Annotated in this window: 54 protein-coding genes, 1 tRNA gene and 1 pseudogene (2 of these 56 running past the window's edge); 20 read left to right on the forward strand and 36 right to left on the reverse strand. The window is 59.4% G+C overall.

Annotation, left to right across the window (positions count from 1 at the left end):
* The 9 genes from KW837_RS18890 to edd form a co-directional block, all read right to left on the reverse strand.
* Positions 1–627, reverse strand: the 5' portion of a protein-coding gene (locus tag KW837_RS18890; protein ID WP_218397892.1) for an ABC transporter ATP-binding protein. 534 nt of this gene lie to the left of the window's left edge; 627 of the gene's 1,161 nt are visible here — the first part of the coding sequence; it begins with the start codon at positions 625–627; the stop codon falls past the left edge of the window.
* Between the two features lie 3 nt (positions 628–630).
* Positions 631–1,476, reverse strand: coding sequence for a carbohydrate ABC transporter permease (locus KW837_RS18895; protein WP_030131859.1), 846 nt, complete (start codon positions 1,474–1,476; stop codon positions 631–633).
* Entirely contained in the window at positions 1,469–2,377 is a 909-nt protein-coding gene (locus tag KW837_RS18900) for a carbohydrate ABC transporter permease (RefSeq protein ID WP_007902369.1), read from the reverse strand. Before KW837_RS18900 ends, KW837_RS18895 begins: the two co-directional genes overlap by 8 nt.
* A 157-nt stretch (positions 2,378–2,534) precedes the next feature.
* Positions 2,535–3,842 (reverse strand): ABC transporter substrate-binding protein, encoded by a 1,308-nt coding sequence (locus tag KW837_RS18905; RefSeq protein WP_218397894.1) that lies wholly within the window; start codon positions 3,840–3,842, stop codon positions 2,535–2,537.
* A 129-nt stretch (positions 3,843–3,971) separates the two neighbouring features.
* Positions 3,972–5,231: an AGE family epimerase/isomerase gene (locus KW837_RS18910; RefSeq protein ID WP_218397896.1), complete on the reverse strand. Its 1,260-nt coding sequence runs from the start codon at positions 5,229–5,231 to the stop codon at positions 3,972–3,974.
* 228 nt (positions 5,232–5,459) lie between these two features.
* Positions 5,460–6,887, reverse strand: coding sequence for an ATP-binding protein (locus tag KW837_RS18915; protein ID WP_371317148.1), 1,428 nt, complete (start codon positions 6,885–6,887; stop codon positions 5,460–5,462).
* Between the two features lie 31 nt (positions 6,888–6,918).
* On the reverse strand, positions 6,919–7,650 hold the full coding sequence (locus KW837_RS18920) for a response regulator (RefSeq protein WP_008006907.1): 732 nt from the start codon (positions 7,648–7,650) through the stop codon (positions 6,919–6,921).
* A gap of 177 nt (positions 7,651–7,827) precedes the next feature.
* Positions 7,828–8,787: a glucokinase gene (locus KW837_RS18925; protein ID WP_218397899.1), complete on the reverse strand. Its 960-nt coding sequence runs from the start codon at positions 8,785–8,787 to the stop codon at positions 7,828–7,830.
* The gene (gene edd, locus KW837_RS18930) at positions 8,784–10,610 is read right to left on the reverse strand and encodes a phosphogluconate dehydratase (protein ID WP_218397901.1); all 1,827 of its coding nucleotides are present in this window, start codon (positions 10,608–10,610) and stop codon (positions 8,784–8,786) included. Before edd ends, KW837_RS18925 begins: the two co-directional genes overlap by 4 nt.
* A gap of 219 nt (positions 10,611–10,829) precedes the next feature.
* Between edd and gap the strand changes: the two genes are divergently transcribed.
* The 3 genes from gap to KW837_RS18945 all read left to right on the forward strand — a co-directional run bounded on the left by gap (position 10,830) and on the right by KW837_RS18945 (position 13,971).
* Positions 10,830–11,831: a type I glyceraldehyde-3-phosphate dehydrogenase gene (gene gap, locus KW837_RS18935; RefSeq protein WP_048395661.1), complete on the forward strand. Its 1,002-nt coding sequence runs from the start codon at positions 10,830–10,832 to the stop codon at positions 11,829–11,831.
* Positions 11,832–11,979: 148 nt separating this feature from the next.
* Positions 11,980–12,444 carry a methylglyoxal synthase gene (locus KW837_RS18940; protein ID WP_123495468.1) on the forward strand — a complete coding sequence of 155 codons (465 nt, stop codon included), beginning with the start codon at positions 11,980–11,982 and terminating at the stop codon, positions 12,442–12,444.
* A 195-nt stretch (positions 12,445–12,639) separates the two neighbouring features.
* Positions 12,640–13,971 (forward strand): CoA transferase, encoded by a 1,332-nt coding sequence (locus KW837_RS18945; RefSeq protein ID WP_218397903.1) that lies wholly within the window; start codon positions 12,640–12,642, stop codon positions 13,969–13,971.
* Between the two features lie 125 nt (positions 13,972–14,096).
* Here the strand turns inward: KW837_RS18945 and KW837_RS28835 are convergent.
* Both KW837_RS28835 and arcD (KW837_RS18950) read right to left on the reverse strand, forming a co-directional pair.
* Positions 14,097–14,246, reverse strand: a pseudogene (locus KW837_RS28835) (DNA-3-methyladenine glycosylase 2 family protein); the annotation flags it as partial.
* Between the two features lie 19 nt (positions 14,247–14,265).
* A complete protein-coding gene (gene arcD, locus KW837_RS18950; protein ID WP_192343881.1) occupies positions 14,266–15,693 on the reverse strand; it encodes an arginine-ornithine antiporter in 1,428 nt (475 codons plus the stop codon).
* 445 nt (positions 15,694–16,138) lie between these two features.
* Here arcD (KW837_RS18950) and arcD (KW837_RS18955) point away from each other — a divergent pair, with 445 nt between their 5' ends.
* The 12 genes from arcD (KW837_RS18955) to KW837_RS19010 all read left to right on the forward strand — a co-directional run bounded on the left by arcD (KW837_RS18955) (position 16,139) and on the right by KW837_RS19010 (position 30,710).
* Positions 16,139–17,566 (forward strand): arginine-ornithine antiporter, encoded by a 1,428-nt coding sequence (gene arcD, locus KW837_RS18955; RefSeq protein WP_218397905.1) that lies wholly within the window; start codon positions 16,139–16,141, stop codon positions 17,564–17,566.
* Between the two features lie 35 nt (positions 17,567–17,601).
* Positions 17,602–18,858: an arginine deiminase gene (gene arcA / locus KW837_RS18960; protein ID WP_123495475.1), complete on the forward strand. Its 1,257-nt coding sequence runs from the start codon at positions 17,602–17,604 to the stop codon at positions 18,856–18,858.
* A 69-nt stretch (positions 18,859–18,927) separates the two neighbouring features.
* Positions 18,928–19,938, forward strand: a complete 1,011-nt coding sequence (locus KW837_RS18965) for an ornithine carbamoyltransferase (protein WP_123495477.1) — start codon at positions 18,928–18,930, stop codon at positions 19,936–19,938.
* A 189-nt stretch (positions 19,939–20,127) separates the two neighbouring features.
* Positions 20,128–21,057: a carbamate kinase gene (gene arcC / locus KW837_RS18970; RefSeq protein ID WP_218397907.1), complete on the forward strand. Its 930-nt coding sequence runs from the start codon at positions 20,128–20,130 to the stop codon at positions 21,055–21,057.
* Positions 21,058–21,069: 12 nt separating this feature from the next.
* Entirely contained in the window at positions 21,070–21,432 is a 363-nt protein-coding gene (locus KW837_RS18975) for a DUF5064 family protein (RefSeq protein ID WP_123495482.1), read from the forward strand.
* A 207-nt stretch (positions 21,433–21,639) separates the two neighbouring features.
* Positions 21,640–23,148 carry a sigma-54-dependent transcriptional regulator gene (locus tag KW837_RS18980; RefSeq protein ID WP_218397910.1) on the forward strand — a complete coding sequence of 503 codons (1,509 nt, stop codon included), beginning with the start codon at positions 21,640–21,642 and terminating at the stop codon, positions 23,146–23,148.
* A gap of 430 nt (positions 23,149–23,578) precedes the next feature.
* Positions 23,579–23,953, forward strand: coding sequence for a glycine cleavage system protein GcvH (gene gcvH, locus KW837_RS18985; RefSeq protein ID WP_123495486.1), 375 nt, complete (start codon positions 23,579–23,581; stop codon positions 23,951–23,953).
* Between the two features lie 11 nt (positions 23,954–23,964).
* A complete protein-coding gene (gcvP, locus tag KW837_RS18990; protein ID WP_218397912.1) occupies positions 23,965–26,832 on the forward strand; it encodes an aminomethyl-transferring glycine dehydrogenase in 2,868 nt (955 codons plus the stop codon).
* A 167-nt stretch (positions 26,833–26,999) separates the two neighbouring features.
* Positions 27,000–28,376 (forward strand): L-serine ammonia-lyase, encoded by a 1,377-nt coding sequence (locus KW837_RS18995; protein WP_218397914.1) that lies wholly within the window; start codon positions 27,000–27,002, stop codon positions 28,374–28,376.
* 33 nt (positions 28,377–28,409) lie between these two features.
* Entirely contained in the window at positions 28,410–29,534 is a 1,125-nt protein-coding gene (gene gcvT, locus KW837_RS19000; RefSeq protein ID WP_218397917.1) for a glycine cleavage system aminomethyltransferase GcvT, read from the forward strand.
* A 379-nt stretch (positions 29,535–29,913) separates the two neighbouring features.
* Positions 29,914–30,126: a cold-shock protein gene (locus KW837_RS19005; RefSeq protein WP_003175786.1), complete on the forward strand. Its 213-nt coding sequence runs from the start codon at positions 29,914–29,916 to the stop codon at positions 30,124–30,126.
* 95 nt (positions 30,127–30,221) lie between these two features.
* Complete coding sequence (locus KW837_RS19010; protein ID WP_218397919.1) at positions 30,222–30,710, forward strand: RDD family protein; 489 nt, start codon at positions 30,222–30,224, stop codon at positions 30,708–30,710.
* 135 nt (positions 30,711–30,845) lie between these two features.
* Here KW837_RS19010 and nadA read toward each other — a convergent pair whose 3' ends face one another.
* From nadA to KW837_RS19100, 18 genes are all read right to left on the reverse strand, one after another.
* Positions 30,846–31,904: a quinolinate synthase NadA gene (nadA, locus tag KW837_RS19015; RefSeq protein WP_008072916.1), complete on the reverse strand. Its 1,059-nt coding sequence runs from the start codon at positions 31,902–31,904 to the stop codon at positions 30,846–30,848.
* 251 nt (positions 31,905–32,155) lie between these two features.
* A tRNA-Lys gene (locus tag KW837_RS19020) sits at positions 32,156–32,231 on the reverse strand.
* 63 nt (positions 32,232–32,294) lie between these two features.
* Positions 32,295–32,987: a 7-cyano-7-deazaguanine synthase QueC gene (gene queC / locus KW837_RS19025; protein WP_123495496.1), complete on the reverse strand. Its 693-nt coding sequence runs from the start codon at positions 32,985–32,987 to the stop codon at positions 32,295–32,297.
* 1 nt (position 32,988) lies between these two features.
* The gene (gene queE / locus KW837_RS19030; RefSeq protein ID WP_052964280.1) at positions 32,989–33,636 is read right to left on the reverse strand and encodes a 7-carboxy-7-deazaguanine synthase QueE; all 648 of its coding nucleotides are present in this window, start codon (positions 33,634–33,636) and stop codon (positions 32,989–32,991) included.
* Positions 33,637–33,802: 166 nt separating this feature from the next.
* Positions 33,803–34,654: a tol-pal system protein YbgF gene (gene ybgF / locus KW837_RS19035; protein ID WP_218397921.1), complete on the reverse strand. Its 852-nt coding sequence runs from the start codon at positions 34,652–34,654 to the stop codon at positions 33,803–33,805.
* A 6-nt stretch (positions 34,655–34,660) separates the two neighbouring features.
* Complete coding sequence (pal, locus tag KW837_RS19040; RefSeq protein WP_003178634.1) at positions 34,661–35,158, reverse strand: peptidoglycan-associated lipoprotein Pal; 498 nt, start codon at positions 35,156–35,158, stop codon at positions 34,661–34,663.
* A 52-nt stretch (positions 35,159–35,210) separates the two neighbouring features.
* The gene (gene tolB, locus KW837_RS19045) at positions 35,211–36,479 is read right to left on the reverse strand and encodes a Tol-Pal system beta propeller repeat protein TolB (protein ID WP_201060569.1); all 1,269 of its coding nucleotides are present in this window, start codon (positions 36,477–36,479) and stop codon (positions 35,211–35,213) included.
* 29 nt (positions 36,480–36,508) lie between these two features.
* A complete protein-coding gene (tolA, locus tag KW837_RS19050; protein ID WP_008072426.1) occupies positions 36,509–37,588 on the reverse strand; it encodes a cell envelope integrity protein TolA in 1,080 nt (359 codons plus the stop codon).
* Positions 37,588–38,040, reverse strand: a complete 453-nt coding sequence (gene tolR / locus KW837_RS19055) for a protein TolR (RefSeq protein WP_162130599.1) — start codon at positions 38,038–38,040, stop codon at positions 37,588–37,590. The genes tolA and tolR overlap by 1 nt, the downstream gene beginning before the upstream one ends.
* Before the next feature lie 23 nt (positions 38,041–38,063).
* Positions 38,064–38,759 carry a protein TolQ gene (tolQ, locus tag KW837_RS19060; protein WP_007897030.1) on the reverse strand — a complete coding sequence of 232 codons (696 nt, stop codon included), beginning with the start codon at positions 38,757–38,759 and terminating at the stop codon, positions 38,064–38,066.
* Positions 38,749–39,216, reverse strand: coding sequence for a tol-pal system-associated acyl-CoA thioesterase (ybgC, locus tag KW837_RS19065; RefSeq protein WP_007933231.1), 468 nt, complete (start codon positions 39,214–39,216; stop codon positions 38,749–38,751). Before ybgC ends, tolQ begins: the two co-directional genes overlap by 11 nt.
* Before the next feature lie 127 nt (positions 39,217–39,343).
* A complete protein-coding gene (ruvB, locus tag KW837_RS19070; RefSeq protein ID WP_008006678.1) occupies positions 39,344–40,405 on the reverse strand; it encodes a Holliday junction branch migration DNA helicase RuvB in 1,062 nt (353 codons plus the stop codon).
* On the reverse strand, positions 40,406–41,023 hold the full coding sequence (gene ruvA / locus KW837_RS19075; RefSeq protein ID WP_007897033.1) for a Holliday junction branch migration protein RuvA: 618 nt from the start codon (positions 41,021–41,023) through the stop codon (positions 40,406–40,408).
* Between the two features lie 115 nt (positions 41,024–41,138).
* On the reverse strand, positions 41,139–41,663 hold the full coding sequence (gene ruvC / locus KW837_RS19080) for a crossover junction endodeoxyribonuclease RuvC (RefSeq protein ID WP_008147379.1): 525 nt from the start codon (positions 41,661–41,663) through the stop codon (positions 41,139–41,141).
* A gap of 166 nt (positions 41,664–41,829) precedes the next feature.
* A complete protein-coding gene (locus KW837_RS19085; RefSeq protein ID WP_008072427.1) occupies positions 41,830–42,576 on the reverse strand; it encodes a YebC/PmpR family DNA-binding transcriptional regulator in 747 nt (248 codons plus the stop codon).
* Positions 42,577–42,699: 123 nt separating this feature from the next.
* A complete protein-coding gene (aspS, locus tag KW837_RS19090; protein ID WP_008072428.1) occupies positions 42,700–44,475 on the reverse strand; it encodes an aspartate--tRNA ligase in 1,776 nt (591 codons plus the stop codon).
* Between the two features lie 122 nt (positions 44,476–44,597).
* Entirely contained in the window at positions 44,598–44,819 is a 222-nt protein-coding gene (locus tag KW837_RS19095; RefSeq protein WP_010457489.1) for an FmdB family zinc ribbon protein, read from the reverse strand.
* Between the two features lie 136 nt (positions 44,820–44,955).
* Entirely contained in the window at positions 44,956–45,294 is a 339-nt protein-coding gene (locus KW837_RS19100; RefSeq protein WP_218397923.1) for a ribbon-helix-helix domain-containing protein, read from the reverse strand.
* Positions 45,295–45,758: 464 nt separating this feature from the next.
* On the opposite strand from KW837_RS19100, the gene KW837_RS28945 reads away from it, so the two are divergent.
* Positions 45,759–46,361 (forward strand): cold-shock protein, encoded by a 603-nt coding sequence (locus KW837_RS28945; RefSeq protein ID WP_007897045.1) that lies wholly within the window; start codon positions 45,759–45,761, stop codon positions 46,359–46,361.
* A gap of 76 nt (positions 46,362–46,437) precedes the next feature.
* Here the strand turns inward: KW837_RS28945 and KW837_RS19110 are convergent, their stop codons facing one another.
* Both KW837_RS19110 and KW837_RS19115 read right to left on the reverse strand, forming a co-directional pair.
* Positions 46,438–46,644 (reverse strand): SlyX family protein, encoded by a 207-nt coding sequence (locus KW837_RS19110; RefSeq protein WP_050683199.1) that lies wholly within the window; start codon positions 46,642–46,644, stop codon positions 46,438–46,440.
* 3 nt (positions 46,645–46,647) lie between these two features.
* Positions 46,648–47,073, reverse strand: coding sequence for an HIT domain-containing protein (locus KW837_RS19115; RefSeq protein ID WP_032830486.1), 426 nt, complete (start codon positions 47,071–47,073; stop codon positions 46,648–46,650).
* Between the two features lie 897 nt (positions 47,074–47,970).
* Here KW837_RS19115 and KW837_RS19120 point away from each other — a divergent pair.
* Positions 47,971–49,317, forward strand: coding sequence for an OprD family porin (locus tag KW837_RS19120; RefSeq protein WP_218397926.1), 1,347 nt, complete (start codon positions 47,971–47,973; stop codon positions 49,315–49,317).
* A 65-nt stretch (positions 49,318–49,382) separates the two neighbouring features.
* Here KW837_RS19120 and KW837_RS19125 read toward each other — a convergent pair whose 3' ends face one another.
* Complete coding sequence (locus KW837_RS19125; protein WP_218397928.1) at positions 49,383–50,225, reverse strand: mechanosensitive ion channel family protein; 843 nt, start codon at positions 50,223–50,225, stop codon at positions 49,383–49,385.
* A 184-nt stretch (positions 50,226–50,409) separates the two neighbouring features.
* Entirely contained in the window at positions 50,410–50,895 is a 486-nt protein-coding gene (locus KW837_RS19130) for a YajQ family cyclic di-GMP-binding protein (RefSeq protein WP_007906601.1), read from the reverse strand.
* A 140-nt stretch (positions 50,896–51,035) separates the two neighbouring features.
* On the opposite strand from KW837_RS19130, the gene KW837_RS19135 reads away from it, so the two are divergent.
* The 3 genes from KW837_RS19135 to KW837_RS19145 are packed head-to-tail and all read left to right on the forward strand — an operon-like array spanning position 51,036 to position 54,619.
* On the forward strand, positions 51,036–51,953 hold the full coding sequence (locus KW837_RS19135) for a putative 2-dehydropantoate 2-reductase (protein ID WP_218397929.1): 918 nt from the start codon (positions 51,036–51,038) through the stop codon (positions 51,951–51,953).
* 45 nt (positions 51,954–51,998) lie between these two features.
* Positions 51,999–54,035, forward strand: coding sequence for a HAMP domain-containing sensor histidine kinase (locus tag KW837_RS19140; RefSeq protein WP_123495527.1), 2,037 nt, complete (start codon positions 51,999–52,001; stop codon positions 54,033–54,035).
* A gap of 2 nt (positions 54,036–54,037) precedes the next feature.
* A complete protein-coding gene (locus KW837_RS19145; RefSeq protein WP_218397932.1) occupies positions 54,038–54,619 on the forward strand; it encodes a cob(I)yrinic acid a,c-diamide adenosyltransferase in 582 nt (193 codons plus the stop codon).
* A 117-nt stretch (positions 54,620–54,736) separates the two neighbouring features.
* On the opposite strand, the gene KW837_RS19150 is transcribed toward KW837_RS19145, so the two are convergent.
* From KW837_RS19150 to argJ, 3 genes are all read right to left on the reverse strand, one after another.
* Positions 54,737–55,681 (reverse strand): Nudix family hydrolase, encoded by a 945-nt coding sequence (locus tag KW837_RS19150; protein WP_123495517.1) that lies wholly within the window; start codon positions 55,679–55,681, stop codon positions 54,737–54,739.
* Positions 55,678–56,310: a glutathione S-transferase family protein gene (locus KW837_RS19155; protein WP_218397935.1), complete on the reverse strand. Its 633-nt coding sequence runs from the start codon at positions 56,308–56,310 to the stop codon at positions 55,678–55,680. Before KW837_RS19155 ends, KW837_RS19150 begins: the two co-directional genes overlap by 4 nt.
* A 165-nt stretch (positions 56,311–56,475) precedes the next feature.
* Positions 56,476–57,671: the 3' portion of a bifunctional glutamate N-acetyltransferase/amino-acid acetyltransferase ArgJ gene (gene argJ, locus KW837_RS19160; protein WP_008015216.1), read on the reverse strand. It continues 22 nt past the right edge of the window; 1,196 of the gene's 1,218 nt are visible here — the last part of the coding sequence; its start codon lies off the right edge, out of view; its stop codon occupies positions 56,476–56,478.

Raw genomic sequence — 57,671 nt, forward strand, 5'->3', positions numbered from 1 at the left:
CATCACCGCCACTTTGTCGCCCAGGGTCATGGCTTCGATCTGGTCGTGGGTCACGTAGACCGTGGTGGTTTTCAGACGCTGGTGCATCAGTTTCATTTCGGTGCGCATCTCGACCCGCAGCTTGGCGTCGAGGTTGGACAGCGGTTCGTCGAACAGGTAAATCTTCGGCCGCCGCGCCAGCGCCCGGCCCATGGCCACGCGCTGTTGTTGACCACCGGAAAGCTGGCCCGGCTTGCGGCTGAGCAGGTGTTCGATCTGCAGCAGCTTGGCCACGCGAGCGACTTCTTCGTCGATTTCGGCGGTGGGCATTTTGCGAATCTTCAGGCCGAACGCGATGTTGTCCCGCACGCTCATGGTCGGGTACAGCGCGTAGGACTGGAACACCATGGCGATGTCGCGATCTTTCGGGCTCATGCCGCTGATGTCGGCGTCGTCCACCAGAATCGCGCCGCCGCTGATGTTTTCAAGTCCTGCGATGCAGTTCATCAGCGTGGACTTACCACAGCCCGATGGACCGACCAGGATCAGGAACTCACCGTCATTGATCTTCAGTTCAATGTTTTTCAGGGTGTCCGGCAAACCGGCACCGTAGGTCTTGTTGACGTTGCGTAATTCGAGAGTTGCCATGTTCTACCCCTTGACCGCGCCGGACGTCAGCCCACGCAGGAAATACTTGCCAGCGAATATGTAGACCAGCAGTGTCGGCAGCCCGGCGATCATCGCGGCGGCCATATCAACGTTGTATTCCTTGGCCCCGGTGCTGGTGTTGACCAGGTTGTTCAGGGCCACGGTAATCGGCTGGGCATCGCCACTGGCGAAGACCACGCCGAACAGGAAGTCATTCCAGATTTGCGTGAACTGCCAGATCAGGCAGACCATCACGATCGGGATCGACATCGGCAGCAGGATCTTCCAGAAAATCGTGAAGAAGCCCGCGCCATCCAGTCGCGCCGCCTTGACCAGCGCATCCGGAATGCTCACGTAGTAGTTACGGAAGAACAGCGTGGTGAACGCCAGGCCGTAGACCACGTGCACCAGCACCAGGCCCGTGGTGGTGTTGGCCAGGCCGATCTTGCCGAGGGTGAACGAGGCTGGCAGCAGCACGGTCTGGAACGGCAGGAAGCAGCCGAACAACAACAGGCCGAAGAACAGTTGCGAACCACGGAAGCGCCACATCGACAGCACGTAGCCGTTCATGGCACCGATGAACGTAGAGATCAGTACCGCCGGCACGGTGATTTTCACCGAGTTCCAGAAGTAGCTGCCGACACTGTCCCAGGCCTTGATCCAGCCGATGCCATCAATCACTTGCGGCCAGCTCAACAGGTTGCCGGTGCGGATGTCTTCCGGGGATTTGAAACTGGTCAGCAGCATCACCACCAGCGGGACCAAATAGATCGCGGCGGCCAGCAACAGGGTTGCGTAAATTGCGATGCGGCTGAAGCTGATCGCCGGTTTTCCGAGTTGATTACTCATGGCGTTTGCCTCGCAATTCGGAGTACAGGTACGGCACCAGAATCGCCAGGATCGCGCCGAGCATCATCATGGCGCTCGCCGAACCAATGCCCATCTGGCCACGGCTGAAAGTGAAGGAGTACATGAACATCGCAGGCAGGTCAGACGAGTAGCCCGGGCCACCCGCGGTCATCGCCGCCACCAGGTCGAAGCTCTTGATCGCGATGTGCGCCAGGATCATGAAAGCGCTGAAGAACACCGGCCGCAGGCTCGGCAATACGATTTTCAGGTAGATGGTCGGCAGGCTCGCACCGTCGACTTGCGCCGCGCGGATGATCGATTGATCGACGCCACGCAGGCCGGCCAGGAACATCGCCATCACAAACCCGGAGGCTTGCCACACGGCAGCGATCACCAGGCAATACACCACGCGATCCTGATCCACCAGCCAGTCGAGACGGAAGCCTTCCCAGCCCCAGTCACGCAGCATTTTGTCCAGACCCAGGCCTGGGTTGAGCAGCCATTTCCATGCGGTACCGGTAACGATCATCGAGAGCGCCATCGGGTACAGGTAAACGGTGCGGATGAAGCCTTCCTTGCGAATGCGCTGATCCAGCAGCACCGCGAGGAACACCCCCAGCACCAGGCTGATGCCGATGAACATGCCGCCGAACACCGCGAGGTTCTTGCTCGCGACCCACCAGCGATCGTTGTCCATCAGGCGGATGTATTGCTGCAGGCCGACCCACTTGTAGCTCGGCATGAAACTGGAATTGGTGAAGGACAGAACAAATGTCCAGATGATGTAACCGTAAAAACCAACCAGGACGATCAGCATGCTTGGCGCCAAAACCAGCTTGGGAAGCCAGCGCTGCAATGCGTCGAACGGTGAGGCTTTGCTGAAAACCGCCACAGAGCTCATCGGGATAATCCAGGTGAAGAGGAATGAAGTCGGCACGGCGATCCCTTGTGGGAGCGGGCTTGCTCGCGAAGGCGGTGTATCAGTCGACATTCGTGTTGAATGTCAGACCGCATTCGCGAGCAAGCCCGCTCCCACAGGGGTCACGCGGCGTCAGGGATTACTGGGCGGCTTTGACAGCCGAGGCCAGTTGCGCGCTGGCCTTGGCCGGGTCAGCGTTCTTGTCGTTCATGAAATTGGTGACCACATCGAAGATCGCGCCCTGCACAGCCAGGGAAGTGGCCATGTTGTGCGCCATGCTCGGTTGCAGGCCGCCCGTTTTCTCGTCAGCCAGGAAATCCTTGGCGGACGCTTGAGCGCAAGAATCGAAGCCCAGCGCGCTCATGTCGTTAAGCATGTCGGTACGCACCGGGATCGAGCCTTTGTTGATGCTGAAGACTTTCTGGAAGTCTTTGCCCAGAGCGACCTTGGCCAGGTCTTGCTGGGCGGCGATGTCGCCTTTGCGATCAGCTTTGAGCTTGAACACAGCCATCGAGTCGATGTTGTAGGTAAAGGCTTTTTCGGTGCCCGGGAATGGCACGCACTGGTAGTCCTTGCCCGCGACTTTCTTCGCGGCGGTCCATTCGCTCTTGGCCCAGTCGCCCATCATCTGCATGCCGGCCTTGCCGTTGATGACGTCGGCTGCAGCGATGTTCCAGTCACGACCGGCGCGGTTCGGGTCCATGTAGCCGGTGACTTTTTTCAGCTCGGTGAAGGCCTTGGCCATCTCGGGCCCGGAGAGGGTTTTCTGGTCCAGATCGACCAGCGCCTTCTTGTACCCGTCTGCGCCCATGACCGAGAGCACCACGTCTTCAAACACGGTGCTGTCCTGCCACGGCTGGCCACCGTGAGCGAGTGCGATGAAGCCGGCGGCTTTGAGCTTGTCGCCAGCGGCATAGAATTCTTCGAGGGTGGTCGGCGCTTTGTCGATCCCGGCTTTCTTGAAGACTTCCGGGTTGATCCACAGCCAGTTGACGCGGTGGATGTTCACCGGCACGGCGACGTAATCGCCTTCGTATTTCACGGTGTCGGAGACTTTCTTGATCAGCAGGTTATCCCAGCCTTCGGACTTGGAAACCTCTTTGAGGGTGTCGGTGCTGAGCAGGCCAGTGCTGCCCCACTCCTGAATGTCCGGCCCCTTGATCTGGGCAACGCCCGGCGGGTTACCGGCCACGGCGCGGCTTTTGAGTACGGTCATGGCCGTGGAGCCGCCACCGCCGGCAACTGCGCCGTCCTTCCAGGTGAAACCGTCTTTTTCGACTTGGGCCTTGAGCACATCGACGGCTGCTTTTTCACCACCAGACGTCCACCAGTGAACGACTTCCACCGAACCTTTGGCATCGGCGGCAAGGGCACTGACGGGGAATGCAGCAACAGGAAGCAGTGAAGCGAGAGAAATGACAGTAGCGAGGCGAGAAATCGCATTCATCTAGTAGTACCTTTCTTGTTGTTATGCATGCAAGTCTGGTGCTTGCGCTGCATAGGATTCTAAACAGGGGATGCCCCTTCGCAGGTAACGAAGGGACGCGCGAATGTCACCACATGGTTACATAGCTGGTTACACAGCAACGCTCTGGGACAATTGCGCCAGCGCACTGGCCATGCTCGGCGCCAGCGGCAGGCGCGGGATCAAAACGGCTTGCCAGGCGTGATACAGGTCGGGTTTGCCGGCCCAGATGTCGGCGCTCGGACGGTTCAGCGGATCGAGTTCATGGTGCCAACTGCCATCGCAACGGTCGATGAAATGACTGTCACAGAATTCCCAGAACAGTCGGTACCAACGCTCGTATTGCTCATCACCGGTGCGTTTGAGCAGCGCACTGGCGGCGGCACTGGCTTCGGCGTGCGTCCAGTGCAGGCGATGACGAACCACTGCGCGATTGTCCCAGTCGAGGGTGTAGACAATCCCCGGCGCTCCGTCGACATCCCAACCGTGACGGCAATTGTGCTCGAAGAGTTTTTGCGCATCGGTTGCCAGCCAGCCCGGCGTGAGTATCCCGGCCTGCACCCGCGCCGCCTCAAGATGCAGCAACAGCCGCGCCCATTCGAAACCATGGCCCGGTGTGGTGCCGTAGGGGCGGAAACCGTCAGCCGGGTTGTCGTGGTTGTAGTCGCGCAACGGCTGCCAGTCGCGGTCGAAATGCTCGATCACCAGATAATCATTGGCCGCGGCATGATCATGAATGACGCGCTCGACGATGCGCTGGGCGCGAATCAGCCAGCGGTTGTCCTCGGTGACATCGGCCAGGGCGAGAAAGGCTTCGGTGGCGTGCATGTTGCTGTTGGCGCCGCGATAGGCTTCCTCGACGCTCCAGTCGCAGTTGAAGGATTCGCGCATCGCGCCCTCCTCTTCGCTCCAGAAATGACTGTCGATGATGTGGATTGCATCGTCCAGCAGCGCTTGTGCGCCGGGGCGCTGGGCGACCACCGCAGAACTCGCGGCCAACGCCACGAAAGCATGCAGGTAAGCGGCTTTGCCGGTATTGCCGTCACGGTGTTCGGGCGTGGCGAACCAGCCGCCGTGTTCGGCATCACGCAGCGGCCCGCTGAGGGCCTGGATGCCGTGATCCACCAGCTCGGCGAAACCCGGCAGGCCCTGGATGTGGGCCATGGCGAAGCTGTGGGTCATGCGCGCGGTGTTCATGGTTTCAGCTTGCGCGTTGGCCGCCAGGCGACCCTTTTCATCGAGATTGCCGAAGCCTTCGGCAAGCTTTGCAGCCTTGGCGAATGCCAGCAGGCGCAGGCCTTCGGCGGCGAGCCATTGCTGATGGGCAGGCGCGTTCAGCCAACTGCTGAAGGCGGGTTGGAAGGTGTCCATGGGAAGACCTTTTTTGTTGTTATGACTGAGGGCAGTCTAAACAACGGGCGGTGGCGGGCAGGTAACGAAGGGGGCGAGTTATGTCACCGAGCTGTGACATTTGCCTTGAGGGATGTATTGAAGGGACTGACGCCTTCGCGAGCAAGCCCGCTCCCACAGTGGTTCTGCGTCGTACACAAATCCAATGTGGGAGCGGGCTTGCTCGCGAAGAACGATAACGCGGTGCCGCTAATCAACACTACGCGGCAACTGCAACGTCACCCGCAACCCGCCTTCACGCAGGTTTTGCAGGCTGACTTCACCGCCATGGCTATGGGCAATGTTGCGCGCAATCCCCAGCCCCAAGCCATAACCCTGCTGCTGCCCGGCCAAGCGGAAGTGCGGTTCGAACACCTGCTCCAGACGCTGCTCCGGCACGCCCGGCCCTTCATCGTCGACATGCAGGACAAACGCGCTCTCGTCGTCATCGATGTGCAGATGCGCGTTCTGCCCATATTTCAAGGCGTTGTCGATCAGGTTGCCGATGCAACGCTTGAGCGCCAATGGCTTGCCGGGATACGGCGCCAGCGCCCGGCCATGCTGGGTCACGCGACCATTGCCGTTGGGCGCCAGATACGGTTCCACCAGGCAGTCGAGCACATGATTGAGGTCCACCGGCTCGATGTTCTCGTGGATATCGGTGTCTTTCACGCATTGCAACGCGCCCTTTACCAGCAACTCCAGCTCATCCAGATCACGGCCGAACTTGGCTTGCAGTTTTTCGTCTTCAAGCAATTCCACCCGCAATCGCAGCCGGGTAATCGGCGTGCGCAAGTCATGGGAAATCGCGCTGAACAATTGGCTGCGTTCAGTCAGATAACGGCTGATACGTTCGCGCATCGCATTGAAGGCGCGACCCACTTCCACCACTTCACTGCCGCCGCCCTCGGCCACCGGTTCGACTTCGGCGCCCAAGGACATGTCCCGCGCCGCCCGCGCCAATCGCTTGAGTGGTCGGCTCTGCCAGTGCACCAACAGGCCGATGAACAACAGCAGGAAACCGCTGGTGAGCACGATGAACCAGACCTGCTGCGCCGGCAGGCCTTGTTCCTCAAGACTGGTGTAGGGCTCGGGCAACAGGGAGGCGATGTACAGCCATTCCCCCGGTGCCATCTGGATTTGCGTGACCAGCACCGGTGGGTTCACCGGCTCCAGGGTCAACGCGTAATGCGCCCAGGAGCGCGGCAACTCATCGAGCTTCAAGCCGCCGTTGAAAATCCGCAGGTCTTCGGGGCTGACGAAGGTCACCGAGATATCGGTGTCCTGGCCCAACGACTGGCGCAGCACTTCGTCCACCGCTTTGAGCACCGCTGCTTTGCGCGGGGTGATCGGCAGCACTTCCATGCCCAGTGGTTTGTCGTTGAGGGTCACCACGAATCGAGTGCCGCCCATGCTGCGTAACTGATCGAGCACCAGCGGCCGAAACGCCACCGGCAACGAGCGGAAATAACTGACGCTGGCCGTCATCGAATGAGCCAGGCTACGGGCACTGGTGACCAAACCTTCAAGCTGCGTGGCGCGCAATTGCGAGACCCAGATGACGCTCGACAGTGTCTGGGCGAACAGCACCGCCAGCAGGGTCAGCAGCAACATGCGCCCGAGCAGCGAGCGCGGCACCGGCACCCGCCCGGCGAGCTTGCGCAGGAACTCAGTGGCCATTGCTGGCAACCACGTTGGCTGCCAGTTGGTAGCCACTGCCACGCACGGTACGGATCAGCCGTGGCGGTTTTTCGGTATCGCGCAGGCGCTGGCGCAGACGGCTGACCGCCATGTCGACGATGCGATCGAGCGGCATCAGGTCACGGCCACGGGTGGCGTTGCCGATGGTGTCGCGGTCGAGGATTTCCTGAGGGTGATCGAGGAACAGTTTCAGCAGCGCGAAATCGGCGCCCGAGAGAATCACTTCCTCACCGTCGATATGGAACAGCCGATGGCTGACCATGTCCAGCCGCCAGTCATCGAAGGCCAGCACTTCACTGCCGGAACGCTCCTGACCGAACTGCGCGCGGCGCAACAAGGCTTTGATGCGCGCCTGCAATTCACGGGGGCTGAAGGGTTTGCCGAGGTAGTCGTCTGCGCCCAGCTCCAGGCCGATGACGCGGTCGGCCTCGTCGGAGCTGGCGGTGAGCATGATGATCGGTACATGGGCCTGACGCGGGTGCTGGCGGATCCAGCGGCAGAGGCTGAACCCGTCTTCGTCCGGCAGCATCACGTCGAGTATTACCAGATCGCTCGGTGCCTCGTTCAAGGCCTGACGAAAGCCTGCACCGTCGGGCGTGGTACGGACCTGGAAACCGGCGCGGGTCAGGTAGGTGTCCAGCAACTCGCGTATCTCTTGATCGTCATCGACCAACAAAATCGACTTGTTGACTGAGCTCACGGGGCGGCGTCCTTGTTATTTGAATTGGTTGGATTATGCCTTAAGTACGAAATTTACAAACACCGCAGAACCAATTGTGGGAGCGGGCTTGCTCGCGAAGGGGCCAGCACATTCAACATCTTGGTTGACTGACACACCGCCTTCGCGAGCAAGCCCGCTCCCACACTGGATTGCATTTCAGGCTGGAATGGATTGCTCCAACGCCACACCCGCGCCCACCAACCCGGAATACGGCGCCGTCACCAGCCACACCGGAATGCCTTTGAAGTAATCGCTCATGCAGCCCTTGTCGGCGAAACACCGGGCGAAACCGCTTTCGATGAAGAAATCGGCAAACCGTGGAATCACGCCGCCAACGATGTATACACCGCCGCGCGCCCCGGTGGTCAGCACGTTGTTGCCAGCCACGCGACCGAGCCAGCAGCAGAACTGCTCGAGCACTTCCAGGGCAATCGGATCGCCCGCCAGCCCGGCCTTTGTGATCGCCTCAGGCGTGTCGAGCACAGGCGTGTGACCGTCCACTGCGCAGATCGCCCGGTAGACCCGCGGCAAACCACTGCCGCTCAACGCGGTTTCAGCGCTGACATGGCCGATCTCATTGAAGATCTGTTGCCACAGTTGGGTTTCTCGCGGGCTGCTCAGTGGCAGGTCGACGTGACCGCCTTCCCCCGGCAGCGGGGCAAAACGGCCCTCGCCCAGATCGAGCAAGGTGCCCACGCCCAGGCCTGTGCCCGGGCCGATCACCACCGCTGGCCGCAACGGTTCCGGCGTGCCTTCGCAGACCACCCGAAATTCGCCCGGTTGCAAGCGGGTCATGCCCAGGGCCATCGCCGAAAAATCGTTGATCAACAGCAGTTGATCCACCTGCAAGGTCTTGCAGAACCCTTGGCGACTGAGCCGCCAGTGATTGTTGGTGAACTTGAATTCATCGCCACTCACAGGGCCCGCCACCGACAGGCACACCGAACCGATCGAACCCGGCGCCAGACCGAGCCCGCTCAGGTAGAGCGCAATCGCCTCTTCCGGGCTGGCGTGGTCTGCCGTCGCCAGCACCTGGACCGATTCCAGCTGCTGGTTCTTCCACAACGCGAAACGTGCGTTGGTGCCACCGATGTCACCGACCAGAGCCAGTTTCAATTAAGCGTCTCCAGGGCAGAAGTAAAGGCGCTGGCGCCTTGCTCTGCGGAGCTGAAGGCCATGCGCATGAAACCAAACAGTTCGCGACCGCTGCCAATGTTGTTGCCCAACAGACCCTTGGCAGGTTCGCGCGCTGCGAATTCTTCGGCGTCCACCTTAAGCTCCAGGGTGCCTTTGACGCCATCGACGCGGATGATATCGCCCTCTTGCACTCGCGCCAAAGCGCCGCCCACATAAGCTTCGGGGCTGACGTGGATCGCCGCCGGGATTTTCCCCGAGGCGCCGGACATACGCCCGTCAGTCACCAACGCCACTTTGAAGCCGCGATCCTGCAACACGCCGAGGAACGGCGTCATCTTGTGCAGCTCCGGCATGCCGTTGGAACGCGGCCCCTGGAAGCGCATCACCGCGACAAAATCCTTCTCCAGCAACCCCGCCTTGAACGCATCGGCCAGATCCTGCTGATCCTGGAACACCATCGCCGGCGCTTCGACAACCTGGTTTTCCAGTGCGACTGCCGAGACCTTCATCACGCCACGGCCGAGGTTGCCTTCCATCACCCGCAAGCCACCCTCTGGCGAGAATGCGCGAGCGACCGGACGCAGGATGTTTTCGTCGAGGCTTTCGATCGGGCCTTCGCGCCAGACCAGCTCGCCGTTATCGAGGAACGGTTCCTTGGTGTAGCGGCTCAGGCCGTGGCCCAGCACCGTGTTGACGTTTTCGTGAAGCAGGCCGGCTTCCAGCAGTTCGCGGATCAGGAACGACATGCCGCCCGCCGCCTGGAAGTGGTTGATGTCGGCTTTGCCGTTCGGGTACACGTGGCTCAGGGTCGGCACCACCTCGGAGAGGTCGGCCATGTCCTGCCAGGTCAACTGGATGCCCGCGGCCATGGCGATGGCTGGCATGTGCAGGGTGTGGTTGGTCGAGCCGCCGGTGGCGTGCAGGGCCACGATGGAGTTGACCAGCGAACGCTCGTCGACGATTTCGCCGATCGGCATGAAGTCGCCGTTCTGCTTGGTCAAGCGGGTGACCTGGTGCGCCGCTTCGCGGGTCAGGGCATCACGCAACGGGGTGTTCGGGTTGACGAAAGAGGCGCCCGGCAAGTGCAGGCCCATGACTTCCATCAGCAACTGGTTGGTGTTGGCAGTGCCGTAGAAAGTGCAGGTGCCAGGGCTGTGATAGGACTTCATCTCCGATTCCAGCAGCTCTTCGCGCGTCGCCTTGCCTTCGGCGTAGCGCTGACGCACATCGGCTTTCTGCTTGTTGGAGATGCCCGACACCATCGGCCCGCCCGGCACGAAAATCGTCGGCAGATGACCGAAACGCAACGCGCCCATCATCAGGCCCGGCACGATCTTGTCGCAGATGCCGAGCATCAGCGCGCCGTCGAACATGTTGTGGGACAGCGCTACAGCGGTGGACAGCGCGATCACTTCGCGGCTCGGCAGGCTCAGTTCCATGCCCGGTTCGCCCTGGGTCACGCCATCGCACATCGCGGGGGTGCCACCGGCGAACTGGCCGACGGAGCCGATTTCGCGCAGGGCTTTTTTGATCTGTTCAGGAAAGACTTCGTACGGCTGGTGCGCCGAGAGCATGTCGTTATATGACGAAACGATGGCGATGTTGGCGGAGTTCATCATCCGCAGGCTGTGCTTGTCGTCGCTGCCACACCCGGCTACGCCATGGGCGAAGTTGGCGCATTGCAGCTTGCCGCGCATCGGGCCGTCGCTGGCGGCGCCGCGGATCAATGCAAGGTAAGCCTCACGCGTGGTGCGGCTGCGGGCGATAAGCCGTTCGGTGACCTCAAGGACGCGGGGATGCATGTGTAGAACTCCAGGCTAACGGATGTGGCGACCTGATTGTCTATGCTGACCAAGCACCGCTGTGATCGGGGTGACAGACGGTTTTCTTGATCATTCGGACCAGTTGATTCAGGTCACTCGTTGTAGATAAAACAAAATATTGCCACTAAAAAGGCTTGTTTTCTATTTTTTTGCGAATAATCTTGTAATTCCAACAACAAAACGACGGCGGCGCTGTAAATGACTCTTCGAATTGCAATCAATGGTTTTGGCCGTATCGGCCGTAATGTCCTGCGCGCACTGTATACCCAAGGCTATCGTCAGGATCTGCAGATCGTAGCGATCAACGACCTGGGCGACAGCTCGATGAATGCTCATCTGCTCAAGTACGACACCGTTCACGGCACATTCGATGCCGATGTCCAGCACGATCAGGAAAGCCTGACCGTCAACGGCGACCGTATTTCGGTCAGCGCCATTCGCAACCCGGCCGAACTGCCCTGGGCCGCGGAAAAGGTCGACGTTGTGTTCGAATGCACCGGCCTGTTCACTGACCGTGCCAAAGCCGCCGCGCATATTACGGCCGGCGCGCGCAAAGTGATTATCTCGGCCCCGGCCAAAGGCGCCGACGCCACCGTGGTTTATGGGGTTAACCACGACATTCTGCGCCAATCGCACCAGATCATTTCCAACGCCTCGTGCACCACCAACTGCCTGGCCCCGGTGGCCCAGGTGCTGCACCGCGAGCTGGGCATCGAAAGCGGTCTGATGACCACCATCCATGCCTACACCAACGACCAGAACCTGACCGACGTCTATCACACCGACCCGTACCGCGCCCGTTCCGCCACCCAGAACATGATCCCGAGCAAGACCGGCGCCGCTGAAGCGGTAGGCCTGGTGCTGCCGGAACTGGCGGGCAAACTGACCGGCATGGCGGTGCGTGTTCCGGTGATCAACGTGTCGCTGGTGGACCTGACCGTGCAGCTCAAGCGTGAAGCGTCGGCCGATGAAGTCAACGCGATGCTCAAACACGCCAGCCAGCACTCGAAAATTCTCGGCTACAACACCCTGCCGCTGGTTTCCAGCGACTTCAACCACAACCCGCTGTCGTCGATCTTCGACGCCAACCACACCAAGTCCAGCGGCAAGCTGCTCAAAGTGCTGGCCTGGTACGACAACGAGTGGGGCTTCTCCAACCGCATGCTCGATAACTGCCTGGCGCTCTGCAACGCAGAATAAACAGCTGCGTCGACGCGGCCCCCGTAGGAGCTGCCGCAGGCTGCGATATTTTGATCTTGATCTTCTCCGGATCGCTGAAAATCAGGATCAAAAGATCGCAGCCTTCGGCAGCTCCTACGCGGCGCATTACGCCTGGGAGAAGCAAGCGATGATCGGTATCAGCTTTACGCAAAAGACCCTGGCGGCGCGCAAGCGTATCGCCCTGGTTGCCCACGACCACTGCAAGGTATTTTTGCTGGACTGGGCCGAGCGGCAAAAAAACAAACTCGCGCAACATGAACTGGTCGCCACCGGCACAACGGGGTTGTTGTTACAACAACGCCTCGACCTGCCGGTGGAAAGCATGATCAGCGGTCCGCTGGGCGGCGACCAACAACTGGGCGCGCGAATCGCCGAGCAGCGGGTCGACATGCTGGTGTTCTTCTGGGACCCGTTCGAACCGCAACCCCACGACCCGGACATCAAGGCCCTGCTGCGGGTCGCGGCGGTGTGGAACATCCCGGTGGCCTGCAACGAATGCAGCGCCGATTACCTGCTCAGCAGTCCGTTGATGGATCAGGCTCACGAACACCGCATCCCGGATTACGCGACCTATTTGCTGGGGCGCGGGTAAAGCACCCGGAATCACTCTCGATACCCTCCTGACACAAATCCCCTGTGGGAGCGAGCCTGCTCGCGATGACGGATGACATTCACCATGGATGTCGACTGAAAGACCGCTATCGCGAGCAGGCTCGCTCCCACAGGATTTCATCCGACCCGCCAGTTTTTTGATCTATGCTCGGGCTCTCGCTCCGGAGGGCCTTCGATGACTGATTTACTAACGTCCATTCAAGCCGCACTCGGCTTGCCCCACACACCCATCCCGTTCACCTCGAGCGGCGCCCTGCCCTCGGCATTTGCTGTCACCGACCTTGCCTGCGCAAGCATTGCCGCCGCCGGTCAGGCTGTCAGTGAATGGCTGCAACAACACACCGGCCGTTTGCCTACTCTTGACGTCGACCGGCGCCTGGCGTCGTTCTGGTTCGCAACGTCGATCCGCCCCGTGGGCTGGAGCGTTCCACCGTTGTGGGATCCGGTCGCCGGCGACTATGCGACCAAGGACGGCTGGATCCGCCTGCATACCAACGCACCTCATCATCGTGCCGCCGCTGAAAGCGTCCTCGGCGCCTGTGCCGACCGCGCCGCGATGGCGAGCAAGGTAGCTCAATGGGCCAAAAGCGATCTGGAACAGGCCGTAGTCGATGCCGGTGGTTGTGCGGCCGAAATGCGCAGCTGGGCGCAATGGCAAGCGCATCCCCAAGGTGTAGCGGTGAACGCCGAGCCGTTGATTCAGTTCAGCGCCGACAGCGGCGAAAATGCAAAGCCGTGGCGGGGTTCGGTGGCGCAACCGCTGGCGGGCATCAAGGTGCTGGATTTGACCCGCGTGTTGGCCGGCCCCATCGCCAGTCGTTTTCTCGCCGGTCTCGGCGCCGATGTGTTGCGCATCGACCCACCAACCTGGAACGAACCGGGCGTAGTGCCGGAAGTCACTTTGGGCAAACGTTGTGCGCGCCTGGATCTGCACGACAAGACTGATCGTGTGGTGTTCGAAAGCCTGCTCAAGGACGCCGATATCCTGCTCCACGGCTACCGCGCCGATGCATTGGAAAGGTTGGGCTACGGCGTCGTCGTGCGTCAAAAGCTGGCGCCTGGCCTGATTGATGTGTGCCTCAACGCCTACGGTTGGAGCGGCCCTTGGCAGAACCGTCGAGGGTTCGACAGTTTGGTACAGATGAGCAGCGGGATTGCCGAAGCGGGGATGCAGTGGAAGAAAGCGAACCAGCCGACGCCGCTGCCGGTGCAGGCGCTTGATCACGCCACCGGGTATTTGATGGCAGCGGCGGCGATCAAGTTATTGGGACGTGGCGGGTCGGCCAGGTTGTCGTTGGCGCGGACTGCCAAGTTGCTGATTGAACAGGGTGCGGGGACCGATGAGGCATTACCGGCGGAGGATCAGAGCGATCAAGGGGTGTTGGTTGAGCAGACACCTTGGGGGCCGGCCCATCGGCTGAAGGTGCCACTGAAAATCACCGGAACGCCGCTGCAGTGGGCGCTGCCGGCCGGGGAATTGGGTTCCCATCGCGCGCAGTGGTGGTGACTGTTCGGGCCCCTTCGCGAGCAAGCCCGCTCCCACAGTTGACCGGGTTTTCCTGGAGGAATGCGATCACATGTGGGAGCGGGCTTGCTCGCGAAGGGGCCCGTAGGTTCACTACACAGCTCAGCTCAGCTCAAATCCGGCCGGCTCAGCGATGTCCAAAGCACCTGCGCCGCATACCCTCGACAGGGCCGCCAAGCCTCGGCCCGCACCCAAAATTCACGAGCCGTCAGCCCCCCACCCGGAAACGCATCCATCCCCCGCAACAGCCGCAAGGCTGTTACGCCAGCAACAACCTCACAACGACAGTAACCCGCTGTACAACCCATAGGCTGCCAACCCCGCCCCGGCAACCACACAGCTGAAAATCCCCTTCTCCACCGACGTAAACAGCGGTTTGCCCTGCTCCCGCTTGGCCTGGGCAAACAAAATCACCCCCGGTGCATACAACAACGCCGAGAGCAGCAGGTATTTCACGCCGCCGGCATACAACAACCAAACCGCGTAACACAGGGCAATGCCACCGATCAGCAAGTCTTTCGTGCGCTCGGCCGAAGCATGCTCATAGGTTTCCCCTCGCCCGCTCAACAACACCGCATACGCCGCCGACCACAGGTACGGCACCAGAATCATCGACGAGGCGAGGTAGATCAGGCTGGTGTAAGTACCGGCGGAAAACAGCGTGATCAACAGAAAAATCTGGATCATCACGTTGGTGAGCCACAGTGCGTTGACCGGCACATGGTTGGCGTTCTCTTTTTTCAGGAAGGCTGGCATCGTCTTGTCTTTCGCGGTGGCGAAGAGGATTTCGGCGCATAGCAACGCCCAGGACAGCAAAGCTCCCAATAGTGATATAGCCAGGCCGATGCTGATCAGCAGCGCGCCCCAAGGGCCGACGATATGTGCCAGCACCGCCGCCAGCGACGGGTTCTGCAAGGTAGCCAATTGCGGTTGGCTCATGATGCCGAGCGACAACAGGTTCACCAGCACCAGCAGCGCCAACACACCGATAAAACCGATGACCGTCGCCCGGCCCACGTCCGAACGTTTCTGCGCCCTCGCCGAATACACGCTGGCGCCTTCGATGCCGATGAAAACGAACACGGTGACCAGCATCATGTTGCGCACCTGGTCCATCACGCCGCCGAAATTCGGGTTGCTGCGACCCCAGATGTCGCGGGTGAAGATGTCTGCCTTGAAGGCCACAGCGGCAATGACGATGAACATGATCAGCGGCACGATCTTGGCCACGGTGGTCAGTTGATTGATGAACGCCGCTTCCTTGATTCCGCGCAGCACCAGAAAATGCACCGCCCACAGCAGCACCGACGCGCAGCCGATGGCGATGGGTGTGTTGCCCTGGCCAAAGGCCGGAAAGAAATAACCGAGGGTGCTGAACAGCAAGACGAAATAACCGACGTTGCCCAGCCAGGCACTCATCCAGTATCCCCAGGCTGACGAGAAACCCATGTAATCGCCGAAGCCTGCCTTGGCGTAGGCGTACACCCCGGAGTCCAGTTCCGGCTTGCGATTGGCCAGGGTCTGAAAGACGAAGGCCAGAGTCAGCATGCCCACAGCAGTAATCGCCCAACCAATCAATATCGCCCCGGCATCGGCACGCGCTGCCATGTTTTGCGGTAAGGAAAAAATCCCACCGCCAATCATCGATCCCACCACCAAAGCGATCAGCGCACTCAGGCGAAGCTTTTGCGTCGGTTGCGGCATTCGGGCGTCTCCATTTCCCGCCGCGACTATCACCGCGAGACCGTCACATTGTTAGTTTTAACTAAATAGATAAAGCGTAATAACGTTTATTCATTAACGCCAATCTCTGTCTTTTATTTATAGCTGTTCACGCTAACGCGCTGACTGGAAATCGCAGTTTTGTCTGTATATTCGAATAAATCCATATCACTCCAAAATCAGAACTGATCACTTGCCAAAACATAAAAACAAACTAGCGTCTAAACTTCAATCGATGCGCTTTATTTCTCCAATCGTCAGCCGAGGCCTCTGGAAAGAGCTCTTCCGGCAATAACCTTACGCCTATAAAAACGACATAAGTCATTAGTTAACAACGGAATGTGATCATGCATTGATCCAAGTCAGATGATTGAAAAGCAAACGAAATTAATCTGTTTTCTCTCTTTCTCCTGCACTGGAGTCATGCATGTCTGAATCCCCCGGAAAACTGAAACTTGGCGCTCTGGTTGCGCTGGTGGTCGGCTCGATGATCGGTGGCGGGATTTTCTCGCTGCCCCAGAACATGGCCGCCAGTGCCGACGTCGGGGCCGTTCTTATCGGTTGGGCAATTACCGCCGTCGGTATGTTGACCCTGGCCTTCGTGTTCCAGACCCTGGCCAATCGCAAGCCAGATCTTGACGGCGGGGTCTACGCCTACGCCAAGGCCGGTTTCGGCGACTACATGGGTTTCTCGTCCGCCTGGGGTTACTGGATCAGTGCCTGGCTGGGTAACGTTGGTTACTTCGTTCTGTTGTTCAGCACCCTCGGTTACTTCTTTCCGATCTTCGGCGAAGGCAACACGGTTGCTGCCGTGATCGGCGCGTCTGTGTTGCTCTGGGGCGTACATTTCCTCGTGCTGCGGGGCATCAAGGAAGCGGCGTTCATCAACCTGGTGACCACCGTCGCCAAGGTCGTGCCTCTGCTGCTGTTTGTCCTGATCGCGATTTTCGCCTTCAAGCTGGAGATCTTCACCGCCGACATCTGGGGTCTGAAAAACCCGGACCTGGGCAGCGTGATGAACCAGGTGCGCAAGATGATGCTGGTCACCGTCTGGGTGTTCATCGGCATCGAAGGCGCGAGCATCTTCTCGGCCCGTGCGGAAAAACGCAGCGACGTGGGTAAAGCCACCGTCATCGGTTTCATCACCGTGCTGCTGTTCCTGGTGCTGGTGAACGTGCTGTCGCTGGGCATCATGACCCAACCGGAATTGGCCAAACTGCAGAATCCGTCCATGGCCGCGGTGCTGGAACACGTGGTCGGTCATTGGGGCGCGGTGCTGATCAGCGTCGGCCTGATCATCTCCTTGCTCGGTGCGCTGCTGTCGTGGGTGTTGCTGTGTGCGGAGATCATGTTCGCCGCCGCCAAGGACCACACCATGCCGGCCTTTTTGCGCCGCGAAAACGCCAACCATGTGCCGGTCAATGCGCTGTGGCTGACCAACGCCATGGTCCAGCTGTTCCTGATCATCACGCTGTTCTCGGCCAGCACTTACCTGTCGCTGATCTACCTCGCCACGTCGATGATTCTGGTGCCGTACCTGTGGTCGGCGGCGTACGCGCTGCTGTTGGCGGTGCGCGGCGAGAGTTATGAAAACGCTGCGGCCGAGCGCAGGAAAGACCTGTTCATCGGCGCCGTCGCGTTGACCTACGCGGTCTGGCTGATCTATGCCGGCGGCGTCAAATACCTGCTGCTCTCCGCCCTGCTCTATGCGCCCGGCGCGATCCTGTTCGCCAAGGCCAAGCTTGAAGTCAACAAACCGGTTTTCACCAACGTCGAGAAGCTGATTTTCGCAGCGGTCGTCGTGGGCGCCCTGGTGGCGGCTTACGGGCTGTATGACGGCTTCCTGACCCTGTAACACCTGACCCATTTGTCATCTGGAGGATCACTGTAATGACCACCGAAAAAGTTAAGTACGGCGTCCATTCCGAAGCCGGCAAACTGCGTAAAGTCATGGTTTGCTCCCCCGGCCTGGCCCACCAGCGGCTGACCCCGAACAACTGCGATGAACTGCTTTTCGACGATGTGCTGTGGGTGGCTCAAGCCAAGCGTGACCATTTCGACTTCGTCACCAAAATGCGCGAGCGCAACGTCGATGTGCTGGAAATGCACAACCTGTTGACCGACATCGTTGCGATTCCTGAAGCGCTGGACTGGATCCTGGAGCGCAAGATCACCGCCAATTCGGTGGGCTTGGGTCTGGTCAATGAAACCGCATCCTGGCTGCGTAGCCTGGAGCCGCGCAAGATCGCCGAGTTTCTGATTGGCGGTGTCTCGGCCGATGACCTGCCGGACAGCTTTGGTGGCAAGACCATCCAGATGTTCCGCGAATTTCTCGGTCACTCCAGCTTCATTCTGCCGCCGCTGCCCAACACCCAGTTCACCCGTGACACCACCTGCTGGATCTACGGCGGCGTGACGCTCAACCCGATGTACTGGCCGGCGCGCCGTCAGGAAACCCTGCTGACCACCGCCATCTACAAATTCCATCCGCAGTTCACCAACGCCGACTTCCAGATCTGGTACGGCGACCCGGATCAGGACCATGGCAGCGCCACCCTTGAGGGCGGCGACGTGATGCCGATCGGCAACGGCGTGGTGCTGATCGGCATGGGCGAGCGTTCATCCCGCCAGGCCATCGGCCAATTGGCGGTCAACCTGTTCAAAAACAAAGCCGTCGAGCGGGTGATCGTCGCCGGCCTGCCGAAGTCCCGCGCCGCGATGCACCTGGACACCGTGTTCAGCTTCTGCGACCGCGACCTTGTGACCATTTTCCCGGAAGTGGTGAGCCAGATCGTCGCCTTCAGTGTGCGCCCTGACGAAAGCAAACCGGGCGGCGTCGACGTTCGCCGCGAAGAAACCAGCTTCCTCGACACCGTGGCCAAGGCCCTCAACCTCAAAGCGCTGCGCGTGGTGGAAACCGGCGGCAACGCCTTCGCCGCCGAACGCGAGCAATGGGACGACGGCAACAACGTGGTGGCCGTGGAACCCGGGGTGGTGATCGGTTACGACCGCAACACCTACACCAACACCCTGCTGCGCAAGGCCGGTGTGGAGGTCATCACCATCAGCGCCGGTGAACTCGGTCGCGGGCGTGGCGGCGGCCACTGCATGACCTGCCCGATCATCCGTGACCCTATCGACTATTAACTCTCAAACCCTGGCCGCCGCTTATCCAGCGCGGCCCGGGGGATAACCGATACCCAAGGAGATCCAATCATGGCTTTCAACATGCGCAACCGCAGCCTGCTGAGTTTGATGCACCACACCACTCGCGAGCTCAATTACCTGCTGGACCTGTCCCGTGACCTCAAACGCGCCAAGTACACCGGCACCGAGCGTCCGCACCTGCAAGGCAAAAACATCGCGCTGATCTTCGAAAAAACCTCGACCCGCACCCGCTGCGCCTTCGAAGTCGCAGCCCATGACCAGGGCGCCCACGTCACTTACATCGACCCGGTGTCGTCGCAGATCGGCCACAAGGAAAGCATGAAAGACACCGCCCGCGTGCTGGGGCGGATGTTCGACGCCATCGAGTACCGTGGCTTCGAACAGGAAATTGTCGAAGAACTGGCGAAGTTCGCCGGCGTGCCGGTGTTCAACGGTTTGACCGCTGAATTCCACCCGACGCAAATGATCGCCGACACCCTGACCATGCGTGAACACAGCGACAAGCCGTTGCACGACATCAGCTACGCCTACCTCGGCGATGCCCGCTACAACATGGGCAATTCGCTGCTGATGATCGGCGCCAAACTCGGCATGGACGTGCGCATCGCCGCACCGAAAGCGCTGTGGCCACATCAGGACTTCATCGATCAGTGCAAAGCCTTCGCCGAGGAAAGCGGCGCGCGCATCACCATCACCGAAGACCCGAAGGAAGCGGTCAAGGGCGTGGACTTCATCCACACCGACATCTGGGTGTCGATGGGCGAGCCGGTGGAGGCGTGGGACGAGCGCATTGAGCAACTGCTGCCCTACCAGGTCAACGCCGAGATGATGAAGGCCTCGGGCAACCCGCGCGTGAAATTCATGCACTGCCTGCCGGCGTTCCACAACAGCGAAACCAAGGTCGGCAAGGACATCGCCGCGCGCTATCCGCACCTGGCCAACGGCGTCGAAGTGACCGAAGACGTTTTCGAGTCGCCGGCCAACATCGCCTTCGAGCAAGCGGAAAACCGCATGCACACCATCAAGGCGATTCTGGTGTCGGCGCTGGCGGATATCTAAAGGCCCGGCTCGGTCACTCCTGGCGAAACACGGTCAATGTGGGAGCGGGCTTGCTCGCGAAAAGCGGTGTAACAGGCAACATTGATGTCGACTGACACGACGCCTTCGCGAGCAAGCCCGCTCCCACACAATCCCGGTTCCCACAGGGAGATCGAATCGCCCGCAACCTCTGTTTAGAAGGACTGCATTATGCGTATCGTCGTTGCTCTGGGCGGTAACGCCCTGCTCCGCCGGGGTGAACCCATGACCGCGGACAACCAGCGCACCAACATCCGGATCGCCACCGAACAGATCGCCAAGGTCCATCCCGGCAACCAACTGGTGATCGCCCACGGCAATGGTCCGCAGGTCGGCCTGCTGTCGCTGCAAGCGGCGGCCTACACCCAGGTGTCCGCTTACCCGCTGGACGTGCTGGGTGCCGAAACCGAAGGCATGATCGGCTACATCATCGAACAGGAACTGGGCAACCTGCTGGACTTCGAAGTCCCGTTCGCCACCCTGCTGACCCAGGTCGAAGTCGACCCCAACGATCCGGCGTTCCAGCATCCGAGCAAACCCATCGGCCCGGTCTATACCAAGGCCGAAGCGGAAAAACTCGCCGCCGAGAAAGGCTGGGCGATTGCGCCGGACGGCGACAAATTCCGCCGCGTGGTGGCCAGCCCGAAACCTAAACACATCTTCGAAATCCGTCCGATCAAGTGGCTACTGGAAAAAGGCAGCATCGTGATCTGCGCGGGCGGTGGTGGCATCCCGACGATGTATGGCGCCAGCGGCAAACTGCAGGGCGTGGAAGCGGTGATCGACAAGGACCTGTGCTCGGCGCTGCTGGCCGAACAGCTTGAAAGCGATCTGTTGGTGATCGCCACCGACGTCAATGCGGCGTTCATCGACTTCGGCAAACCCACCCAGAAAGCCATCGCCCAGGCCCACCCCGATGAGATGGAAAAACTCGGCTTCGCCGCCGGCTCCATGGGACCGAAGGTCCAGGCGGCCTGCGAGTTCGCCCGCCATACTGGAAAAACCGCGGTGATCGGTTCACTCTCGGACATCGAAGCGATCGTCCAGGGCAAGGCCGGCACGCGTATCAGTACGGCGACACCTGACATAACTTACTTGTAAGGAGAGACGTCAATGGCAACGTTTGAGCCCGGTCATCTGCACATCGAGCGCCACGCGCTGACCCCGGATGATGTCAACTACAACGTGCACCTCGACTATGAAGTCTCGCAGGATCCCAAGAAAGGCAAAGGGATTCTGTTCACCATGCACGGCAGCATGCAGGGAAAAGACATGACGGAGACCTTCTTTCTGCCCAAGGAGGAGGCTTACAACTTCGCCAACAACGTGACGAAAATCGCCGAGAAGTACGGAATCCCGAAGACACACAGCCAGATCGGCTCGGTTCACAAGCATTACGATTTAATGTTTGAAGACATCCGGAAGCAGTTGGATATGAAATCCGGCGACCCGGTAAACCTCGAGAACTTCGAATAACCCTGGATGAACGCTGAACCTGTGGGAGCGGGCTTGCTCGCGAAGGCGGAGTGTCAGTCGACTAAATGTTGCCTGCTATACCGCTTTCGCGAGCAAGCCCGCTCCCACATTGGTTCGGTGTAGCCCTGAAGTCCTGCGCAGGATTTCACCATTGGCCCGCCCCAAGGCATACTTGCCACCCTTCGCACTCCAGAACCCAACCGCCCCATGCGTATCCACGTCAGCTTCATCGACCGCGTCGGCATCACCCAGGAAGTCCTGGCCCTGCTCGGTGGGCGCAATCTCAATCTGGATGCGGTGGAAATGGTCCCGCCCAATGTTTACATCGACGCCCCGACCTTGAGCCCGGCAGTGCTCGAAGAGCTACGCGACGCACTGTTCAGCGTGCGCGGCGTGCAAGCGGTGACGGTGGTCGACATTCTTCCCGGCCAGCGCCGTCACTTGCAGCTCGATGCGTTGCTCGCCGCCATGACCGACCCGGTGTTGGCTCTGGACAGCGCTGGCAAGGTGCTGCTGGCCAACCCGGCGCTGATCGCCCTGTACGGCCGCGAACCGGCGGGTGAAAGCATCAGCGAGCTGTTTGCCGACCCGGCGCTGCTCGACACGTTGCTGGAAAACGGCTTCCGCCTGCCGCTGCGGGAGATCACCGTCAACGGCCAGACCCTGCTGCTGGACGCCACGCCGATAACCGACGCCGGCGCGCTGCTGACCCTGTATCAACCGAACCGCATCGGCGAACGCCTCTCGGCGCTGCACCACGATCACGCCGAAGGCTTCGATGCCCTGCTCGGCGAATCCCCGGCGATTCGTACGCTCAAGGCTCGCGCCCAACGGGTTGCGGCCCTCGATGCACCGTTGCTGATCCAGGGCGAGACCGGCACCGGTAAAGAACTGGTGGCCCGCGCCTGCCACGCCATCAGCGCCCGCCACGGTTCGCCGTTCCTGGCCTTGAACTGCGCGGCATTGCCAGAAAACCTCGCCGAAAGCGAGCTGTTCGGCTATGCCCCCGGTGCCTTCACCGGCGCGCAACGGGGCGGTAAACCGGGGCTGATGGAACTGGCCAACCAGGGCACGGTATTTCTCGACGAGATCGGTGAAATGTCGCCGTATTTGCAGGCGAAACTGCTGCGCTTTCTCAACGACGGCAGCTTCCGACGGGTTGGTGGCGATCGCGAAGTGAAGGTCAATGTGCGGATCCTCAGCGCGACTCACCGCGATCTGGAAAAAATGGTCAGTGAAGGTACCTTCCGCGAAGACCTGTTTTATCGCCTCAACGTGCTGAATGTCGAAGTCCCGCCGTTGCGCGAACGGGGCCAGGACATTCTGCTGCTGGCACGCTACTTCATGCAGCAGGCCTGCGCGCAGATCCAGCGCCCGGTCTGTCGCCTGGCGCCGGGCACTTATCCGGCGCTGCTAGACAATCGCTGGCCGGGGAACGTGCGGCAATTGCAGAACGTAATCTTCCGCGCCGCGGCGATTTGCGAAAGCAGCCTGGTGGACATCGGCGACCTCGACATCGCTGGCACCTCCGTGGCGCGCCAGAGCGACAGCGAGGTCGACAGCCTCGAACAGGCCATGGAAGAGTTCGAGAAAACCCTGCTGGAAAAGCTCTACGTCAGCTACCCCTCGACCCGCCAACTGGCCAACCGCCTGCAAACCTCCCATACCGCGATCGCCCATCGGTTGCGTAAGTACGGCATACCCAATAAGCCTTAAAGCATCACTCGGTCAAATGTGGGAGCGGGCTTGCTCGCGAAGGCGGAGTGTCAGTCAACATCCATGTTGAGTGTTATACCGCTTTCGCGAGCAAGCCCGCTCCCACACGTATTGCATCGCCTTCAAAACAGAATTCAAAAACGACCTCCATCTGTACTGAAAGCGCTACAGTGGAATGATATCGCTACACCCTCTCCTGATCGCCGCTGTGCAAGGCTTTGATCCACCTCAGCTTTTTTCTTCAGTCTGTGCTGTAGCGATTTCGCTACAGCAAGTCCTTCTCCCTCTTCCGCAAAAACAAATAACTTATTGATTTATAAAGAATAAATAACATTGGCCGCGTTTTTGCTTAGTAACCATCCATAAAGTACGGCATTGCCGAGCATTCAATCGCGTCCACCTGACGAGTCTGGCCCCCTTAGGAGTTTCCATGAGCGAGTTGCGTTTTACTGAAGATCACGAATGGCTGCGCACCGAAGCTGACGGCACCGTCACAGTCGGCATCACCGCTTTCGCACAGAACGCCCTGGGCGACGTGGTTTTCGTACAACTGCCTGAGCTGCAGTCCTACGACAAAGGCGCTGAAGCCGCCACCGTGGAATCGGTAAAAGCCGCCAGCGGCGTGTACATGCCACTCGACGGTGAAGTGCTGGAAGTGAACCCGGCGCTGGACAGCAGCCCTGAACTGGTCAACGAAGATCCGCTGGGCGAAGGCTGGTTCTTCCGCTTCAAGCCAACCGACGCCTCGGCTGTCGGCCAACTGCTGGATCAAGACGCTTACGACCGTCTGATCGCCCAAGCCTGAGGAGCGCCGACATGACTCAAGTACTTCCTGTTTCTGTAAATGTCAGCACCGCCAACGAATTCATCGCCCGCCACATCGGCCCGCGTGCAGGTGATGAGCAAGCCATGCTCAACAGCCTCGGTTTCGACTCCCTGGAAGCCCTGAGCGCCAGCGTCATTCCCGATAGCATCAAAGGCACCAGCGTCCTCGGCCTGGAAGACGGCCTGAGTGAAGCGGATGCCCTGGCGCTGATCAAATCCATCGCCGGCAAAAACCAGCTGTTCAAGACCTACATCGGTCAGGGCTACTACGGCACTCACACGCCGTCGCCGATCCTGCGTAACCTGCTGGAAAACCCGGCCTGGTACACCGCTTACACCCCGTACCAGCCAGAAATTTCCCAAGGCCGTCTCGAAGCGCTGCTGAACTTCCAGACCCTGATCAGCGACCTCACCGGCCTGCCGATCGCCAACGCCTCCCTGCTCGACGAAGCCACCGCCGCTGCCGAAGCCATGACCTTCTGCAAACGCCTGAGCAAGAACAAAGGCAGCCATGCGTTCTTCGCCTCGGTGCATTGCCACCCGCAAACCCTCGACGTGCTGCGTACCCGTGCCGAGCCGTTGGGCATCGACGTGGTGGTCGGCGACGAGCGCGAACTGAGCGACGTCAGCGCGTTCTTCGGTGCTTTGCTGCAATACCCGGCCAGCAACGGTGACGTGTTCGACTACCGCGAACTGACCGAGCGTTTCCACGCGGCTAATGCGCTGGTCGCAGTCGCCGCTGACCTGCTGGCCCTGACCGTGCTGACTCCGCCAGGCGAATTCGGCGCCGACGTGGCCATCGGCAGCGCGCAACGCTTTGGCGTGCCGTTGGGTTTCGGTGGTCCACACGCCGCCTACTTCTCCACCCGCGATGCGTTCAAGCGCGACATGCCAGGCCGTCTGGTCGGCGTTTCCGTGGACCGTTTCGGCAAGCCGGCCCTGCGCCTGGCCATGCAGACCCGCGAGCAACATATCCGCCGCGAGAAAGCCACCAGCAACATCTGCACCGCCCAGGTTCTGCTGGCCAACATCGCCAGCATGTACGCCGTGTACCACGGCCCGAAAGGCCTGACGCAGATCGCCCAGCGCATTCATCACCTGACCGCGATCCTCGCCAAAGGCTTGAGCGCATTGGGTCTGAGCGTCGAGCAAGCCAACTTCTTCGATACGCTGACAATTAAAACCGGCGTTAACACCGCCAAGCTGCACGACCAGGCGCGTGCTCAGCAGATCAACCTGCGCGTCGTCGATGCTGAACGTCTGGGCCTGTCGCTGGACGAAACCACGTCGCAAGCTGACGTTGAAACCCTGTGGAGCGTGCTGGCCGACGGTAAGGCGCTGCCAGATTTCGCCGCCCTCGCCGCCTCGGTGGTCAGCACCCTCCCGGCCGCGCTGGTTCGCCAGTCGCCGATCCTCAGCCACCCGGTGTTCAACCGTTATCACTCGGAAACCGAGCTGATGCGCTACCTGCGCAAGCTCGCCGACAAGGACCTGGCCCTGGATCGCACCATGATCCCGCTGGGTTCCTGCACCATGAAACTCAACGCCGCCAGCGAAATGATCCCGGTGACCTGGGCTGAGTTCGGTGCCTTGCACCCGTTCGCCCCGGCCGAGCAAAGCGCCGGTTATCAGCAGCTGACCGATGAACTGGAAGCGATGCTCTGCGCCGCTACTGGTTACGACTCGATCTCCTTGCAACCGAACGCCGGTTCCCAGGGTGAATACGCAGGCCTGCTGGCGATTCGTGCGTACCATCAGAGCCGTGGCGAAGACCGTCGCGACATCTGCCTGATCCCGTCGTCCGCTCACGGCACTAACCCGGCCACCGCTAACATGGCCGGCATGCGCGTGGTCGTGACCGCGTGCGATGCCCGCGGCAACGTCGACATCGAAGACCTGCGTGCCAAGGCCATCGAGCACCGCGAACACCTCGCTGCGCTGATGATCACCTACCCGTCCACCCACGGCGTGTTCGAAGAAGGCATCCGCGAAATCTGCGGCATCATTCACGACAACGGCGGCCAGGTGTACATCGACGGCGCCAACATGAATGCCATGGTCGGCCTCTGCGCACCGGGCAAGTTCGGCGGTGACGTATCCCACCTGAACCTGCACAAAACCTTCTGCATCCCACACGGCGGTGGCGGCCCGGGCGTCGGCCCGATTGGCGTCAAGTCGCACCTGACGCCGTTCCTGCCGGGCCACGCCCAGATGGAACGCAAAGAAGGCGCGGTCTGCGCGGCACCGTTCGGCAGCGCGAGCATTCTGCCGATCACCTGGATGTACATTCGAATGATGGGTGGCGCGGGTCTCAAGCGTGCTTCGCAACTGGCGATCCTGAATGCCAACTACATTTCCCGTCGCCTCGAAGAGCACTACCCAGTGCTGTACACCGGCAGCAACGGTCTGGTGGCGCACGAATGCATCCTCGACCTGCGTCCGTTGAAAGACAGCAGCGGCATCAGCGTCGATGACGTCGCCAAGCGCCTGATCGACTTCGGCTTCCACGCCCCGACCATGTCGTTCCCGGTGGCCGGCACGTTGATGATCGAACCGACCGAAAGCGAATCCAAGGAAGAACTGGACCGCTTCTGCGACGCCATGATCCGCATCCGCGAAGAAATCCGCGCGGTGGAAAACGGCACGCTGGACAAGGACGACAACCCGCTGAAAAACGCGCCACACACCGCAGCGGAAATCGTCGGTGAGTGGACTCACCCGTATAGCCGCGAGCAAGCGGTGTACCCGGTAGCGTCGCTGATCGAAGGCAAGTACTGGCCACCGGTCGGTCGCGTCGACAACGTCTTCGGCGATCGCAACCTGGTCTGCGCCTGCCCGTCGATCGAAAGCTACGCTTGATCTATAGGGGGGCGGGCTCACTCGCCCCCCTATTCAACAACACCACATTCCCCTGTAGGAGCGAGGCTTGCCCGCGAAGAGGCCATCAAGACCGCTAAAAGCTTCGCGGGCAAGCCTCGCTCCTACAGTTTCGCGTTGCGCCTATAACAAGAAACCGGAGAACAACCATGTCGTTAAGCGTGTTCGACCTGTTCAAGATTGGCATCGGCCCCTCCAGCTCCCACACCGTCGGCCCGATGCGTGCCGCTGCGCGTTTCGCCGAAGGTCTGCGCCGTGAAGGGCTGCTGGCCGCAACCACCTGCGTCAAAGTCGAGCTCTACGGCTCCCTCGGCGCCACCGGCAAAGGCCACGGCAGCGACAAGGCTGTGTTGCTTGGCCTGGAAGGCGAACACCCGGATACCGTAGACACCGAAACCATCGCCACTCGCCTGCAAGAGATTCGCGGCGGCGGTCGCTTGAACCTGCTCGGCGAACACAGCATTGCGTTCAACGAGAAAGAACACCTGGCGATGATCCGCAAACCGTTGGCCTATCACCCCAACGGCATGATCTTTCGCGCGTTCGATGCCGCTGGCCTGCAAATCCGCAGCCGCGAGTACTACTCGGTCGGCGGTGGTTTCGTGGTCGATGAGGACGCTGCCGGCGCCGACCGCATCGTCGAAGACGCCACGCCGCTGACCTTCCCGTTCAAAAGCGCCAAGGACCTGCTCGGTCACTGCAGCACCTACGGTCTGTCCATCAGCCAAGTGATGCTGACCAACGAAAGTGCCTGGCGTCCGGAGGCGGAAACCCGTGCCGGTTTACTGAAGATCTGGCAAGTGATGCAAGACTGCGTCGCCGCCGGTTGCCGCAACGAAGGCATCCTGCCCGGTGGACTGAAGGTCAAACGCCGGGCTGCAGCGCTGCATCGGCAACTGTGCAACAACCCGGAATCGTCACTGCGTGATCCGCTGTCGGTGCTGGACTGGGTCAACCTGTACGCCTTGGCGGTCAACGAAGAAAACGCCAACGGCGGACGCGTGGTCACCGCGCCCACCAATGGTGCAGCCGGAATCATCCCGGCGGTGTTGCATTACTACATGCGCTTCATCCCTGGCGCCAACGAAGACGGCGTGGTGCGCTTTCTGCTGACGGCCGCCGCGATCGGCATTCTGTACAAGGAAAACGCCTCGATCTCCGGCGCCGAAGTCGGCTGTCAGGGCGAGGTTGGCGTCGCCTGTTCCATGGCCGCCGGCGCCTTGTGTGAAGTGCTGGGCGGCACCGTGCAGCAGGTGGAAAACGCCGCCGAAATCGGCATGGAACACAACCTCGGCCTGACCTGCGACCCGATTGGCGGATTGGTGCAAGTACCTTGCATCGAGCGCAATGCCATGGGCTCGGTCAAGGCCATCAATGCGGTGCGCATGGCCCTGCGAGGCGACGGTCAGCACTTCGTCTCCCTCGACAAAGTCATCCGCACCATGCGCCAGACCGGCGCCGACATGAAAAGCAAATACAAGGAAACCGCCCGTGGCGGTTTGGCGGTCAACATTATCGAGTGCTGATGCGCGCATCTGCACTATTTTCAGGAGCTGGATATGCCCACCGAACAACTGTTGAAAACCCCGTTGCACGCACTGCACCTCGAACTCGGCGCCCGCATGGTGCCGTTTGCCGGCTACGATATGCCGGTGCAATACCCGTTGGGCGTGATGAAAGAACACCAGCACACCCGTGATCAGGCCGGGTTGTTCGATGTTTCGCACATGGGTCAGATCCGCCTGACCGGCGCCAACGCTGCCAGCGCTCTGGAAACGCTGGTGCCGGTGGACATCATCGATTTGCCGGTGGGCATGCAGCGCTACGCGATGTTCACCAACGAGACCGGCGGCATCCTCGACGACCTGATGGTCGCCAACCTCGGTAATGACGAACTGTTCCTGGTGGTCAACGCGGCCTGCAAGGATCAGGATCTGGCGCACCTGCGCAAGCACATCGGCGACCAGTGCACGATCGAACCGCTGTTCGAAGAGCGCGCGTTGCTGGCGTTGCAAGGTCCGGCCGCCGTCACGGTGCTCGCACGCCTGGCGCCGGAAGTTGCGAAGATGACCTTCATGCAGTTCGCCCGTGTGAAGTTGTTGGGCGTGGACTGCTTTGTCAGCCGTTCGGGCTACACCGGTGAAGACGGTTTCGAAATCTCCGTACCGGCCGCCAATGCCGAAGCCCTGGCTCGCGCCCTGCTGGCCGAACCGGAAGTGGCGGCCATCGGCCTCGGCGCTCGCGACTCCCTGCGCCTGGAAGCCGGCCTGTGCCTCTACGGCCACGACATGAACACCGAAACCACCCCAATCGAAGCCAGCCTGCTGTGGGCCATCTCCAAGCCTCGTCGTGCCGATGGCGCGCGGGCCGGTGGCTTCCCCGGCGCTGAAACCGTGTTCGCCCAGCAGCAAGCCGGTGTCAGCCGCAAACGCGTTGGCCTGCTGCCGCAGGAACGTACGCCAGTGCGCGAAGGTGCAGAGATCGTCAACGAAGCCGGCGAAATCATCGGCAGCGTGTGCAGCGGTGGCTTCGGTCCGACCCTCAGCGGTCCTTTGGCCATGGGTTACCTCGACAGCGCTTATATCGCTTTGGATACGCCGGTTTGGGCAATTGTTCGTGGGAAAAAGGTGCCTTTGCTTGTAAGCAAAATGCCATTTGTTCCACAACGCTACTATCGTGGTTGATCGACCGTTTCTATAAGTAACGCGGCTGGGTTAACAGTGCACTAATCTGTAACGCAGCCGCCATAAAACAGTGCGAACGTTTCGTTTATGAACGTTACTTATAACGATCGAAAACAACTGAACAACTCCATCGAATAAGCTTGCGCTAGTGCCACCAACCCGAGGAAATACGGGCCTTCGCAGGGCTTGTTTTTTCTCCCGTAGTTGGCGTAGAGTTTGTTCACTGTGTTTGCATGGGTCGCTTGGAATCGTGACCTGGGCAGTAGCCTACAAGTTAGCTACATCCCGTTCGACGTCTTCTTACTCTCCTGCAACCAGCCCCAGTACTCTTTCACCAGAAGGAGACTGTCATTCATTTTTGCGTCAAAGGAAATAAGAAATGTCCCAACGTCAGAGCGGTACCGTCAAGTGGTTTAACGACGAGAAAGGTTTTGGTTTTATCACTCCAGAAAGCGGTCCGGATCTGTTCGTACATTTCCGCGCTATTCAGGGCAACGGCTTCAAGAGCCTGAAAGAAGGCCAGAAAGTGACGTTCGTTGCTGTGCAAGGCCAAAAAGGCATGCAGGCTGACGAAGTACAAGCAGAAGCCTGATCTTCTGTAACGAAAAAGCCCCTGATACTGATATCAGGGGCTTTTTTGTGCGCGTAAATCCGTAAAATGGCTTCTTTTTCCGTTCAGAGGCTGCCATGTCGAAACACCTGCTCTACCCACAGGGCGACTTCCCCGCCGTCGGCCTGGGTCGTCGCCTGGCAGCGATGTTCTACGACTTTCTGTTATGCACCGCCCTGCTGATCGTCACCAGCGGCATTTACAAGATGATCCAGATGGCGATCATCGGCGAAGGCCAAATGCGTGCCTTGACCGAAGCCGGTGCGCTGGACGGTGATCCACTGCTATCGACGGTGCTGTTGTTCGTGCTTTTCGGTTTCTTTGCCAAGTTCTGGACCTGGTCGGGGCAGACACTGGGGATGCAGGTGTGGGGCATCCGCGTGCAAAACACCGACGGCTCATCCATCAGCCTGTGGCAGGCTCTGTTGCGCTTTGTGGTGTCGATCGCGTCCTGGATATGCCTCGGGCTGGGGTTCTTCTGGTCGCTGTTCGACAAGCAGAAGCGCAGTTGGCATGACATCTACTCCAACACCCAGCTCGTGCGGATTCCGAAGAAGACAAAGTGATTCAGCTATACACAAATCAATGTGGGAGCGGGCTTGCTCGCGAAAGCGGTGTGTCAGACAACATCAATGTTGACTGATACGCCCTCTTCGCGAGCAAGCCCGCTCCCACAGTTTTTGCATCTTGACTGACAGACCTCAGGCGTTGCCGGCCAATTTCATCCGCGCCGCCTGCGTGAAATCAAGCATCCGCTTCAACGGCCGCACCGCCTGCGGAATCAACGCCGGATCAACGAAGATCTCGTTGGTGCCCTCGCGCAAGCTCTTCAGCGTGCGCTCAAGGGTGTTCATCGCCATCCACGGGCAATGTGCGCAACTGCGGCAGGCTGCGCCGTTACCGGCCGTTGGCGCTTCGATGAAGACCTTGTCCGGGCACAGCTGCTGCATCTTGTAGAAGATGCCACGGTCGGTGGCGACGATCAGGGTCTTGTTCGGCAGACTTTGCGCCGCAGCGATCAGCTGACTGGTAGAACCCACCGCGTCGGCCAACTCGATGACGGCGGTCGGCGACTCCGGGTGCACCAGGATGGCCGCATCCGGGTACAGCGCTTTCATGTCTTCGAGCTGTTTGGCCTTGAACTCTTCATGGACGATGCAAGCACCGTCCCACAGCAGCATGTCGGCGCCGGTCTTGCGCTGGATGTAAGTGCCCAGGTGCTTGTCCGGGGCCCAGATGATGGTTTCGCCGTTATCCATCAGGCTTTCGACGATTTCCAGCGCGCAGCTGGACGTCACTACCCAGTCTGCCCGGGCTTTGACCGCCGCCGAGGTGTTGGCATACACCACCACCGTACGTTCCGGATGCTGATCGCAGAACGCCGAGAACTCGTCCACCGGGCAACCCAGGTCCAGCGAGCAAGTCGCTTCCAGGGTCGGCATCAGTACACGTTTTTCAGGGTTGAGGATTTTCGCGGTTTCGCCCATGAACTTCACACCGGCGACCACCACAGTCTTGGCCGGGTGGGCATTGCCGAAGCGAGCCATCTCCAGAGAGTCGGAGACGCAACCACCGGTTTCTTCGGCCAGGGCCTGAATGACCGGATCGCAATAGAAGTGGGCAACCAGCACCGCGTCCTGAGCCTTGAGCTCGGCAGCGATGGCAGTACGGTAATAAGCCTCTTCCTCGGCGGTCAGCGGCTTGGGCTGCTTGGCGTCGAGGTGGGCTTGAACCAGAAGGCGTTCGGAAATCTGCGTCATGTTCGCAAGACCTGCAGGCGCTTTCGCGCGAAAGTCGAGTATACACCCGGCTCCGGACCCTTAAGGGTACCGCCGGGAGAGTGAGTATTCATCAGGCGTGGATAGCGTTGAAGCTGCGCAAGGCTACAGAATATCCCGTGGATGCAAAAGATGATTCTGACCTGCGTCACCCGGACTGAGTGGACCTCAAATCGCAGGCAAAAAAAAACCCGGAAATCCTCACTTACGTGGGCCTTCCAGATTTTTTAAAATGGTGGGTCGTGTGGGATTCGAACCTACGACCAATTGGTTAAAAGCCAACTGCTCTACCAACTGAGCTAACGACCCGCTGTGTGGTGGCGCGTATAATACTGATTTTTAAGGACTATTCAACACCTAATTTGAAATAAATCAAAAATAAGGTGTTGGGTCGGTCACACCGGCCGCCGCGAAGCCTTCTGCACGCAGGCGGCAGCTGTCACATTTACCGCAGGCGCGGCCATTATCGTCTGCCTGATAGCAGGAAACGGTCAGCCCGTAATCGACGCCAAGCTTCACGCCAGCCTGAACGATCTGCGCCTTGCTCAGGTTCTGCAGTGGCGCCTGGATACGGAAGCCCTGCCCTTCTACCCCGGCCTTGGTCGCCAGGTTGGCCATGCGCTCGAAGGCTTCGATGAACTCGGGACGGCAATCCGGGTAACCGGAGTAATCCACCGCGTTAACGCCGATAAAGATGTCACGCGCGCCCAGCACTTCGGCCCAGCCCAGCGCCAGGGACAGAAACACGGTGTTGCGCGCCGGCACGTAAGTCACCGGGATACCTTCACCCGGTGTTTCCGGCACATCGATACTAGTGTCGGTCAACGCCGAGCCGCCGATACCGTTCAGGTTCAGGCCGATCACCTTGTGCTCGACCACACCCAAGTCTTGGGCGACGCGTGCGGCGGCGTGCAATTCGGCGTGAGACCGCTGACCGTAATCGAAGCTCATGGTGTAGCAGCTATAGCCTTCAGCACGCGCCATGGCCACGACTGTCGCGGAGTCGAGGCCACCGGACAGCAAGATGACCGCACGTTTTTCGACAGTGTTCAGTTGTTCAGTCATTTCAGCGCCCCGGCTCGTCATTCCAAAGATATTTATGCAGCTGCAATTGCAGGCGCACAGGCAGATTGTCCGCCACCACCCAGTCCGCCAGATCACGCGCGTTCAGGTCATGGTGGCTCGGCGAGAACAGGACTTCGCCGGCACGCTGGTCAAGACCGTACTGAATCAGCTTGGACACGGCCCAGTCGTAGTCTTCCCGCGAGCAGATGACAAACTTTACCTGATCGTTAGGCGTGAGCAGCTCGATGTTCTCGTAGCGGTTGCGATGTGCTTCTTTTGAACCCGGGGTTTTCAGGTCGACGACGCGACTGACCCGTGGATCGACCGCCGAGATATCCAGCGCGCCACTGGTTTCCAGCGACACTTCGTAGCCGGCATCACACAACTGCTTGAGCAAGGGAATGGCATTAGGTTGCGCCAGGGGCTCGCCGCCCGTGACACAGACGTAACGCGGGCGAAAACCGGCCACTTGCTCGATGATGTCGTCGAGCGTGCGGATGGTGCCGCCCGTGAAGGCGTAGGCGCTGTCGCAGTATTGGCAACGCAATGGGCAACCGGTCAGGCGCACAAAAACAGTGGGCAGCCCGGCAGTCCGCGTTTCACCCTGCAACGAGTAGAAAACTTCGGTGATTCTCAATGTGTCTTGCATAGTCGCCACGGGCGTAACAGCTAAACAGGCTGTCCGCCTCCGTCAGGCACTTCAAGGAACCTCGCCAACGCGCAGATCCCAAAAAGCGTGTTTCATAAAAAGGGCATGAATTCTAACGAAAAAACCCGCGACAAGCGCGGGTTTCTTCAAAACAGTCCAAGCAAGCTTACATGCGCTGCAAGTCCCGCTGCGCCAGCTGAGCGGCGGAAGTGCCCGGATATTGGGACACGACCTGCTGCAGAATGCCTTTGACCCGGTCGGTATGACCAAGGCGGCGCTCTACATCAGCGAGCTTGTACAGCGAGTCAGGCACTTTTGGGTGCTTGGGGTACAGCTGCGATACCTTGGCAAATGCCTGACCTGCGCCTTGCAGATCGCCTTTGGCCAGGTTCACTTCACCCAACCAGTACTGGGCGTTGCCCGCGTACTGGCTGTTCGGGTATTTGCGCAGGAATGCGGCGAAAGCCTGGCTGGCCTTGTCGAAATCCTTGGCTTTGATCAGGTCGAAGGCTGCATCGTAATACAGTTTCTCCTTCGCCGGATCAGCCGGTTCGCCACCCGCGGCAGGCGCTTGTGTGGAAGTGGCAGCGGCTGCCGCTCCCGCACCTGCGCCGACTGCTGCACCGGGGGCATTCAAGTTGCCACCGGTGGAAGAATTATCAGGAGTCGCGGCTGGTGCAACGCCGGTTCCTATGCGCCGATCAAGATCCTGATATCGCTCCAGGTTCTCTTGCTTCATGCGCGCTACATCATTTTGCAGAACTTCGATCACACCCTGTTGGCGTGAGATCTGCTCCTGCATCGATTGCAGTTGGTTGAACAGCTCGCCCTGTGCCGAGACAGGGGCCGAAACCCCTCCCCCGGCATAGGCGCCGTTCGTACCGTAACCCGCAGGCGGATAACTACTCCCGCTATTGTTATAGCCGGAGTTGTCCTCGACCACAGGAACCGCAGCCCACACCGCAAGCGGTGCGAGGCTGAGAGCCAAAACAGTTACAGCACGACGGCACGTTCGCATGACGAATTACTTACGCAGTTCGACGCGACGGTTTTGAGCCCAGGACTGCTCGTCGTTGCCGGTAGCAACTGGACGCTCTTCGCCGTAGGAAACCAGTTCCAGCTGAGCTGGGGAAACACCTTGCAGTACCAGGTAACGCTGAACGGCTTTCGCACGACGCTCGCCCAGTGCCATGTTGTACTCACGAGTACCACGTTCGTCGGTGTTGCCTTCCAGAACAACGCGAGCGCCGTTTGCTTTCAGGTCTTTGGCGTGAACGTCCAGAGCGCGCATGGCTTCTGGCTTCAGGTCCGAGCTGTCGTATTCGAAGTAGAAGGTGGTGATTGCGCGCAGAGCAGCTTCTTCGCTCAGGGAGCCGTCAACAGCACCAGTGTTAGCGCCGTAACCAGCGTTTGGATCAACAGCGCCTTCACCGGCGTTGTCGCCGCCTTTGGACGAGCAACCTACAGCTACAGCCATGGCCAGAGCCAGCGCAGCAAATTTACCAAACTTCAGCATTTCCATCGTGAAACTCCTAATGAACCCCAGTGTGTTAAGTACAACGTGTAGCGCCGCGTCAGTTCAGGTAAGGGGACCAGGACGGTTCTCTGACTTCGCCTTGTGCGGTAGGAAGCGGGAGCCTCACGCGTCCATTAATGGACACGAGCATCAAGACTCCCCGGCCCTGCTGGCGGGTGGCGTAGATTACCATGGTGCCGTTGGGCGCAACAGTAGGTGACTCGTCCAGAGTGCTATCAGTGAGGATCTTTACACTACCGCGCTGCAAATCCTGGGCCGCCACCTTGAAATTGGTGAAGCCTTCCTGACGATGGATCATCACCAGGGTCTTTTCATCGGCCGACAGTTTAGGGTTGGCGTTGTAGTTACCGATGAAGGTCACACGCTCCGCACCACCACCGCTTGCGCTGGTTTTGTAGATCTGTGGCTTGCCGCCACGGTCGGAGGTGAAGTAGATGGTCGAACCATCTTTACCCCAGAACGGCTCAGTGTTGATGCCTTGACCGTTGGTGACGCGACTGATCTGACGCGAACCCAGGTTCATCACATAGATGTCCGGGTTACCGTCTTTCGACAGTACGAATGCCAGACGCTGACCATCCGGCGACCATGCTGGCGCACCATTCAGGCCTTCGAAGTTAGTGATCTGCTCACGGCGACCGGTGTCGATGTTCTGCATGAAAATGCGCGGACGCTTCTGCTCGAACGAGACATAGGCAATGCGCTTGCCATCCGGTGCAAAACGCGGCGACAGGATCGGCTCGCGCGATTGAAGCAGTGTCACGGCGCGGGCACCGTCATAGTCCGAACGTTGCAACGTGTAGCGAGTGTTCTTCTCGGAGAACCGCTCGGCCGTCACGTACAGCAGACGAGTCGAGAACGCACCTTTGATACCGGTGAGTTTCTCGAACGACTGGTCGGAGATGTAATGCGCCATGTCGCGCAGTTGATCGACGCTGCCCGACACGCTGCCAGTCAGCACTTGCTGCTCGGTGGCGACGTTGAACAGTGCGTATTGAACCTGCAGGCGACCGCCCGCTGGAACAATGCTGCCAACCATAATGTACTGGGCGCCAACAGCCTTCCAGTCACGGAAAATGATTTCGCTGGCCTGGCTTGGCTGGCTGATCATGTTCTGCTTTGGAATCGGTGCGTAGTAACCCGAGTTACGCAGGTCGTTACCGATGATTTCGGCCATGTCATCCGGCAGCACGGTGCCACCCTGGAAACCGAATGGCACTACGGCAATTGGAGTTGCCTGGGAGCTACCACTGCTGACCAGGATATTTTTTTCATCTGCCGTGGCCAGTCCTGCAAAGCAGAACATGACTACAAGCAGTCCTCGAAGAAGGTTTCTCACAAGGCTAGATCCTCAGGTGTGAATGTCATCTTGAATGAACGATAGGGTGCGAAATCAGCTGGCTTCAGACCCTGCATTTCGGTCAATCGACCAATATTTTTTACTGCCGCTACCGCTGAACTGTCGAACGGCACATCGCCACTGGAACGGGCAACCGATACGCCGGAGATCGTTCCGTCAGGCAGCATGTTGATTTGCAGGATCACTTTCATGCCCTTGCGGGCCGACGGTGGCTGCGCCCAACCTTCAGAAGCACGCGAGCGAATCAGGTCATCGAAGTTGCCGGCGACTTCGTCACCCTGCTCATCGGCCAAGGCCTGCTGACGCTGCGGCGTGTCGGAAAGCAAATCTGCCAGGGCCTGAGCCTTTTTCTCATCGACGGATTTACGTGCCGCTTCCTGCGATTTTTTCTTCGCGGCATCGGCAGCAGCTTTCTTCTTCGCGTCTTCGGCGACTTTCTTCTTCGCCTCTTCAGCTTCAGATTTCTTCTTGGCGTCTTCGGCGGCTTTCTTCTTCGCGTCTTCGACGATCTTTTTCTTCGCTTCTTCAGCGGCCGCTTTCTTGGCCTCTTCTTCAGCAGCTTTCTTGGCTTCTTCTTCAGATTTCTTCTTGGCTATATCAGCCAATTGTTTCTCTTCGGCCTTTTTGGCTTCGGCGGTCTTCTTGGCTTCATCGGCTTTCTTGGCTTCATCAGCCTTTTTTGCCTCTTCCGCTTTCTTCGTCTCGTCGGCCTTCTTGGATTCTTCGGCTTTTTGAGCCGCATCTTCCTTCTTTTGTTCCGCGGCCTTGATCGCTTCCTGCTCGATCTTTTTCTGTTCCATCTGTTCGACTTCGGTCTGGCGCGCAGCAGATTTCTGCGCTTCACCCGCAATCTTCTGATTGGTCTGGGTGGTCGCCCGACTTTTCGATTTCAACTGGTACAGGGTCGCCTGGACGATCGGCTTGGCCGGCGGCAGCTCCGGTGTGAAGGCGAAACTGACGAACAGCATGCCGAACACCAGCACGTGCAAGACAATCGCCCAGACACTAGGCCAGAAGTAGCTTTCCGAGGCGGACGGCTCTCGCATTTGCTGCATCAGGGTGCCTCGGTAATCAAGCCAACATTACCGACCCCGGCTTTCTGCAACCCGCCCATCGCGCCCATGACGGAGCCGTAATCGACGGTTTTGTCGCCACGAATGAATACCTGGGTACGCTTGCCGCCTTCAGTACCAGCGCGAATGATCTTGGTCACCGCGTCGGTCATTTGCGGCAAGGTCATGGCCTTGTCCTGCTGCTTATCAGTGTCGACTTCGCTGCCAAGGTTCCAGTAGTAGGTCTTGTCAGACTTGATCGAAATGGTCAGGACCTGAGTGTTGTTGTCCTGCGGCAAGGCTTCGCTGGAAACCTTGGGCAGATCAACTTTCACGCCCTGATTGAGCATCGGCGCGGTCACCATGAAGATGACCAGCAGTACCAGCATCACGTCGATGTAAGGCACCACGTTCATCTCGGCAACCGGCTTGCGCTTTTTGCGAGCTCGAGCGATTAAAGCCATTGGAAATTACCTGCTTATTCTTCGCTGGTGTGCACTTTGCGGTGCAGGATCGCCTGGAATTCATCGGCGAAGGTGTAGTAACGGCCCAGCAGGGTTTCGCTGCGAGCAGCAAAACGGTTGTACGCGATAACGGCCGGGATGGCGGCGAACAGACCGATCGCGGTAGCAATCAGTGCTTCGGCGATACCCGGGGCCACAGTGGCCAGGGTCGCCTGCTGGGCAGTTGCCAGACCACGGAAGGAGTTCATGATGCCCCAGACCGTACCGAACAGACCGATGTACGGGCTGACGGAACCGACGGTGGCGAGAAACGGCAGGCTCTGCTCGAGTTTTTCTTCCTCGCGGGAGATGGCCACGCGCATGGCACGGGCCACGCCTTCCATGACTGCTTCCGGGTCAACGCCCGACTGCTGACGCAGACGGGAGAATTCCTTGAAACCGGCACGGAAGATTTGCTCGACGCCCGAATCCGGATCAGGGTTGCTGCCGGCCTGACGGTAGAGTTTGGACAGGTCGATACCGGACCAGAAGCGCTCTTCAAAGCTCTCCAGGGCACGTCGACCGGCGCGCAGCAAGTTGCTGCGCTGAAAGATCATGATCCATGAGGTCACCGATGCGGCTACCAGGATCAGCATTACCAGTTGCACCACGATACTGGCATTGCTGACCAGGCTCCACATGGAGGAATGGTCGACGACGTTAGCTTCCACGCTTTATCTCCTGCTTTGAGTGTGTACCCGCGCCGCTCACGTCGGCAAAGGCCGCACGTAGAGCTTCGGGAATGGCCCGGGGTTTCAAACTGTTGGTGCGCACACAGGCCACCAGAAACTGCCCTTCGCAGAGCAGCACATTATCCGTAGCCCGCCTGACCTGCTGTTTGAAGCGCAGGCTGACCCGGTTCAATTCAATTACTTCAGCGCTTACCAGCAGTTCATCGTCCAGTCGCGCCGGCGCGTGGTAACGCGCTTCGCTGGAATGCACGACAAACAACAGGTCCTCCCCTGCCAGCGCCGACTGGGCAAAGCCCAGCTCCCGGAGCCGCTCGGTTCGAGCCCGTTCCATAAACTTGAGGTAATTGACGTAATACACGATGCCGCCCGCATCGGTGTCCTCGTAATAAACGCGACAACGATGTGCGAACGGCTCAAGCCCGTTTTGCGCGCGCATACTCTAGTGCTTACTCCTCAGGTTGCCAATCCGGCCAGGCAACTGTTTTTCATTGATTCGCGGCTTTGCGGCGAAAGTACGGTCCTGGGACAGCACAAACCCCGAATAAATCAGCGCGCAAAGGTTACTAATCGTCCACGGCATCGAGGAACTCGTCTACCACGGGCATCTCGCCTAATCGTGACGGGATGTTTAAACCGAAGTGCAGGTACGCATGTCGAGTGACCACCCGCCCCCGCGGAGTGCGCATGATATAGCCCTGCTGGATCAAATACGGCTCCAGCACGTCTTCAATGGTGTGACGCTCTTCGCTTATCGCCGCCGCCAGACTGTCCACCCCCACCGGCCCACCGTCGAACTTCTCGATCATGGTCAGCAGCAGGCGTCGGTCCTGATGGTCGAAACCACGCTCGTCGACATCCAGCAGATTCAGCGCCAGGTCGGCGATCGGTTTGGTGATGTGGCCTTTGGCGCGAACCTCGGCGAAATCCCTCACTCGGCGTAGCAAGCGGTTGGCGATCCGCGGCGTGCCACGGGCACGGCGGGCGATTTCGAAGGCGCCTTCCGGGTCCAGCGGCAAACCGAGAATGTTCGCCGAACGGCTGACAATCGTTGCCAGGTCGGCGGTGTTGTAGAACTCCAGACGCTGAACGATCCCGAAACGGTCGCGCAACGGGTTGGTCAGCATGCCGGCCCGGGTGGTTGCGCCGACCAGGGTGAACGGCGGCAGATCGAGTTTGATCGAGCGCGCGGCCGGCCCTTCGCCGATCATGATGTCGAGCTGGAAATCTTCCATGGCCGGGTACAGCACTTCTTCGACGATCGGCGACAACCGATGGATCTCGTCGATGAACAGCACGTCATGGGGTTCAAGGTTGGTCAGCAACGCTGCCAAATCACCCGGACGCTCAAGAACCGGCCCCGAGGTGCTTTTGATCGACACGCCCATTTCCTGGGCAATGATGTTGGCCAGGGTGGTTTTACCCAGTCCCGGCGGGCCGAAAATCAGCGTGTGGTCCAGGGATTCATTGCGCCCACGCGCGGCCTGGATGAACAACTCCATTTGCTCGCGAACGGTTGGCTGGCCAATGTACTCGGCAAGGCTGACGGGACGAATCGCCCGGTCCTGGACTTCCTCGCGGTCACGGGGCCCACCCGTGGCAGCGATCAGACGATCAGCTTCAATCACTTAGATCATTCCCTTCAGGGCGCGACGAATCATGTCTTCACTGCTCAAACCTTTCTCCTTGATCGCAGAAATCGCCTTGCTGGCTTCCTGCGGCTTGTAGCCCAGGGAAATCAGCGCGCTGACCGCGTCATTCTCGGCAGTGGCGACTGGAGCTGGCGCATCTGGCCCACCCGGCTGGTTTGGCACCAACGCGAACATCGCCGGCACGGTTTCCCACGCCTTGAAGCGATCCTTGAGTTCCACCAGCAAACGCTCGGCCGTTTTCTTGCCCACGCCCGGCACCTTGGTCAGGGCCGAAGTGTCCTGGGATTGCACGCAACGAACCAGCTCGTCGACCTCCAGGCTCGACATCAAGGCCAGCGCCAGTTTCGGCCCCACACCATTGAGACGGATCAGCTCGCGAAAAAAGTCTCGCTCGCGCTTGCCAAAGAAGCCATAGAGTAACTGCGCGTCTTCGCGTACGACCAAATGGGTGTGCAAGGTCAGCGGTTCACCGACCGACGGCAAGCGATAAAGCGTGGTCATGGGCACTTCCAGCTCATACCCCAGACCGTTTACATCCAGAATCAGGTGCGGCGGCTGTTTCTCAGCCAAAGTGCCGCGCAAGCGTCCAATCACGTTTCAGATCCTTGAGCCTTGGCCAGATCAGTGCTGGCGACTGACAGAACAAAGGTTTTGCGCCGACAGCACAGGCGCAAAACCCTCATTCCATAAAAAATGATTGCTGATGCTATCAGAGACGCAGACGCCCGCCACGACTGCGTGCTGTGCCCAGACCATGCGGCAACAGACTGGACCGGGTGTGAGCGTGGCAAATCGCGATGGCCAGGGCATCCGAGGCATCGATTTGCGGCTTGCTGGTCAATTTCAGCATGTGCATGACCATCATCTGCACCTGCTCCTTATTCGCCGCGCCGGTGCCGGTCACCGCCTGTTTGACTTGGGTCGCGGTGTATTCGGCGATTTCCAGGCTTTCCTCGGCGCCGGCCACGATGGCAGCGCCGCGGGCCTGACCGAGCTTGAGGGCGGAGTCGGCATTGCGGGCCATGAAGACTTTTTCGATGCCCATGGTCACCGGGCCGTAGGTCTGGATCACTTCGCGCACGCCCCGGTAGACGATTTGCAGGCGCTCGTGCAGCTCGCCGGAGCCCGTGCGAATGCAGCCCGACGCCACGTACACGCAGCCACGCCCGGTATCACGTACCACGCCATAACCGGTGATACGCGAACCGGGGTCGATACCAAGAATTAAAGTCATAACGCCTGCAGAAAGAGATCGCGGTGGCTTGAGGATAACTGTGTAGGAGCTGCCGAAGGCTGCGATCTTTTGATTTTCGATCTTAAAGTCAAAAGATCGCAGCCTTCGGCAGCTCCTACGGGTTTAGCGTAGGGCCTGGCAAGGGCTGCGATCTTTTATAAATGCATCAACCGAGCTGTGCGGCCACCGACTCCGGGATGTCCGCGTTGGAATACACATTTTGCACGTCATCCAGGTCTTCGAGCATATCGATCAGCTTCAGAACCTTCTCGGCGCCTTCCAGGTCCAGTTCGGCACTGGTGGTCGGCAACATGACGATTTCTGCGTCATCGCCCTTGAAGCCTGCAGCCTCCAAAGCGTTGCGCACGGAATAGAAGCCGGCGAACGAGGTGAACACGTCGATTGAACCGTCTTCGTGGGTCACCACATCATCGGCGTCAGCCTCCATGGCCGCTTCCATCAGCGCATCCTCATCCACGCCTGGCGCGAAGGAAATCTGCCCCTTGCGCTCGAACAGGTAGGCCACCGAACCATCGGTGCCGAGGTTGCCGCCACACTTGCTGAACGCATGGCGAACAGCCGCTGCAGTACGGTTGCGGTTGTCGGTCATGCATTCGACCATCACCGCCACACCGCCCGGACCGTAACCTTCATAGGTCAGTTCGACCATGTCGTCGGTATCGGCAGCACCGGCACCGCGGGCCACTGCGCGATCGATGATGTCGCGACTCATGTTCGCACCCAGCGCTTTATCCAGCGCCAGACGCAAGCGCGGGTTGGAGCCTGGATCACCGCCGCCCTGACGAGCAGCAACCGTCAGTTCACGAATCCACTTGGTGAAAATCTTGCCCTTCTTGGCATCCTGACGTTCTTTGCGGTGCTTGATGTTCGCCCACTTGGAATGACCCGCCATAACTCGCTCCGAATTATCTTTGAAACATTGCCCGCCACGCCATGATGCGCCGGCCAGCAAATAAAAATCTCGACCATTGTATAAAGAAAGGGCGCATCCGAAGATGCGCCCTTCTGGCCAGCCTTACTCAGCTTTAGGCGTTTCGCGCAGACGAATGTGCAGTTCGCGCAATGCCTTGGCATCCACCAGCCCCGGTGCCTGAGTCATGACGCAGGCAGCGCTCTGGGTTTTCGGGAAGGCGATCACTTCACGGATCGACTGGGCGCCGGTCATCAGCATCACCAGACGGTCCAGACCGAAGGCCAGACCACCGTGCGGCGGCGCGCCATATTTCAGGGCGTCGAGCAGGAAGCCGAACTTCTCTTCCTGTTCCGCTTCGCTGATACCCAGCAGGCGGAACACCGACTGTTGCATTTCCTTGCGGTGGATACGGATCGAACCGCCACCCAGTTCGGTGCCGTTCAGGACCATGTCGTAGGCACGGGACAGCGCGGTTGCCGGGTTGGCTTCCAGTTCTTGCGGCGTGCACTTCGGCGCGGTGAACGGGTGGTGCAACGCGGTGAAGCTGCCGTCGTCGTTCTCTTCGAACATCGGGAAGTCGACGACCCACATCGGTGCCCACTCGCAGGTCAGCAGGTTCAGATCGTGACCAACCTTGATCCGCAGCGCGCCCAAGGCTTCGCTGACGATCTTCGATTTATCAGCGCCGAAGAACACGATATCGCCATCAACTGCACCGACGCGATCGAGGATCACGTTGAGGTTAGCCTCAGGGATGTTCTTGACGATTGGCGATTGCAGACCTTCAACGCCTTTGGCGCGCTCGTTGACCTTGATGTACGCCAGGCCCTTGGCACCGTAGATGCCGACGAACTTGGTGTAGTCGTCGATCTTGCTGCGCGGCATGCTTGCCGCGCCTGGAACGCGCAGAGCGGCAACGCGGCATTTCGGGTCGTTGGCAGGGCCGCTGAACACCTTGAAGTCGACTTCTTTCAGTTGATCGGCAACGTCAACCAGTTCCAGCGGGTTACGCAGGTCCGGCTTGTCGGAACCGTAACGACGCATGGCCTCTTCGAAGGTCATGTGCGGGAAGTCGCCGAATTCCAGGTCCAGCACTTCCTTGAACAGGTTGCGGATCATTTGTTCGGTGATACCCATGATCTCTTTTTCATCGAGGAAGCTGGTCTCGATGTCGATCTGGGTGAATTCCGGCTGACGGTCGGCGCGCAGATCTTCGTCGCGGAAGCACTTGGCGATCTGGTAGTAACGGTCGAAGCCGGCGACCATCAGCAGCTGCTTGAACAGCTGTGGCGATTGCGGCAGGGCGAAGAAGCTACCGGCGTGAGTACGGCTCGGCACCAGGTAGTCGCGAGCGCCTTCTGGCGTGGCGCGGGTCAGAATCGGCGTCTCGACATCGAGGAAGCCGTTCTCGTCCAGGAAGCGACGGATGCTGGTGGTCATGCGCGAACGCAGACGCAGCTTCTCGAGCATTTCCGGGCGACGCAGGTCGAGGAAGCGATAACGCAGGCGGGTTTCTTCGCCGACGTCGGAGAACTCGTTGAGCGGGAACGGCGGGGTTTCCGCTTCGTTCAATACTTCCAGCTCGTAGCCCAGCACTTCGATCATGCCCGACGCCATGTTGGCGTTGGTGGCACCGGCCGGACGCAGGCGCACCTTGCCGGTGATCTTGACCACGTATTCGCTGCGCACGCGATCGGCGGCGGCGAAGGATTCAGCGCGGTCCGGGTCGAACACCACCTGGGCCAGACCGTCACGATCACGGATATCGAGGAAAATCACCCCACCGTGGTCACGGCGACGGTGAACCCATCCGCAAAGGGTAATTTCCTGGCCTTCCAGGCTTTCGTTCAGTTGGCCGCAATAATGGCTGCGCATCATGGTAGTGGTTTCACTTCTCGTAATTCGAAATTCGGTTGGAGGTCTTGCCGCACCCCCACACTTGAATAAGGTGCCGGATGATGCAAGAGCTCGCGCGTGTCATTCAGCCCGGGCGCTAGACCCTAGTCAGCTTTGTCGCCACCGGCCAGATTCTTCTTGGAACCGGTCTTGAAGTCGGTTTCGTACCAGCCGGTGCCGCTGAGGCGGAAGCCCGGCATGGACAGCATCTTTTTAAGCTCTGGCGCCTGGCAGGCAGGGCAGTCGACCAGCGGTGCTGCGCTGATCTTTTGAATGGCTTCCAACTGATGACCACAGGAAGCACATTGATAGTCGTACATCGGCATGGGGGTTGTCTCGGCGATCAGATTGCTACCGCGCATGCTGGGCTTTGCGGCAAAGGGCGGGATTATATCCATTAAATGCAGCCTGTGCAGCCGTAAGACTGCACAGACCGACACTCGACCCGATCAACCGCCATCGTCAAGCCATGATGGGGCAATTTCCTTCCTTCAGGCTGTGCACGACGCAGACAACCCGCACCAGCCCGGTGAAGTTCTTTACCCCGCCGTGACGCAGATGCACTTCGCGATCCACATGGGACAGCAGCGCACTGACCGAGCAGCAATTGACCTTGGCCATATCACCCAAAATATCCCAATAGACCTGTTCAAGCCGCAAGCAGGTCGCAAAGCCATTCAAACGCACCGACCGGGATAATGGCTGGGCCAGGCCCATATCGAATTCGCTGACAAATGAATCAATCCTCACGTCCTTGAGTGGACTGACCCTCCCCTCGCTTCGCCTGTCTTGATAAACCATAGCGTTGACACTCCTTTGCCATCCTTGCTGCTTATAAGAGTCATATTCCGTTTCCTTATAAAAGCGCAGGCGCACAGGGATATCTAGATGACTTTATGACCATCGACGTAGGATAAGCCAACAACTGAGGGGAGATCATGGAGCTCGTCCTAGGCCGGACGATTTCCTACGAAAACTGACGCAATGTCTTTCAGCGAAACGGCAAAAAGCCGCGCGAAACACAGCCGGCAAATAATACTCAGCAAGCGTCATGCACACAGCGGCCAGCGGGAGTACCGCTGGACTGCCTGATTTGAGTAGCTGCGGGCTTTGCTGTTAAATAGGCAGTGTGTCGCTACCGCCTATTTTCCGGGGGCTGCGCATAGGCTGATAGCGGGAACGTGTCCAACGCCTCTTATTGTTCCGAAGCGAACCGTGCTCCATCAGCTCTTCCTTGTGATCCGTCTTAACGTGAGTTAATCAAAATGTTGAAAATCGTCCACCTGCTAATGGGCGCAGCAGCCTTGCTGCTGTCCTTCATCCCTAGCCTGCGATCCGAAGCGCTACCTTACCTGCAACAACCCGATGCGCTGTACCTGGCCTTTTTCGGCCTGCTCAACCTCACCCTTGCACCTGTTATCCCTTACTGGAACAAAGGCCCACGTCATCAACTGCAAAACCTGGTCAGCGCCTTGCTGGTTCTGGCTGTGGTATTGCAAACACTGACATTGTTCGCCCCGATGCCTGTCATCGCCGGTCAACCTGCCGTTCTGTTCAGTCTGGTCGTTGCCCTGATCGCCATTCTTTTGCACCTGGCTGTCAGCTTCTACAAATCTTCACCGGCCGCCGCCTCGCCAAGCTATGACATGAGCAACCGCGATACCGGCACCGTCAAGTGGTTCAATACCTCCAAAGGCTTCGGCTTTATTTCCCGTGATTCCGGCGATGATATTTTCGTGCACTTCCGGGCAATTCGCGGTGAAGGCCACCGTGTTCTGGTCGAAGGCCAGCGCGTGGAGTTCTCTGTGATGAACCGTGACAAAGGCCTGCAAGCCGAAGATGTGATCGCCGCCCTGCCGCGTCGCTGATTCCAAGGCTAAAAAAAACCGCGAACAGCCCAGGCTGTTCGCGGTTTTTTTATGGCCTGCTCTTCACTAATGTGGCTCAGTAATGCGGCGGTGGCGCCTCTTCTTCGAAGGACTCGAACTGACCGGCCATTTCCTCTTGCCGCTTGAGCAATGCGGCCATTTGCAGTTGCAGGCGCTCCACTGCGCGTTGCTGCGTCGCCAGCACATCACTCAATGCCTGGATGGTGTCATCCTGGAACGCCAACTGGCTTTCCAGATCGGTAACGCGTTCTTCCAGGCTCATGTTTTAGCCCTCCAGAAACGTGAAGTCATCGGTCAACACCAGACGCAGCCGTTCGCGAATTGTCGCGATCTGCTCTGGACTGTAGGGTTTGGCCGGCTGCTTGCCCCAGACCGGAGCTGGCCAGGCGGCGTCCTCACGCTTGCGCACAATCACATGCATGTGCAACTGGCTGACGACATTACCCAGGGCCGCAACGTTCAACTTGTCCGCATCGAACGAGTCCTTGAGCATTTCCGCCAGCGCGGTGGTTTCCTGCCACAGCTGCTGTTGATCTGCGACATCTAATTGAAATATCTCACTGATATCCTCGCGGCGGGGCACGAGGATGAACCACGGGTAGTTCGAATCATTGGACAACAGCAACCGACAGAGCGGGAAATCGCCGATAGGCAACGTGTCTTGTTGAAGTCGTGGATCTAAAGCGAACACAGCGCACACTCCCTCTGGTGATCTTTTTTCAGCTTAGCGCCCCATTGCGAATGACGGCGCACCAAGCGACAGGACGGCAGCATACCTGCGAACGCCACACGCTTCACGACGAACTGCCACCGGCTGCGCCCTACGGGCGCCCCGACATGAGCCATTTTGATCCGGTATGCACCATGACAGAACCAGCCGCCGCACAAAAAATGCCGGAATGACCGATAAACGACGGGCCGTTCGAATCCACGACAAAGCGACACTGTGTGAATTCGGTACAACAATTGAAATTTTTTGCACCAAAACCGCACAACGCGTCTACGCTCAGTGCGTCAGCATCCGCTAACTACTCACTGGCGGGGTGAACCGGTAACGTTTTTGGTTGTCGCCCCCACTGGATCGATGTGGTAAACACGATGCGAAGCATGGCGTCAAGCTCAGGTAAAAAGAGCTTGAACCCCCGGTTTTATGAGGTTTTTACAGCAACAGGCAGGCCTTTGGAAAAAAACAGCAACAGAATTCCGATTTGTGCACGCTTGTTGCATTCACACCCGTATCGTCTATAAGCGCTCCGCTGGAAGTGGAAGCCTTAAGGCCAATAAAAACAGCGGCAGGGTTGCCCGATGGAGATTCAAGTGCAGGACAAGGGACTCTTTTTTACCGACGCTCAAGCCATGGAAAACAACGTTGAAGTTGTCAGTCCGATTGCGTCGGAATTGTGAATTTGCGACATCTACCCAGCCATTTGCGACAGGGTCGTAAAGAAGCTGAAAGGTTAGATGCGCAAGTATCGCCAACATGGTCGGCGTGATATAAGTTTGCGCCGACACAAAAAGAAAGAGCCGCCCGGATAATAAAACAGGCGGGACGGCAGTACTCTTCTAAAAACCAAAGGAGCAAATCACGATGCGCGTGATGAAGTGGAGCATGATCGCACTGGCAGTTGCAGCAGCAGCCAGTACTCAAATGGCTACGGCCGCACCTTTCGTAAGTGACCAGGCTGAAGCCAAAGGTTTTGTTGAAGACGCCAAGTTCGACTTGCTGATTCGCAACTATTACTTCAACCGTGACAACAAAGATGGCGCCCGCGACGTTAAAGACTGGACCCAAGGTCTTTGGGGCACCTTCAACTCCGGTTACACCCAGGGTACTGTTGGTGTTGGCGTTGATGCATTCGGTTACCTGGCCATCAAACTGGATGGCGGCGATGGCACTTCCGGTTCGGGCAACATGAGCCGTAGCGACACCGTCAACGCCAACGGTGGCCGCAATGTCAACGACAGCCAGGGTAAAGCCGGGGGGGCCATTAAATTCCGCGTCTCCAAAACCGAGCTGAAATTCGGCGACATGTCGCCAAGCACTGCTCCAGTGTTTGCTGTTGGCGGTTCCCGTATCCTTCCTCAAGTTGCCAGCGGTTTCCAACTGCAGAGCAGCGAAGTCAAAGACCTTGACCTCGAAGCCGGTCACTTCTACTCGGGTTCCAGCCAGGACAAAAACGCCCGTGACGGCGGTCTGTTTGCAAACTACGCCGGCGTTGAAGCCAACAGCATCGACTATTTCGGTGGCAAGTACGGCATTACCGAAAACCTTTCCGCATCGCTGTATGGCGCCAAGCTGGAAGACATCTGGAACCAGTACTACGCCAACGTGAACCTCACCACTCCATTTGGTGGTGACACGTCGCTGAACACCGACTTCAACATCTACCGCACCACCGACACCGGTGACGCGAAAGCCGGTGACATCAGCAACACAGCATTCTCGCTGGCCACCGCTCTGTCGTTCCTGAAAGCACACACCATCACCCTGGCCTTCCAAAAGGTTAATGGCGATACCCCGTTCGACTACGTCGGTATTGGCAAGAACAACCGCGGCGGCGACTCGATCTTCCTCGCCAACTCCATCCAGTACTCTGACTTCAACGCCCCTGGCGAGAAGTCTGCCCAGATCCGTTACGATCTGAAAATGGCTGAGTACGGCGTTCCTGGTCTGAGCTTCATGACCCGTTATGTGAAAGGTTGGGACATCGACGGCACCAAAACTCCAGCAGGCAGCGCTTACACCGGCCTGTACGGTGAAGATGGCAAGCACAACGAAACCAACTTCGAAGCCAAGTACGTTGTTCAGTCTGGCCCGGCAAAAGATCTGTCCGTCCGCTTCCGTCAAGCTTGGCACTTTGCTAACGCCGACGAAGGTGAAGGCGACGTGAAAGAGTTCCGTGTGATCGTCGACTACCCGCTGTCGATTTTGTAATCGCATCCAGTTAGTTTGCGGTAACAAACAAAAAGGCCCATCTTCGGATGGGCCTTTTTTGTTGCTTACTGCACCGCAGATTCCTGAACCATTCGAATCACCCGCTGTGGAAACGGAATATCGATACCGGCCGTTTTCAAACGATCACGGGACTGTTCGTTGAACATGAACATCACATCCCAATAATCCGCCGTCTTCACCCACACTCGAAGGGAAACAGTAATCGAACTGTCGCCCAGAGTAGAAATCACTGCCTGAGGTGCCGGGTCAGCCAAAACGCGCTCATCTTTGGCCAGGTCCAGCAACACTTCACGGGCCTTCTGCAAGTCCGCCTCGTAAGCCACGCCTACATCGAATATCACCTTGCGGGTCGGCTGACGGTTGGTGTTGGTGATGATGCCGTTCGACAGATTGCCGTTAGGCACGATGATGGTTTTGTTATCGCCGGTGCGCAGTACGGTGTGAAAGATCTGGATGCTGTCGACCGTACCGGCAACACCTTGAGCTTCGATCCAGTCACCGATGCGGAACGGGCGGAACAACAGAATCAGCACGCCGCCAGCGAAGTTCGCCAGGCTGCCCTGCAACGCCAGACCGATCGCCAGGCCAGCAGCACCGATCGCTGCGACGAACGAGGTGGTTTCCACGCCGATCATCGACGCCACGCTGACGATCAGCAGAATCTTGAGGATGATGTTCGCCAGGTTGCTGATGAAACCTTGCAGCGCCAGGTCGGCATTACGCAACGCCAGCAGGCCGCCGAGTTTTTGCGTGACTTTGTTGATCAGCCACCAGCCGATGGCCAGGGTAATCACCGCCAACAGCACGCGACTACCGTATTCCATGATCATCGGAATCCAGGCTTGGGATGCCTTGACCAGATTGTCCACTTCAGTATTCAAATCCATCTACTTTCTCCTGATTTCCGGCCATCCGGCACGCGAAAAATAAGCGGCAGAAAGACCCGCCGGGTTAAACACAATCGAGGTGGGAGCGGGCTTGCTCGCGAAAGCGGCGTGTCATTCAACAGTGATGTCGACTGATACGCCGCTTTCGCGAGCAAGCCCGCTCCCACAGGTTCCCGCTTGAAAGTCAGTCGCGGAAGTTGTTGAACTGCAGTGGCATGTCGAACGTCTTGGCGCGCAGGGCTGCAATCGCTTCCTGCAAATCGTCACGCTTCTTGCCGGTAATGCGCACTTGCTCGCCCTGAATGGCGGCCTGGACCTTGAGTTTGGCGTCTTTGACGTGAGCGACGATTTTCTTCGCCAGCTCTTTGTCGATGCCTTCCTTGAGGACCGCTTCCTGCTTCATCAACTTGCCCGACGCGTAGGCATCCTTGACTTCAAGGCACTGCACGTCGATCTTGCGCTTGACCAGAGCCAGCTTGAGGATCTCGATCATCGCTTCGAGCTGGAAATCGGCTTCCGCGGTCAGGTTGACGGTCAGGTCCTTTTCCTTGAACTCGAAGGTGCCTTTGCCTTTCAGGTCATAACGACGATCGAGTTCCTTGACGGCGTTCTCGACCGCGTTGGTGACTTCGTGTTTGTCCAGTTCGGATACCACGTCGAACGACGGCATGTAATCTCTCCAATAAAAAGGCACGCTCGATAACGATGGAGCGCGCTTGGCTTGCGGTTAAAATCGGGCTCATTATAACGGGTCTTTTCCAACCGATACTGCGAGCCTCACATGCCTGCGTCAAACCGAGCAAAAAGTTGATGTCTACCCCTTGGCACATTCTCGGCGCCGGCAGCCTCGGCACCCTTTGGGCCACACGTCTGGCGCGGGCTGACGTACCGGTCAGGTTGATCGTGCGGGACGCGACACGCTTACAGGCCTATCAGACGGCGGGCGGTTTGACGCTGGTCGAACACGGCGAAGCTCAGCTGTATCCGGTGCCCGGCGAAACAGCCGACAGCGACGAGCCCATCAGCCGCCTGCTGGTGGCCTGCAAAGCCTACGACGCCGAGAAAGCCGTGGCCCGCCTCGCCCACCGCCTGACACCCGACGCCGAACTGATCCTGCTGCAGAACGGCCTCGGTAGTCAGGACGCGGTTGCCGCGCAGGTGCCTCAGGCGCGCTGCATCTTCGCCTCCAGTACCGAAGGCGCGTTTCGCGATGGCGACTGGCGTGTGGTGTTCGCCGGTCACGGCTACACCTGGCTGGGCGATGCGGGCCATCCAGTAGCGCCGATCTGGCTGGAGGACTTGAGCGCCGCCGGTATTCCCCATGAGTGGAGCACCGACATCCTCACAAGGCTGTGGCGAAAACTGGCGCTCAATTGTGCGATCAACCCACTGACCGTACTGCACGAATGCCGCAACGGTGGTTTGCAACAGCATCATTGCGAAGTCGCCACCCTGTGCGCCGAGCTCACCGAACTGCTGGAGCGCTGCGGCCAGCCGGCAGCGGCGGAGAACCTCCGGGAGGAAGTCGAACGAGTGATCAAGGCCACAGCGGCCAATTTCTCCTCGATGTACCAGGACGTCGCGAGTCAGCGCCGCACAGAAATCAGCTACCTGTTGGGCCATGCCTGCAAGGTCGCGTCGCGGCATCAGTTGAACCTGCCCCACCTCAGTCAATTGCAGGAGCGCCTGATTGCTCATCTGCGCAGCCTTGGATTGCCCAGCGACTGAGCAGCGGCTACGCTGGCCACTTGTTCCTTTTCAGCGATGAACCTGATGCCATTGCGCCAGCGCCTTGAAAACCTTCCAGTCGGCCAGAAATTGCTGGCCGCCCTGCTGGTGCTGTTGACCACCGTTTTGCTGGTCGCCAACCTGACCTTTATCAGCGCCGCCTATTACATCTCCCAGGAAAGCATGGCCCCCCAAGCCTTGCAGACCATCGGCCGACTGGTGTCCAACCCAAGCCTGATCTCCGACGCCTTGAAGTCACCGCAAACCGCCCAGCGTCTGCTCAACGAGCTCAACAGCTATACACCGTTGCGTGCAGCAGCGCTCTATGACGGCAAAGGTGTGCTTCTGGCGCAGCTGCAGCAGGGCGACGAGCTCCATCTACCGGAGCATTTCCGGCATCTGGAAGCCTGGCAAGCCACCGAGTTTCGCAGCAACCAAGTGATCACCCTGCCCCGCCCCGGTACCGCGCCGGGGCACTTGCTGCTGGTAGCCAGCAGCGAATTGCCGATGGCGTTCTACACCGGGACCCTGACCGCCAGTTTGGGGATTCTGATCTTCAGCGTGCTGTTATGGCTGGTGATTGCCCGGCAGATCAAACGCCTGATTACCCGGCCGATCCATCAGCTCGAAGAGTTGTCCCGGCAAGTGACCCGGGAAGAGAACTACGCCCTACGCGCCTCTCGCGGCAACCACGACGAAATCGGCAGCCTCGCCGAAGCGTTCAACACCATGCTCTCGCGCATCGAGGCCCGGGAGCAGCAGCTCAAGCGCGCCCGCGACGATTCCCAGGCCGCTTACGACCAGGCTCAGGGGCTGGCCGAAGAAACCCGCCACACCAACCGCAAGCTGGAACTGGAAGTTCAGGTGCGCAGCAAGATCGAAAAGAAACTCACCGGTTTCCAGAACTACCTCAACAGCATCATCGACTCCATGCCGTCGGCCTTGATCGCCCTCGACGAGCAGCTCTACGTAACCCAGTGGAATCAGGAAGCCAGCGCCCTGTCCGGCACTCGCCTGGACGAAGCCTTGAACCAACCGATCTTCCTCGCCTTCGAACCGCTCAAACCATTCCTGCCGCAACTCAGGCAAACCGTCGAGCAGCACACGGTGGCGAAGATTGAACGGGTTACCTGGCTCAAGGACGATGAACCCAAGCATTACGCCCTGACGTTCTACCCATTGATGGGCGGTGCCGGGCGCGGCGTGGTGATCCGGATCGATGACATCACCCAGCGGCTGTCCCTGGAAGAAATGATGGTGCAGTCGGAAAAAATGCTCTCGGTCGGTGGCCTCGCCGCCGGCATGGCCCACGAAATCAATAATCCACTGGGTGCAATCCTGCACAACGTGCAGAACATTCGTCGGCGCCTGTCACCCGATCTGCCGAAGAACCTCGAACAGGCCGAGCAACTCGGCATTGAGCTGGAAACGGTCAACCAGTATTTGAAAGCTCGCGAAGTGCCGCAATTACTCGATGGCATTCAACAGGCCGGCGCCCGGGCGGCGAAAATCGTGACGCACATGCTCAGCTTCAGCCGCCGCAGTACCCGGCAGATGGCTCCCTGCGATTTGCCGGCGCTGATCGATCAAGCGGTGGAGATCGCCGGCAACGACTTCGACCTGGCGATCGGTTTCGACTTCAAGGGGCAGGCGATCATTCGGCAGTTCGATCCGGCACTGGGCCCGGTGCCCGGCACTGCCAACGAACTGGAGCAGGTGCTGCTCAACTTGCTGAAAAACGCCGCACAAGCCATTCACCAACGTACCGACGACCGCGAACCGGGGCGGATCATTCTGCGTACAAAACTGAACCCGCCATGGGCGGAAATTCAGGTCGAAGACAACGGCATCGGCATGAGTGAGAACGTGCGCAAACGTACGTTCGAGCCGTTCTTCACCACCAAGGAAATCGGTCAGGGCACCGGCCTTGGGCTCTCGGTCTCGTACTTCATCATCACCAACAACCACAAGGGCCAGATGGAAGTGCAATCGACGCCGGGCCAAGGTACCTGTTTCACCTTGCGCCTGCCGTTGTCGGGCACTCCGGTGGTCTCTCAAGAACTCAATCAGCTGTCGAGGTAACCATGGGCTTTCGCTTGTCGAAGATTTACACCCGTACTGGCGACAAAGGCGAAACCGGGCTCGGCGATGGCCGCCGGGTGCCCAAGGACCATCCGCGCATCGAAGCCATTGGCGAAGTCGATACGCTGAACAGCCAAGTGGGTGTGCTGTTGGCCGGGTTGGCGGCGCAAAGTGATACGTATCCGGGGTTGAACGAAGTGATCGAGGTGTTGGCGCCCTGCCAGCATCGGTTGTTCGACTTGGGTGGCGAACTGGCGATGCCGGTTTATCAGGCACTGAATACGGCGGAAATCGAGCGCCTGGAAGCGGCGATCGATGTGTGGAATGAAGAGTTGGGGCCGCTGGAGAATTTCATTCTGCCCGGCGGTTCCGCGCTGATCGCCCAGGCTCACGTATGCCGCTGCCTGGCGCGCAGTGCCGAGCGGCGCTGTCAGCAGTTGAATGCGATCGAGCCATTGGCCGGGGTTGGGCTGGCGTATATCAATCGGTTGTCGGATTTGTTGTTTGTGGCGGCACGGTTGATTGCCAAGCGTCAGGGGATTGCCGAGATTTTGTGGCAAGCGGCAACGAAACCCGGGGTTTAGTCGGCGCCCTCAAGGACGCCTTCGCGGGCAAGCCTCGCTCCTATAAGGACGGCGTTGTTGCCAAATCCTGTAGGAGCGAGGCTTGCCCGCGAAGAGGCCAGTAGCCTCAACGCAGAATCAGGCCTCAGGCCAAAACGCCCGAATCCCCGCCACACCCTGCGCCCCTGCTTCCCAGGCTTTCTGCCGCTCTGCCGGGCCCACCCCTCCCAGCAAGAATACCGGTTTGCTGAAGCCCTCGATCAAAGTCGAAGCCTGCTCCCAACCCAATGGCAGAGCATCCGGATGAGTCTGCGTCGGCTGCACCGGCGACAGGGTCACGAAGTCCACGCCCATTTGCTCGGCCAACGCCAGTTCTTCAGCGTTGTGGCAAGACGCTGCCAACCAGCGTGACGCCGGTAGCGGACGCCCCGCCGCCGCGTACTTGCGCAACTGCGCCGACGTGATGTGCCAACCGGCGGACGGGAAGTCCCCCAGCCATTCAAACGGCCCCTTGATCATCAACTGCGCCTTGCCGGCACACAGCCCCGCCGCATCCACCGCCAGATCGCGGTATTGCGGGTCGTAGCCGTTGGGCGCGCGCAACTGAATCAGCTTGATGCCACCGGCGATGGCTTTCTGAATACCGCGCAGCAAGGCCGGGGTTTCCAGGCCCTCCGGGGTGATCAGGTAGTCGCCGGGCAAGCGTGCAGCGGCGACGATCGGCTGGTTGGCGGCCGGAAATTCGTAATCCACCAGTTCCCGCGCGGTCACCCAGGCCAAAGGCTGGCCTTCGGCGCCATGGGGTTCGCCGGTAAACGCCGAGACTTCCCAGACATCCAGCAACACCTGCTTGTCCGGGTAATCGTGGCGGACCTTGATCATCGGTCGCGCGGTATTGACCACAATGCCCAACTCTTCGTGAAGCTCGCGAGCCAGGGCCATCTCGACGGATTCGTCATCCTCGACCTTGCCACCGGGGAACTCCCACAAACCGCCCTGATGCTGAGTGTCGGCACGGCGGGCAATGAGGATCTTGCCGCTGCTATCGCGGATAACCGCGGCTGCTACATGGACTCGTTTCACCGCTCTATTTCCTCCAGACCCGCCTTCCGCCAGGCCTTGAAGGCTGGCCATTGGTAGATGGTTTCGACATAGGCCGCGTCGGCCTCGGGCAGTTTTACCTGATAGGTGCGCAGGCGTACGGCGATCGGTGCAAAAAACGCATCGGCCAGGGTCGCGCCGCCAAACAGGAACGGGCCGGTTTCAGTCGCGACGGCGCGACATTCAGCCCACAACGCCAGCATGCGCTCGATTTCAGCCTGAACCTCAGATGGGGTCGGCGACAGTGGCGCATCGTGGCTCAGGTCGAACGGCATGTTGCCGCGCATGGCGAAAAAACCGCTGTGCATCTGCGCACACGCCGAACGCGCCTGGGCACGGGCGGCAGTGTCTTGGGGCCAGAGCCCGGCATCGGGGAATTGTTCAGCCAGGTATTCGGCAATCGCCAGGGAATCGGCAATGGTGCCGTGCTCGGTTTTCAGCAGCGGGACTTTCCCGGTTGGCGAATGCTTGAGCACGCGCTCGCGAGTGTCCGGCTGGTTCAGCTTGATCAGTTCTTCGGTGTAGGACGCGCCGGTCAGGTCAAGGGCCAGTGCGGCGCGCAGGGACCAGGAGGAATGCAGTTTGTCGCCGATGATCAGGTGGAGGCTCATGTTCGGGACCTTTTGATAGGGGGATGGACCAGAATCTTTGGTGTCTGGTCGGCCGCCTTCGCGAGCAAGCCCGCTCCCACAGTTGATCGAGTTCTTCCGCAAGAAATGCAATCGAATGTGGGAGCGGGCTTGCTCGCGAAGGGCGCGACTCGGTCCGGACCTAATTTACGTACGGTACTCGGCGTTGATCTTCACGTATTCGTGGGACAGGTCAGTGGTCCAGATGGTTTCGCTGCAATCACCGCGCCCCAGTTCGATGCGGATGGTGATCTCTTCCTGCTGCATCACCGCCGCGCCCTGGGCTTCGGTGTAGGTGGCAGAGCGAGCACCACGGCTGGCGATGCACACGTCGCCGAGGAACACGTCGATCTTGCTCACGTCCAGATTCGGTACGCCGGCACGGCCCACGGCGGCCAGAATGCGGCCCCAGTTCGGGTCGGAGGCGAACAACGCGGTCTTGATCAGCGGCGAGTGGGCCACGGTGTAACCGACGTCCAGGCACTCCTGGTGATTGCCGCCGCCGTTGACTTCCACGGTGACGAACTTGGTCGCGCCTTCGCCGTCGCGCACGATGGCCTGGGCCACGTCCATGCAGACTTCGAACACCGCTTGTTTCAGCAAAGCGAACAGCGGACCGCTCGCTTCGGTGATTTCTGGCAGTGCTGCCTGACCGGTGGCGATCAGCATGCAGCAGTCGTTGGTCGAGGTGTCGCCATCGATGGTGATGCGGTTGAACGACTTGTTGGCGCCGTCCAGCAGCAGGTTTTGCAGCACATCGCGGGAGACTTTGGCGTCGGTGGCGATGTAGCCGAGCATGGTCGCCATGTTCGGGCGGATCATGCCCGCGCCCTTGCTGATGCCGGTGACGGTGATGGTCACGCCGTCATGCTGGAACTGGCGGCTGGCACCCTTTGGCAGGGTGTCGGTGGTCATGATGCCGGTAGCGGCGGCTTCCCAGTTATTCACCGACAGGTCGTCGAGGGCGGCTTGCAGCGCGCCTTCGATTTTTTCGACCGGCAGCGGCTCGCCGATCACACCGGTGGAGTACGGCAGCACCAGGCTTGCATCGACGCCAGTCAGCTCAGCCAGTTTGGCGCACGTGCGCTCGGCGGCTGCCAGGCCAGGTTCGCCGGTGCCGGCGTTGGCATTGCCGGTGTTGGTCAGCAGGTAACGTACCGGGCCTTGCACGCGTTGTTTGGCCAGGATCACGGGAGCGGCGCAAAAGGCGTTCAGGGTGAACACGCCCGCGACCGTGGAACCTTCGGCACAGCGCATGACCACGACATCCTTGCGCCCCGGGCGCTTGATGCCGGCCGAGGCGATACCGAGTTCAAAACCGGCAACCGGGTGCAACGTTGGCA

The organism is Pseudomonas sp. PDM24 (assembly GCF_019218905.1).
Taxonomy (GTDB): Bacteria; Pseudomonadota; Gammaproteobacteria; order Pseudomonadales; family Pseudomonadaceae; genus Aquipseudomonas.

Excerpts from the sequence above, each read along its gene's own strand:
- KW837_RS18895 (WP_030131859.1), bottom strand. The coding sequence starts at position 1,476 with ATGAGTAATCAACTCGGAAAACCGGCGATCAGCTTCAGCCGCATCGCA.
- KW837_RS18900 (WP_007902369.1), bottom strand. The coding sequence starts at position 2,377 with ATGAGCTCTGTGGCGGTTTTCAGCAAAGCCTCACCGTTCGACGCATTG.
- KW837_RS18905 (WP_218397894.1), bottom strand. The coding sequence starts at position 3,842 with ATGAATGCGATTTCTCGCCTCGCTACTGTCATTTCTCTCGCTTCACTG.
- KW837_RS18910 (WP_218397896.1), bottom strand. The coding sequence starts at position 5,231 with ATGGACACCTTCCAACCCGCCTTCAGCAGTTGGCTGAACGCGCCTGCC.
- edd (WP_218397901.1), bottom strand. The coding sequence starts at position 10,610 with ATGCATCCCCGCGTCCTTGAGGTCACCGAACGGCTTATCGCCCGCAGC.
- gap (WP_048395661.1), top strand. The coding sequence starts at position 10,830 with ATGACTCTTCGAATTGCAATCAATGGTTTTGGCCGTATCGGCCGTAAT.
- KW837_RS18940 (WP_123495468.1), top strand. The coding sequence starts at position 11,980 with ATGATCGGTATCAGCTTTACGCAAAAGACCCTGGCGGCGCGCAAGCGT.
- KW837_RS18945 (WP_218397903.1), top strand. The coding sequence starts at position 12,640 with ATGACTGATTTACTAACGTCCATTCAAGCCGCACTCGGCTTGCCCCAC.
- arcD (WP_192343881.1), bottom strand. The coding sequence starts at position 15,693 with ATGCCGCAACCGACGCAAAAGCTTCGCCTGAGTGCGCTGATCGCTTTG.
- arcD (WP_218397905.1), top strand. The coding sequence starts at position 16,139 with ATGTCTGAATCCCCCGGAAAACTGAAACTTGGCGCTCTGGTTGCGCTG.
- arcA (WP_123495475.1), top strand. The coding sequence starts at position 17,602 with ATGACCACCGAAAAAGTTAAGTACGGCGTCCATTCCGAAGCCGGCAAA.
- KW837_RS18965 (WP_123495477.1), top strand. The coding sequence starts at position 18,928 with ATGGCTTTCAACATGCGCAACCGCAGCCTGCTGAGTTTGATGCACCAC.
- arcC (WP_218397907.1), top strand. The coding sequence starts at position 20,128 with ATGCGTATCGTCGTTGCTCTGGGCGGTAACGCCCTGCTCCGCCGGGGT.
- KW837_RS18975 (WP_123495482.1), top strand. The coding sequence starts at position 21,070 with ATGGCAACGTTTGAGCCCGGTCATCTGCACATCGAGCGCCACGCGCTG.
- KW837_RS18980 (WP_218397910.1), top strand. The coding sequence starts at position 21,640 with ATGCGTATCCACGTCAGCTTCATCGACCGCGTCGGCATCACCCAGGAA.
- gcvH (WP_123495486.1), top strand. The coding sequence starts at position 23,579 with ATGAGCGAGTTGCGTTTTACTGAAGATCACGAATGGCTGCGCACCGAA.
- gcvP (WP_218397912.1), top strand. The coding sequence starts at position 23,965 with ATGACTCAAGTACTTCCTGTTTCTGTAAATGTCAGCACCGCCAACGAA.
- KW837_RS18995 (WP_218397914.1), top strand. The coding sequence starts at position 27,000 with ATGTCGTTAAGCGTGTTCGACCTGTTCAAGATTGGCATCGGCCCCTCC.
- gcvT (WP_218397917.1), top strand. The coding sequence starts at position 28,410 with ATGCCCACCGAACAACTGTTGAAAACCCCGTTGCACGCACTGCACCTC.
- KW837_RS19005 (WP_003175786.1), top strand. The coding sequence starts at position 29,914 with ATGTCCCAACGTCAGAGCGGTACCGTCAAGTGGTTTAACGACGAGAAA.
- KW837_RS19010 (WP_218397919.1), top strand. The coding sequence starts at position 30,222 with ATGTCGAAACACCTGCTCTACCCACAGGGCGACTTCCCCGCCGTCGGC.
- nadA (WP_008072916.1), bottom strand. The coding sequence starts at position 31,904 with ATGACGCAGATTTCCGAACGCCTTCTGGTTCAAGCCCACCTCGACGCC.
- queC (WP_123495496.1), bottom strand. The coding sequence starts at position 32,987 with ATGACTGAACAACTGAACACTGTCGAAAAACGTGCGGTCATCTTGCTG.
- queE (WP_052964280.1), bottom strand. The coding sequence starts at position 33,636 with ATGCAAGACACATTGAGAATCACCGAAGTTTTCTACTCGTTGCAGGGT.
- ybgF (WP_218397921.1), bottom strand. The coding sequence starts at position 34,654 with ATGCGAACGTGCCGTCGTGCTGTAACTGTTTTGGCTCTCAGCCTCGCA.
- pal (WP_003178634.1), bottom strand. The coding sequence starts at position 35,158 with ATGGAAATGCTGAAGTTTGGTAAATTTGCTGCGCTGGCTCTGGCCATG.
- tolB (WP_201060569.1), bottom strand. The coding sequence starts at position 36,479 with ATGTTCTGCTTTGCAGGACTGGCCACGGCAGATGAAAAAAATATCCTG.
- tolA (WP_008072426.1), bottom strand. The coding sequence starts at position 37,588 with ATGCAGCAAATGCGAGAGCCGTCCGCCTCGGAAAGCTACTTCTGGCCT.
- ybgC (WP_007933231.1), bottom strand. The coding sequence starts at position 39,216 with ATGCGCGCGCAAAACGGGCTTGAGCCGTTCGCACATCGTTGTCGCGTT.
- ruvC (WP_008147379.1), bottom strand. The coding sequence starts at position 41,663 with ATGACTTTAATTCTTGGTATCGACCCCGGTTCGCGTATCACCGGTTAT.
- KW837_RS19085 (WP_008072427.1), bottom strand. The coding sequence starts at position 42,576 with ATGGCGGGTCATTCCAAGTGGGCGAACATCAAGCACCGCAAAGAACGT.
- aspS (WP_008072428.1), bottom strand. The coding sequence starts at position 44,475 with ATGATGCGCAGCCATTATTGCGGCCAACTGAACGAAAGCCTGGAAGGC.
- KW837_RS19095 (WP_010457489.1), bottom strand. The coding sequence starts at position 44,819 with ATGCCGATGTACGACTATCAATGTGCTTCCTGTGGTCATCAGTTGGAA.
- KW837_RS19100 (WP_218397923.1), bottom strand. The coding sequence starts at position 45,294 with ATGGTTTATCAAGACAGGCGAAGCGAGGGGAGGGTCAGTCCACTCAAG.
- KW837_RS28945 (WP_007897045.1), top strand. The coding sequence starts at position 45,759 with ATGTTGAAAATCGTCCACCTGCTAATGGGCGCAGCAGCCTTGCTGCTG.
- KW837_RS19110 (WP_050683199.1), bottom strand. The coding sequence starts at position 46,644 with ATGAGCCTGGAAGAACGCGTTACCGATCTGGAAAGCCAGTTGGCGTTC.
- KW837_RS19120 (WP_218397926.1), top strand. The coding sequence starts at position 47,971 with ATGCGCGTGATGAAGTGGAGCATGATCGCACTGGCAGTTGCAGCAGCA.
- KW837_RS19125 (WP_218397928.1), bottom strand. The coding sequence starts at position 50,225 with ATGGATTTGAATACTGAAGTGGACAATCTGGTCAAGGCATCCCAAGCC.
- KW837_RS19130 (WP_007906601.1), bottom strand. The coding sequence starts at position 50,895 with ATGCCGTCGTTCGACGTGGTATCCGAACTGGACAAACACGAAGTCACC.
- KW837_RS19135 (WP_218397929.1), top strand. The coding sequence starts at position 51,036 with ATGTCTACCCCTTGGCACATTCTCGGCGCCGGCAGCCTCGGCACCCTT.
- KW837_RS19140 (WP_123495527.1), top strand. The coding sequence starts at position 51,999 with ATGCCATTGCGCCAGCGCCTTGAAAACCTTCCAGTCGGCCAGAAATTG.
- KW837_RS19145 (WP_218397932.1), top strand. The coding sequence starts at position 54,038 with ATGGGCTTTCGCTTGTCGAAGATTTACACCCGTACTGGCGACAAAGGC.
- KW837_RS19155 (WP_218397935.1), bottom strand. The coding sequence starts at position 56,310 with ATGAGCCTCCACCTGATCATCGGCGACAAACTGCATTCCTCCTGGTCC.